38 protein-coding genes and 1 CRISPR repeat array are annotated in these 48717 nt (G+C 31.7%); of the genes, 11 read left to right on the forward strand and 27 right to left on the reverse strand.

Annotation, left to right across the window (positions count from 1 at the left end; translation table 11 throughout):
* Window positions 1-33 precede the first annotated feature (33 nt).
* Window positions 34-524: direct repeats of the CRISPR family, unit length 31 nt; unit sequence ATTTCAATACTAATATAGTGCGATTAGAACT.
* A 217-nt stretch (window positions 525-741) separates the two neighbouring features.
* The 9 genes from cas2 to asnS form a co-directional block, all read right to left on the reverse strand.
* Entirely contained in the window at window positions 742-1008 is a 267-nt protein-coding gene (gene cas2, locus AC6QZF_RS10200) for a CRISPR-associated endonuclease Cas2 (RefSeq protein ID WP_499799780.1), read from the reverse strand.
* 2 nt (window positions 1009-1010) lie between these two features.
* Entirely contained in the window at window positions 1011-2084 is a 1074-nt protein-coding gene (cas1b, locus tag AC6QZF_RS10205) for a type I-B CRISPR-associated endonuclease Cas1b (RefSeq protein WP_499799781.1), read from the reverse strand.
* A gap of 10 nt (window positions 2085-2094) precedes the next feature.
* Window positions 2095-2592 carry a CRISPR-associated protein Cas4 gene (gene cas4 / locus AC6QZF_RS10210; RefSeq protein WP_499799782.1) on the reverse strand — a complete coding sequence of 166 codons (498 nt, stop codon included), beginning with the start codon at window positions 2590-2592 and terminating at the stop codon, window positions 2095-2097.
* A complete protein-coding gene (gene cas3 / locus AC6QZF_RS10215; RefSeq protein WP_499799783.1) occupies window positions 2592-5249 on the reverse strand; it encodes a CRISPR-associated helicase Cas3' in 2658 nt (885 codons plus the stop codon). Before cas3 ends, cas4 begins: the two co-directional genes overlap by 1 nt.
* Window positions 5246-6055, reverse strand: a complete 810-nt coding sequence (cas5b, locus tag AC6QZF_RS10220; protein ID WP_499799784.1) for a type I-B CRISPR-associated protein Cas5b — start codon at window positions 6053-6055, stop codon at window positions 5246-5248. The genes cas3 and cas5b overlap by 4 nt, the downstream gene beginning before the upstream one ends.
* A gap of 2 nt (window positions 6056-6057) precedes the next feature.
* Entirely contained in the window at window positions 6058-7050 is a 993-nt protein-coding gene (locus tag AC6QZF_RS10225; RefSeq protein WP_499799785.1) for a type I CRISPR-associated protein Cas7, read from the reverse strand.
* A gap of 2 nt (window positions 7051-7052) precedes the next feature.
* On the reverse strand, window positions 7053-8906 hold the full coding sequence (locus AC6QZF_RS10230; RefSeq protein ID WP_499799786.1) for a hypothetical protein: 1854 nt from the start codon (window positions 8904-8906) through the stop codon (window positions 7053-7055).
* A 71-nt stretch (window positions 8907-8977) separates the two neighbouring features.
* Window positions 8978-9754: a CRISPR-associated endoribonuclease Cas6 gene (gene cas6, locus AC6QZF_RS10235; RefSeq protein ID WP_499799787.1), complete on the reverse strand. Its 777-nt coding sequence runs from the start codon at window positions 9752-9754 to the stop codon at window positions 8978-8980.
* Window positions 9755-10006: 252 nt separating this feature from the next.
* Window positions 10007-11359, reverse strand: coding sequence for an asparagine--tRNA ligase (gene asnS, locus AC6QZF_RS10240; protein WP_499799788.1), 1353 nt, complete (start codon window positions 11357-11359; stop codon window positions 10007-10009).
* 454 nt (window positions 11360-11813) lie between these two features.
* Between asnS and AC6QZF_RS10245 the strand changes: the two genes are divergently transcribed.
* The 4 genes from AC6QZF_RS10245 to AC6QZF_RS10260 all read left to right on the forward strand — a co-directional run bounded on the left by AC6QZF_RS10245 (window position 11814) and on the right by AC6QZF_RS10260 (window position 19716).
* Entirely contained in the window at window positions 11814-12350 is a 537-nt protein-coding gene (locus AC6QZF_RS10245) for an NADH-quinone oxidoreductase subunit NuoE family protein (protein WP_499799789.1), read from the forward strand.
* Window positions 12347-15475, forward strand: coding sequence for an NADH-quinone oxidoreductase subunit NuoF (gene nuoF, locus AC6QZF_RS10250; protein WP_499799790.1), 3129 nt, complete (start codon window positions 12347-12349; stop codon window positions 15473-15475). Before AC6QZF_RS10245 ends, nuoF begins: the two co-directional genes overlap by 4 nt.
* A 12-nt stretch (window positions 15476-15487) precedes the next feature.
* Complete coding sequence (locus tag AC6QZF_RS10255; RefSeq protein ID WP_499799791.1) at window positions 15488-17260, forward strand: NADH-dependent [FeFe] hydrogenase, group A6; 1773 nt, start codon at window positions 15488-15490, stop codon at window positions 17258-17260.
* A 281-nt stretch (window positions 17261-17541) separates the two neighbouring features.
* Window positions 17542-19716 (forward strand): peptidylprolyl isomerase, encoded by a 2175-nt coding sequence (locus tag AC6QZF_RS10260; RefSeq protein WP_499799792.1) that lies wholly within the window; start codon window positions 17542-17544, stop codon window positions 19714-19716.
* 93 nt (window positions 19717-19809) lie between these two features.
* On the opposite strand, the gene AC6QZF_RS10265 is transcribed toward AC6QZF_RS10260, so the two are convergent.
* The 5 genes from AC6QZF_RS10265 to AC6QZF_RS10285 all read right to left on the reverse strand — a co-directional run bounded on the left by AC6QZF_RS10265 (window position 19810) and on the right by AC6QZF_RS10285 (window position 25662).
* On the reverse strand, window positions 19810-20592 hold the full coding sequence (locus AC6QZF_RS10265; RefSeq protein ID WP_499799793.1) for an enoyl-CoA hydratase/isomerase family protein: 783 nt from the start codon (window positions 20590-20592) through the stop codon (window positions 19810-19812).
* A gap of 17 nt (window positions 20593-20609) precedes the next feature.
* A complete protein-coding gene (locus tag AC6QZF_RS10270) occupies window positions 20610-21656 on the reverse strand; it encodes a hypothetical protein (protein ID WP_499799794.1) in 1047 nt (348 codons plus the stop codon).
* Window positions 21657-21679: 23 nt separating this feature from the next.
* Window positions 21680-22504: a hypothetical protein gene (locus AC6QZF_RS10275; protein ID WP_499799795.1), complete on the reverse strand. Its 825-nt coding sequence runs from the start codon at window positions 22502-22504 to the stop codon at window positions 21680-21682.
* Between the two features lie 10 nt (window positions 22505-22514).
* Window positions 22515-23279 carry a hypothetical protein gene (locus AC6QZF_RS10280; RefSeq protein ID WP_499799796.1) on the reverse strand — a complete coding sequence of 255 codons (765 nt, stop codon included), beginning with the start codon at window positions 23277-23279 and terminating at the stop codon, window positions 22515-22517.
* 151 nt (window positions 23280-23430) lie between these two features.
* On the reverse strand, window positions 23431-25662 hold the full coding sequence (locus AC6QZF_RS10285) for a Tex family protein (RefSeq protein ID WP_499799797.1): 2232 nt from the start codon (window positions 25660-25662) through the stop codon (window positions 23431-23433).
* 181 nt (window positions 25663-25843) lie between these two features.
* Between AC6QZF_RS10285 and AC6QZF_RS10290 the strand changes: the two genes are divergently transcribed.
* On the forward strand, window positions 25844-27916 hold the full coding sequence (locus AC6QZF_RS10290; protein WP_499799798.1) for a T9SS type A sorting domain-containing protein: 2073 nt from the start codon (window positions 25844-25846) through the stop codon (window positions 27914-27916).
* 69 nt (window positions 27917-27985) lie between these two features.
* On the opposite strand, the gene AC6QZF_RS10295 is transcribed toward AC6QZF_RS10290, so the two are convergent.
* The 7 genes from AC6QZF_RS10295 to AC6QZF_RS10325 form a co-directional block, all read right to left on the reverse strand.
* Window positions 27986-28810, reverse strand: a complete 825-nt coding sequence (locus AC6QZF_RS10295; protein WP_499799799.1) for a thermonuclease family protein — start codon at window positions 28808-28810, stop codon at window positions 27986-27988.
* 34 nt (window positions 28811-28844) lie between these two features.
* Window positions 28845-29480 (reverse strand): ribonuclease HII, encoded by a 636-nt coding sequence (gene rnhB, locus AC6QZF_RS10300; protein ID WP_499799800.1) that lies wholly within the window; start codon window positions 29478-29480, stop codon window positions 28845-28847.
* Window positions 29477-30214, reverse strand: a complete 738-nt coding sequence (folE, locus tag AC6QZF_RS10305; RefSeq protein ID WP_499799801.1) for a GTP cyclohydrolase I — start codon at window positions 30212-30214, stop codon at window positions 29477-29479. The genes rnhB and folE overlap by 4 nt, the downstream gene beginning before the upstream one ends.
* On the reverse strand, window positions 30214-30624 hold the full coding sequence (locus AC6QZF_RS10310; protein WP_499799802.1) for a 6-pyruvoyl trahydropterin synthase family protein: 411 nt from the start codon (window positions 30622-30624) through the stop codon (window positions 30214-30216). The genes folE and AC6QZF_RS10310 overlap by 1 nt, the downstream gene beginning before the upstream one ends.
* Before the next feature lie 68 nt (window positions 30625-30692).
* Window positions 30693-32366, reverse strand: a complete 1674-nt coding sequence (locus AC6QZF_RS10315) for a hypothetical protein (RefSeq protein WP_499799803.1) — start codon at window positions 32364-32366, stop codon at window positions 30693-30695.
* A gap of 106 nt (window positions 32367-32472) precedes the next feature.
* Window positions 32473-33270 (reverse strand): CPBP family intramembrane glutamic endopeptidase, encoded by a 798-nt coding sequence (locus tag AC6QZF_RS10320; RefSeq protein ID WP_499799804.1) that lies wholly within the window; start codon window positions 33268-33270, stop codon window positions 32473-32475.
* Window positions 33271-33302: 32 nt separating this feature from the next.
* Entirely contained in the window at window positions 33303-33584 is a 282-nt protein-coding gene (locus AC6QZF_RS10325; RefSeq protein ID WP_499799805.1) for a hypothetical protein, read from the reverse strand.
* A gap of 87 nt (window positions 33585-33671) precedes the next feature.
* Here AC6QZF_RS10325 and AC6QZF_RS10330 point away from each other — a divergent pair, with 87 nt between their 5' ends.
* Both AC6QZF_RS10330 and AC6QZF_RS10335 read left to right on the forward strand, forming a co-directional pair.
* The gene (locus AC6QZF_RS10330; protein ID WP_499799806.1) at window positions 33672-34148 is read left to right on the forward strand and encodes a hypothetical protein; all 477 of its coding nucleotides are present in this window, start codon (window positions 33672-33674) and stop codon (window positions 34146-34148) included.
* On the forward strand, window positions 34148-34738 hold the full coding sequence (locus AC6QZF_RS10335) for a hypothetical protein (RefSeq protein WP_499799807.1): 591 nt from the start codon (window positions 34148-34150) through the stop codon (window positions 34736-34738). Before AC6QZF_RS10330 ends, AC6QZF_RS10335 begins: the two co-directional genes overlap by 1 nt.
* On the opposite strand, the gene rnr is transcribed toward AC6QZF_RS10335, so the two are convergent.
* The 6 genes from rnr to AC6QZF_RS10365 are packed head-to-tail and all read right to left on the reverse strand — an operon-like array spanning window position 34735 to window position 41887.
* Complete coding sequence (gene rnr / locus AC6QZF_RS10340) at window positions 34735-36861, reverse strand: ribonuclease R (protein ID WP_499799808.1); 2127 nt, start codon at window positions 36859-36861, stop codon at window positions 34735-34737. The genes AC6QZF_RS10335 and rnr overlap by 4 nt on opposite strands.
* Window positions 36862-36871: 10 nt before the next feature.
* Window positions 36872-38908, reverse strand: coding sequence for an OmpA family protein (locus AC6QZF_RS10345; RefSeq protein WP_499799809.1), 2037 nt, complete (start codon window positions 38906-38908; stop codon window positions 36872-36874).
* Between the two features lie 33 nt (window positions 38909-38941).
* Window positions 38942-39679, reverse strand: a complete 738-nt coding sequence (locus AC6QZF_RS10350) for an SDR family oxidoreductase (RefSeq protein WP_499799810.1) — start codon at window positions 39677-39679, stop codon at window positions 38942-38944.
* Between the two features lie 15 nt (window positions 39680-39694).
* The gene (locus tag AC6QZF_RS10355; protein WP_499799811.1) at window positions 39695-40267 is read right to left on the reverse strand and encodes a deoxycytidylate deaminase; all 573 of its coding nucleotides are present in this window, start codon (window positions 40265-40267) and stop codon (window positions 39695-39697) included.
* Window positions 40255-40794, reverse strand: a complete 540-nt coding sequence (locus tag AC6QZF_RS10360) for a cob(I)yrinic acid a,c-diamide adenosyltransferase (protein ID WP_499799812.1) — start codon at window positions 40792-40794, stop codon at window positions 40255-40257. The genes AC6QZF_RS10355 and AC6QZF_RS10360 overlap by 13 nt, the downstream gene beginning before the upstream one ends.
* Window positions 40795-40798: 4 nt before the next feature.
* Window positions 40799-41887, reverse strand: a complete 1089-nt coding sequence (locus tag AC6QZF_RS10365) for a mannose-1-phosphate guanylyltransferase (RefSeq protein WP_499799813.1) — start codon at window positions 41885-41887, stop codon at window positions 40799-40801.
* A gap of 142 nt (window positions 41888-42029) precedes the next feature.
* On the opposite strand from AC6QZF_RS10365, the gene AC6QZF_RS10370 reads away from it, so the two are divergent.
* The 4 genes from AC6QZF_RS10370 to AC6QZF_RS10385 all read left to right on the forward strand — a co-directional run.
* Complete coding sequence (locus tag AC6QZF_RS10370; RefSeq protein ID WP_499799814.1) at window positions 42030-42806, forward strand: MlaE family ABC transporter permease; 777 nt, start codon at window positions 42030-42032, stop codon at window positions 42804-42806.
* The gene (locus tag AC6QZF_RS10375) at window positions 42806-44455 is read left to right on the forward strand and encodes an NFACT RNA binding domain-containing protein (protein WP_499799815.1); all 1650 of its coding nucleotides are present in this window, start codon (window positions 42806-42808) and stop codon (window positions 44453-44455) included. The genes AC6QZF_RS10370 and AC6QZF_RS10375 overlap by 1 nt, the downstream gene beginning before the upstream one ends.
* The gene (locus tag AC6QZF_RS10380; protein WP_499799816.1) at window positions 44448-44789 is read left to right on the forward strand and encodes a DMT family protein; all 342 of its coding nucleotides are present in this window, start codon (window positions 44448-44450) and stop codon (window positions 44787-44789) included. Before AC6QZF_RS10375 ends, AC6QZF_RS10380 begins: the two co-directional genes overlap by 8 nt.
* 55 nt (window positions 44790-44844) lie before the next feature.
* The coding region (locus AC6QZF_RS10385; protein ID WP_499799817.1) for a S8 family serine peptidase at window positions 44845-48717 on the forward strand (3873 nt) is incomplete at its 3' end.

Consider the following 48717-nt stretch of genomic DNA (forward strand, 5'->3'; position numbering starts at 1 on the left):
CGGTTCAGTAATAATAAATGTTTCATCATCACTATTTCAATACTAATATAGTGCGATTAGAACCAGGTTGGGGCTTAAAATCTTTATTTAGAGAAATATTTCAATACTAATATAGTGCGATTAGAACTACAAATTTAAATACAAATTTAGATACAAGAAAATCCAAATTTCAATACTAATATAGTGCGATTAGAACTCTGACAGCTTGATTGTTTTCTAAATCGAGATTACCATTTCAATACTAATATAGTGCGATTAGAACTAATAACGCCAATAACACCAGATACCAACTCAATTATTTCAATACTAATATAGTGCGATTAGAACTTCGATAAACAATCTGAACATTCTAACTTTATACAAATTTCAATACTAATATAGTGCGATTAGAACTGGTTTAAAAAAATAACCCCGGCCGACCTAACGGAATTTCAATACTAATATAGTGCGATTAGAACCGTTTGTGTCATCAAGCACTCTGCAGTATATCTTGATTTCAATACTAATATAGTGCGATTAGAACCTATCAAAATTAACAAAATCTTATCGATTAATCAATAGTTTATACTATTTTTTTTCTTTAATATTATTGTCGACCGCTGATTATGTATTTTTGTTAGCCTCTCGACAAATATCGAATATATCGATATTTCAGCCTAATTTTCAAATAACTTACCCTTTTATTCTATAATATTGTTTTGAATTTTTTCGAGTTCGACAATTATAATTTTCTTTTCTTTTCTACAAAAAGTTCGATGTATACTTGCTTTTATCCACTCCTACTATTTCTCGATTTAAATATTTATTTGTGCTCATTTTATACACAATTATTGAATCTTCTTCTTTTTTCATTATTTTTTCTGCAAAATGTAAGTATTCCATCAATTTTGCTTCGGTTGTTTCGCCCTCGAATACTGAGTTCTGTATCCAACTAAAGTACTGTCGTGTTAGTTTTAACATTTTGCCCACTCGCTTTTCCCCAACATCATAGACTACGATACAATACATTTTTACCACCAGATTTTGAATGGTTCATAAATTTTGTCGCCCAACAAATGTTTAATCAACTTGTAACATTCCAATCTTATTATTCTGCGGTAGGAGACCTCTTTGTTGATTGTTTTGTGTTTAATTACAGTTTTCATTTTCTCGTCGAATTCTTTTACTACTTCTTTTCGTCCATTTTCTTTTAAATATACTCCATTAAATTTTGTTTCAAAATCATTGGTCTGGATTTGTTTATTATTAATTAATTTAAATATGATTCTATCGGCAAAAATTGGCTTGAATATTTCTGCTATATCCAGAGCCAAGGAAAATCTTCGTTCACTTGGTTCGTGTAAATAAGAGATTGTGGGATTGAGCTGAGTTTTGTATATTTCCGATAATATTGATGTGTAAACGAGCGAATTAGTAAACGAAATTAAAGCATTAATGGGATTAGATGGTGGATGGAATTTTCTTGTAAGTATAGCAAATTCCTTCCCAATGATTTTTTCGAAAGTAGAATAATAGATTTTTCGAATGCTTCCTTCCAAACCCATTAATTCGGGAACTTTTTGAATGTCTTTGATATTATTGCTTAATCGCTCAATTTCGTTTATTTCTGAAATCAAATCAACTTTTCTGCTATTGTAATACTTCAAATTCTTAATAATATTGTAAATAGCTCCTTCCACAAATGATTTTGCAATTTGTAATCGTTTTGTATTATTCGAATAGAATTTTACTTGATTCACCAGCAATTTACCGCTTAATAAGTACTCACGTGGATAAAATGTACCTGAGTAAAAACCATAATAGTTAAAAAAGTGGATAGGTATATTCTTTTGAGTACAAAAATCTATGAACTTCGTATTAAACGAAATTTCTGTCATTACATTGAATGTTTCTATCTCGTTTATTGGTAATACAATTTTATTTTTTGAATCTGTTTCGTCCAAATCCGAATCCATTGATAATAGCAACTCATCATCAATGTATTCATTTTCGTTATACTCGTATTCTTTAAAAGGTACGAAAAATATCGTATTATCTTTTCTTTTCAATTTTCCGGGTGTAAATATATAAAAATTTCGCTTCATACAAAATCAATCAAATATAACATAATTCGTAATAACTGCAATTTTTGCAAAAAGGTTTATTAATTGGTTTCGGCGGCAAATCGCTGGATATAATTTCTTTGATTTCAGTAATATAAGTTTGTATTTTCTTGGAATCTTCCTCCGAAAAACTAACTTTAATTTTTTGACGGAGCAAGGGATAATCAATATCGCCCGAGACATCATTAATACCAATTTGATTTAACACGAAGATATAGAATTTAACCTGCCAGATATGAGTTTCCTCCATTTTGGAAGATTTTTTCACCTCGTGAATAACTTTGTTTTTTGCATCATAAAAATCAAGGACAATATCAAATTCATCATTGTGGATACGAATTTCGTGCTGTTGTCTTTCATAAGTGGAATTTGAGATAAACCTTCCAATATCGACATTCTCGGAATTATGCTCCATATTAATATTATGAGCAAAAAGCCAGAGATGACGAGGGCAATGAAAATAATATGAAATATGGGTTCCTGTTATCATTATATAATGTTATTTATCTCTAACGTCTGATTGAAACCGTAGCCGTATGAATATATTTGTTCCCAATGCGTTAAATAAAAATATCCATTTTTAAATTCACCATAATTTTGTAATTTATTATTATTTATATTTAAGTACATACTAAATACAAACTGCGAGAGTATTGTGTTTATAATTTTTAATTCAGTTTTATTTTTCAAAAAGTCTTCTCTATCTCTATCTTGTTTAATCAATTGTTCATAAAAAGAAAATAATTTCTCACCGCAAATCTCTTCGTCATCATCAAAATAAATTTGATTGTCTTTTAAAAAAGCAATTTCTATGTCAGAAAAAAAACTGATTGGAATTTTCAAAGGAACAAAAATTGATATAGTATTATTATCAATCAATTTAAAATTCCTTTTAACTTCCTTATATTTAAGCAATTTGATATATTTCAGAAAAGAGGATAAATTTTCGGCAAAAATTTGATTATTATAAGAGTTAATATTTGAAAATACATGAGAATAATATTTATCAAATTCTTTTGAAATCAAGAATTCATTCAATTGGTTTCGGTCTATTTTCTTTTGTTCATCAAACCTTAAATCATTTTTATAAACAAATTTTGCACTTCCTGAATCAAAAAGATAAACAATACAATTTGTTTTTGACGCATTGCGATTAATTCTGCCAGCAAATTGTTCATCAGAGTCGATTAACGAAATATCCTTGAATCCAATATCCATATCAATATCCAACCCGGCTTCAATTACTTGTGTTGCGATCAGTAATAATTTTCCACTTTTCGTGCTCGACTTCAAGTATTTGATAATTTCTAATCGCCTTGGTTCTAACACAGTCCCATCAATGTAAATTATTTCAAAATCAGAAAAATTACTATTGCTATGTATAAAGTTATAAAAGGAATTAGCTGATTTTTTAGTAACAAATTCAACTAAAGTAAGTACGCGACCATTTAAATTGTAGTATTCATTTACTTTATCGAGAACAAATTCAGCCAAATTTTTATCACCATAAACTGAACCTTCAGCAAGTAGATCAAAGTTAAATGAAACTCTTTGTGAGAAATTCGGATTGGTAAAATATAAATCCTTGTTCTGAACTAAATAAATAAAATTGTCCTGCTTTACATTATTCGAACCACTAATAATTAACTGACTGATTTTTGGAAGTGTTGCTGACATCAACACAAAAGTGATATTGAATAAATCAGAAAAAGTATTAATAAAATAATTCAACTTATCCCATTCAGATGGCGTGTAGGATTGAAGCTCATCAATAATTACAATAGAATTTGCTAATCGATGAAGAAGGTAGTTTTCTTCCTTTTCGTTAGAAACAATTGAGTTGAAAAATTTAATATGGCTCATCAAAACAATTGGGAAATTCACAAATAAAGCATCGATATAATTTTTTTTCAATGAGCCATAGAAATCATCCTCGGCTCGATCCTTTTCGAAAGGTGCTTTAGAATGAATTTGAGTTATTTCTGCTGCAGATAATTTGAAATTGTTTTTAATTGTCGTAAATGTTTGAGTGATGAGAGAAACAAATGGAAAAATATAAAAAATTTTTCTTATATTATTTCTATTTTTTAAAAGTTCTGAAATTAATAACAATGATAAATTAGTTTTCCCACTGCCTGTGGGGGCTTCTATGTAAAACAATTTGCTATTAGAGCTTTGTCTAAAATTACTTATTACCTCTGCTGAAAGTTTTTGACGAATTAAGTTAAGATTTTTGTTCGATACTTCTGATAGATTTTCGAAAGACAAATTCGCAAAAAAATCAAGATTGTATTTCAATTGCTTGTTATACTCGATGTTATACACTCCTTCGATAATTTTTGATTTTAATTCATTATTCATTATGCCGTAATCTTGTACTGATAAATCGAGCATAAACTCATTTGTTGCTAAATAATCGGCAGCTGTTAGTAATGATGAATTAAGTTTCAAAAGAATATAGGCAATACTTGTATCTGTACAGTCTTTTTTAAAATCAGATAATTTATCTTTGTTATTTAAAAAAAATATTAATTTCGTTGTATCAAGAAAACTTACACTTTCGAATCTTTGTGTAAAATAATTAAAATTTTTTAAAAAAAGTTCATTTATTTTGAGATCTAATGCATCATCTAATGAGCTATGATGTTTGTAAATTGAATGAGAGAAAATACATACATAAGTATATAATAATTTTTGTTCTTGATTGGAAAAAAAAGAAGATATTTTGTTTAAAAAATACGATAAAAAAAGATAATAACTTAGAATAGAATGTTCACTCCCTATGCCGTGTTGAACAAAAGGGAAAGATGGGTTTCCCATCTTTTCCCTTTGAAAATTAGGATTGATTTTACCAAAGTCGTGAAAATAAATTGATGCAGCAAAAAGCATTTTAATGTAATTCTGAATTTCTATTTTCTCGACTGAAAATAAGTTGATTACTTCCTTTGTTATTAAATTGTCAATTATCGGTTCTAATCCATTATTTTCAACAATTTTCAAAAAGTACTTCATTACTAATTCGGTATGAGCTTTTAAGGTTTCTTTTTTATCTTGTTTTAAATGAGAGAAATACAAATCCCTTTTTTGGAGATTATCTAACAAGTAAAAGGGAAAATGCTTCAATATTTCATCAAATGTTTCCATCATATTAATTGAATAATTGTTTTGTTTGAAATTACGTTTTTTGAATTGTTACTTTCAAATAGTTCATATAATTCATCTATTTTTAAACTATTTGAGAATAATGCATTTGTATAAACAAATTCTTCCAATTCATAATTGCCCGTAATTTTGCTGAAACCAATTGGTAATCTTTCGAAATATAAGAAAAAGTATTGTTTTTCATTTAAAAAGTCATCAACTCCATCATTAAGTAAGTGATTTTTGATAAAATCATTTTTACGAAAGATAGAATTAATAGAGTAACTTGATGTATGTTCAAATTTAGTTGCTATGTATTCTTTTGGTTCTTCCCAAGTTAGTTGAAAATCGTTCTTTCCCAAATATGGGATATAAACTGCCTCTTTGTTTTTCAGCATATCAAAAAGCTTGGAAGCATATTCGTTATTCAAAAGAACATATACCCTATACTTTGGTGCAATAAGTGTTTGCTCTTTGATTATTAAGTTACCCCCCTCCTCTTTATTTGCATAACCCACACTGTTATTATATGTAATAACTGTTTTTTTGAAATTTCCGTTCAAAGAGTTGAGAGGTTCTATACCAACTTTAATGTCCTTAAATTTTTCGATATATTCTTGTATATTGGCTTTATTAATAAATGCTTGATAATACCCACCTAAACCCAAAATTGCACCAAATATTCCCAAGAGAGCCGGTTTGTGCAAGAAATTATATGTTAAATAAATACTATCATTTATGTCGTTTTTCTTTAAGAAACCAAAAGTTGCTTTAAAATCAACTGATGCGATCTTGTTTTTCTCCATATTCATTTTCAGATCTCTTGATTGTTCAAGATATTAAAATGTTTTGTAATACTACCTTTCGGACAACCAATAATTTTTGTTGTTATGGGATTATAATATATTTCTATTGTTTCTATATCTTCTTCGATCTCTTTTAGAGTTGTTTCTACTTTTGAACAATCAATTATCGCAGTCTCTCCATCTCGGCTAACATTAATGAGTTCTGTAAAACTTGGTAGCACTTTCTTTGACCCTTCTGTTAACTGCACCCAGATTGTAGCTTCGTTTTCTGAGCCAATTTTTCGGGAGGAATCAAGTGCAGTTACGGCTCTGTTCATAGCTTCTTTTAATTTATCGATATCTTCGGCCGACAAACAAAGCATCTCATTATCTGGTTTTCCTTGATTAATAATATTATAAAATTCTTCTGTATTTTTCGGATTAATTGAAAAGTGGAACACATAATGCCCTTCTTTTAGATTAGTTTGGTTGCCAAGTGTTGACATCTCTTTTTCTTCTTTTTCTTCTTTTTCTTCTTTTTCTTCTTTTTTTGAATTTCTGAAAGGAGATAAAATATCCTCATTGTAAATATCGTTTTCTGGAAACTTATTTACACCGTGGTTAACTTGAACTGGTCCGTGAATTGAAATATTGGTATTACCAGCAAAAGTAGCACCAAATAATCTAATATCCAGGGCAGTCAAAAGTTTTTCAAGTACAGCTTTACGATTGATTTCATTCTTCTTTTCTTTTTTAGGGAAATCACCAAAAATACTTTGATACGTTTCGTCCAAACTTAATGGATTTAGATTTTCATTAAATCTTTTGATGTAAAAAATAATGCTATTTGGCAAGTTTTTCCTAAAATAGTCTTTAATCGCATATTTTAATGCTTTATCGGTAGAATATACCACACCATCCGGTAGTGTTCGTGGATTGTGTGTAAAATCTGCATTGAAATTTGAATTGATAGATTTGACAATAACTGCACCAAATACTCTGTTTTTGAATTCTTGTAACATAATTAAACTCCTTCATTTTTTGTTGATTCAAATAATTGTGAATTAGAAAAATAACCAGCTAAAAATAGCGGAAGTAAATCTTTAATTTTTGTTTGTGTTTCCCAACCGAGAACCTCACTTGCTAGTTTTTGAAATTTTTTGGTTCCGTAAGGAAGTTTGTGCTTGTATTTATCGATACCCCGTGCAATTGCAACTTTGAACAACTCTGGTTCATTTTTAGAAATAAATGGTTCCATCAATGCGTGAGTTTTATTAGCAGCTTCGCTCTGGTAGATTAAGTAATAAACGAGTTGTCCCGCTGAATAAGCAAATTCTTCATCATTTTCAATGTGAACATCGGGATAGTTAAGCAGGCTTTTCAATTTTTCCTGTAATGGTAGGATTTTAGAACCCATATCCTCACCTCCAAAGTTTTTGTTTAATGAAAAAAATATATTGAGTTTATCTTTAATATTGATATCTTTTGTATGTTGTCCGTTTTTATATTCATCGTGTTTGACATCATCAAGAATTCCCGAAATCAAAATATCCTGAAAGACCTGATTTGATATGGCATTATGTTTTGATTTGTAAATATAATCATAAAATGCTTTTCGATATTTCATTACATTTAAATATGTAGTTTTTGTCATATATTTTGAATCGAATTTAATATCATCAAAATATTTTAAAGAATATTGCAATTCTCCATTTTTACCTTCCTTAACTTTTTGAATTAGTACATTATTGAAAGTTTTATGAACTACAACTGATTCGAATTCAAAAACATCTTTAATTGAATTTTCTTTTATTTCTTTGAAAAAATATGTTATGATCTTGAAATCATCCAAAAAGAATTTGAACAGTGGCACATAATCGAAATCTTTAATTTCGAGACCTTTGTAGTTACTCCAAAATATCAGATAAAAATTTGAAAGATCCCTATTATTGTCTTTGATTAATTTTTTTATTATTTCACTAAATTTGATAACTTTATCTCTGTTATAAAGTGTAACTACAACTTCATTTAATTCATTTTTATCAATATTTAATTCATTTTTATCAATAAAAATAGGAAGTGGATTCGGAAGTTTCTTGTTTTCAAGCATTCTTTTAAAATTATGCAGGTGCTTGTGAATTGAAAGTTCAAATCTACTATTAACTTTAAAATTTGAAGTTTTATGGGATATGAAGGGCTTTTTATCTTCACCAAAAGTAGTAAAAAAAGATGTCATTCCATATGTAGTCTCTTTTCCATTTTCGGTTGACTTAATGTTAATTTTATCATTTTCTACTAAAAAAATCTTATTTTCTATATATAATTCATATGCCTTTCTCAGGGTGTTAATATCTTCGTCGAAATATATTTTTATTTTATCTTTATCTTTTAGATTATCAATTATTGATAAATCATCTAATAGTGAGTTAAAATTATTCACAAGGAACTTTTCAATAAGTTTTATTCTGTTAATTTCTTGTTCTGTAAATTTCAAGCTATCATCAGTTGCTTTTAATTTTAAGATATTTTTGAAATACACGGGTATTTTTTTTAAAACATTTCCCTTTTTATAATTTTCTTTATTAAAAAAAAGTGTATATGGGTTAACAGAAAGAATTTGCATTTTTCCCTTTCCACCTATATCCATAGCTTTGTTGTTCGAAATCCAATTTGAGTAGTAATCCCTCAACCCAAATTCGCAATATTTGGGTACATCTTCTGGTTTTGTTTTCTTGTTTATATTCCAATGTTCGTACTTTTCATAGTTTCCTTGAGCATCTAATTTTATCCAAATATGCAATCCTTTCGATGGCTCCAATTTTTCTGTCATATAATGTTCATCAATACATTTAATAAAGTTAACAATTTCAGTAATCATATATTTCTCCTTAATTATTATTAATTATTATTAATTATTATTAATTATTATTAATTATTAATTATTAATTATTAATTATTAATTCTCTCTATCATACCAAAACCGAGGCTGTTTTTTTCGCCTATCCCGCAATAATATGCAACTTTTTGCATTTCTGGAGTTGCTTCTATTAACAGATTACACATATAGCCTTTCACTTTGATACCTCCATTTTTTCCTTCTTTTATTGAAATCAATTTAGATTTCACAAAATTTTCTGCAATTTTCACTTTAAGATATTCAGTATAATTTTCACCTTTAATTAGCTTATATTTTTTTAACAAATTTTTCTCAATTTGTGCAGAAAAAATCTCATCGCCGGGAGTTAAGTATTTGATTTTTTTCTTGTTGTCTTCTATTTGCTGAATGGAAACAGATACTGGTGAAATTGTTTTATATTTTATTTTGTTCTCAATAATTTCATTTTCTTGAATTTCAATACTTGAAATAAAAAATTTGACATTATTCTCATCGAAGCAAAGTTCAAATTGCGCCTTTTTTAAGACTCCTGCAACAAAAACCTTAACGAGATTAGTCTCTACTGGTGCTGAAAAATAGAAATTAGCATCTCCATTTACAATAATCATTTTTCCTTCCAACTCGTAATTCTGAAAATTTAAGTAAGAAAAGTTAAATAATTTAAGTTTTCTACCTTTATCATCTTGAAATCCATAGTTATGTAGCCATTCTGCTATACTTTCTGAACCTCGATGAAAAATCTTATAAACAGAAGATGACATTTGATATTGATAATTAATTGGTAACGAAAAAAAATTTTTTTCAGGCACAAGTATAATTTTAAGTCGCATACTTATAATACCTAATTATTTTATGAAAAATATTTCAAAAAACACGAGATAAGAAACAAGCAGAGCAAATAAAGCATCAAATAACAACTCAATCGAAGCTATAACGTCAATTTTCGTCGCTTATAAAACAACAACTATATTTTTTTTATAAAGATAATAATTTTAAAAATAAATTACAACAATTTTTTATAAATATAAAAGCCCTCAATAAATAAGGGCTTTTATATAAAATAGTAATGATTTTAATTTTTTTTATGGCACTATCCTATATATCATTCTTGGGAATGGTATTGTCTCTCGGATGTGAGCTGCACCTGTTATCCATTTTACAGTACGTTCTACACCCAAACCAAATCCACTATGTGGAACCGAACCATACTTGCGCAAGTCTAAATACCATTGGAACGCCTCAAGCGGTAGATTATGCTCGACAATTCTTTGATAGAGAGCATCGTAGTCATCTTCGCGCTGGCTGCCTCCAATAATTTCTCCGCTTTTTTCTGGGGCAAGCATATCCATTGCTAAGACAACTTTTGGATTTTCAGGATCGCGTTTCATATAAAATGCCTTTGCTTCAGCTGGATAGCGATGTATTATACAAGGTTTGTCGAATTGTTCCATAATTGCTTCTTCTTGAACTGCACCGAAATCTTCTCCCCAAGGAAATGGCAAAATATCAACTTCTTGACCGTCAATTTTCTTTTTAAGCGGGATGTTGTTTTTATGCAGCCAATCTACCGCTTCAGTATAGCTCATTCGATAAAATGGACGCTTTATTTTTTCTAACTTAGTTGTATCGCGTTCCAGCACCTCAAGTTCTTTCTGACAGGTCTTCAAGCAATAGCGGACTATGTATTCGACGAGATCTTCTGCTAAATCCATATCATCGTTTAAATCAAAGAAAGGCATTTCGGGTTCAACCATCCAAAATTCTGTCAAATGTTTACGAGTTTTCGAACGCTCAGCGCGAAAAGTTGGACCAAATGTATAAACTTTGCCCAAGGCCATACACGAAGCTTCCGCATAAAGTTGACCTGATTGCGATAGATATGCGCTTCCTAAATCAAAATACTTAGTTTCAAACAAAGTTGAAGTACCTTCGCAAGCGCTTGGAGTAAGAATTGGCGAATCCATCAATTTGAAACCATTGCCATCAAAAAAATCACGAATTGCTTTAATTACAGCTGCTCGAACACGCATTATTGCCATCTGTTTAGACGAACGCAACCACAAATGACGATTTTCGAGCAAAAATGCATCGCCATGCTCTTTCGGTGTGATTGGATAATCTTTTGCTAAATGATATATCTTCAAATCAGTAACATCTATTTCAAAACCTCCCGGTGCTCTGTTGTCTTCCCTTACAGAACCAGTTAGAGATATGCTCGTCTCCTGTGTTAATCGTTTAGCATTTTCAAATATTTCTTCCGAAACATTTCCTTTGAAAACAACACATTGAACAAAACCGCTCCCATCTCTTAACATAATGAATACAAGCTTTCCTTTCTCTGTCTTATTATGAACCCAGCCATTTAGAGTAATAGTTTCACCAATATAATCTTTTAAGTTTTCGATATTTTTGTAACTTTTGTAACGAGATTCCATAAATAATTCCTTAATATGTTTCTATTCAAAAGAACAATTTGCAAATATAAGCAAAACTATATTAATATAACAAAAGTTTCAGCGAGTAAAATTTAGATTCAAAGAATATATTAAAAAAAAGTCATTCGTGAAAATATCTGCAATTTAAATTCAAGGTTTTCATTATATTTTTGATTTAGAATAGGATAAACTATTAACTAAAAATTAATTTTTGATGAATTACATTAAAAATATAGGATTATCAAGGATTTTTCAGAATATTATTTTTGGTTATTAATGATAATTAATGCTATATTAGCAATAGAGAATTTTATCTCTAATATGAATTAAATAGTTTGGATGGAACTAAAGTAAAATAATAAAAATGATGAAAATTTTATTAAAATATAGCTGAAACTTATTTTGTTGATTTATTTTGTAATTAGAATTATTCACAAACAAAGGATTGTTTTCTATGTCCCTTGAAAAATGTCCCGAATGCTCAAAAGAGCCAACAGAAGATGAACTTTTGGCTCAATTTGAAGAAATTCTTGATGGTTATGTCGAAAAACCTGGTGGATTAATTCCTGCTTTGCAAACTGCACAGAAATTATTTGGCTACCTGCCGAAACGAGTGTTACAGCTTATTAGTATGAAACTTGATATTCCTTACAGTGAAGTTACGGGAGTTGTAAGCTTTTATTCATTTTTCACAACAGTTCCAAAGGGTAAATATATGGTTAGAGTATGCCTGGGAACTGCTTGTTACGTTCGTGGTGGAAAAGATGTTCTGGCATCTCTCGAAAAGGAACTTGAAATTGGTGTAGGTGGTACAACACCTGACGGATTATTCTCTATTGATGTTGGACGTTGTTTTGGTGCGTGTGGTTTAGCCCCTGTAATAATGGTTAATGATGAAACTCACCAAAGAGTAAAGCCTGAAAAAGTCAAAGAGATTATTGATTTCTACCGCGATATTGAAATGACAATAATTAAGGAGAAAGCAGGATGATAAAAGCAGATAAAATAAAAAGCGTAGAAGAATTAAGAAAAATCGGCGATGCCGTTAGAAATGAGAATTTAAAAATTGGGAACGAAATTGCTGATAAAATATTAGTTTGTGCTGGCGGTGGTTGTATTGCATCTGGTTCGCTAATGGTAAAAGCAGCTATACAAAAAGAGCTAAAAGAACACGGCATCGATGACAAAGTTCTTCTTGTTGAAACTGGTTGTTTGGGACCTTGTTCACGTGGTCCAGTTATTGTAACAGCAAAAGACAAAATTTTTTATCAAGGTGTTTCACCAGAAGATGCCAAGGATATTGTTGGAAAGCATCTTTTAAAAGGCGAAATTTTAGAACATCTCTGTTGGAAAGACGAATCTACCGATAAACCTGTTCCAGTTATTACAGATATAGATTTCTTCCGTCGACAGGTGAAGATAGTTCTGAGAAATTGTGGTGAAATTAATCCATTAAGCATTGAAGAGTATATTGGGAAAGATGGCTATCTTGCTTTGGCTAAAGTAGTTACAGAACATAGCCCTGAATATGTCATCAATGAAATGAAAAAATCCGGTCTTCGTGGTCGCGGTGGCGCCGGCTTCCCTACTTGGCTTAAATGGTCATTTGCTCAAAATAGCAAAAGCGATGTTAAATATATGCTTTGCAATGCTGACGAAGGTGACCCTGGAGCCTATATGGATCGTTCTATTTTAGAAGGTGACCCACATAGTGTTATTGAAGGAATGGCTATTGGTGCTTATGCTATTGGTGCTTCACAAGGTTATGTATATGTACGAGCGGAATATCCTTTGGCAGTTGAAAGACTTCAAATTGCAATTAATCGGGCAAGAGAATGTGGTATTTTAGGCAAAAATATCTTTGGTAGTAATTTCTCTTTTGATATTGAAATCAGAATGGGTTCTGGTGCATTTGTATGTGGTGAAGAAACTGCATTAATTCATTCGATAGAAGGTAGACGCGGTGAACCTCGTCCTCGTCCTCCATTCCCTGCTGAAAAAGGATTGTGGGAAAAACCATCTGTTTTAAATAACGTTGAAACTTATGCAAATGTTCCAGTAATTCTATTGAAAGGCGGCGAATGGTTTGCACAATTTGGAACCGAAAAGAGCAAAGGAACAAAAGTATTTGCTCTTGCTGGAGCAATAAATAATTCCGGGCTTGTAGAAGTTCCTATTGGAACACCTCTTGGTGAATTGATATATGACATAGGCAACGGTATTCCTAACGACAAAAAATTCAAAGCTGCACAAATTGGCGGTCCTTCGGGAGGTTGCGTCCCCAAACAACATTTGAATGTTCCACTCGACTATGAATCGCTAAACGAATTAGGCGCGATAATGGGATCAGGTGGATTAATCGTAATGGATGAAGACACCTGTATGGTTGATGTCGCTAAATTTTTCCTCGAATTTGTTCAAGATGAATCTTGCGGGAAATGTGTTCCTTGCCGAGTAGGGACAAAGCGAATGTTGGAAATATTAGAAAGAATAACAGAAAAAAAAGGACAAGAGGGCGACATCGAACTTCTAATAGAATTAGGTGAACAAATCAGAGATACATCACTTTGTGGTTTGGGACAAACTGCACCGAACCCTGTATTATCAACAATTCGACATTTTAGGCACGAGTACGAATCGCATATCTTGAAAAGACATTGCGAAGCAGGTGTCTGCCGTGGTCTTGTTCGTGCTCCGTGTCAGAGCGCTTGTCCAGCTGGAGTGGATATTCCTGGATTTGTATCTCTCATTGGAGAAAGACGTTATGCAGAAGCATTACGCTTACATAGAGAACGTAATCCTTTTGCTGCTGTTTGTGCACGTGTTTGTTTCCATACTTGCGAGGATAAATGCAGGCGAGCGACTCTTGACGCACCTGTTTCGATACGCGCTTTGAAAAGATTTATGGTAGATCAAGAAATCACTATTCAGTTGCCAGAAGTTCATGAAAATGATAAAAACGCTAAAACAAAAATTGCAATAATTGGTGCAGGTCCTGCTGGTTTGTCTTGTGCATATTTCCTTGCACGTCTTGGTTATCGCCCACACGTTTTCGAATCTGAACAGCGACCTGGTGGTATGTTGGTTCAAACTATTCCAGCTTACAGACTTCCAAGAGAAACATTGGCGCGTGAAATTCGTATGATTGAAAATATGGGCGTTGATATTTTGACTGGTAAAAAACTTGGAGTTGATTTCACCCTTTCAGATCTAGTTGAAGACGGTTATAAGGCTGTTTTCCTTGCAATAGGTAATGCTGGAAGTATTAACTTAGACATTAAAGGTTCAGAAGCAAAAGGGGTTACTACTGCAATGGAATTTTTGAGAACGTATAATTTAAGAGGATCTGTACCAGTTGGGAAAAATGTTGTCATTGTAGGTGGTGGAAACGCTGCATTCGATGCAGCACGTTCAGCAATTCGTCTAGGAGCTGAAAAGGTAACAGTAATTTATAGGCGCAGTCAGGATGAAATGCCAGCTTATGTTGAAGAAATTGATGAAGCATTGCAAGAAGGCATCACTCTTATGCCGCTTACAAATCCAGAGGAAATCTTAACTGAAAACGGGAAAGTTGTTGGTATGAAATGTACACCTATGAAACTTGGTGATTTCGATCGTTCTGGACGTCGCAGACCTATTAAAGAAGAGAAAACTTTTGTTGTTGAATGCGATCAAGTTATTTTAGCAGTTGGACAAGCGATAGAAAACCCTGAAATTTTTGAGAAAATAAAGCTAAAAATGAACAATAACGAAAATATTATAGTTGATCCTGTTACTCAACGAACATCTATTCCGTGGTTATTTGCTGGTGGCGATGTTGCCGTTGTTGGTAATTCAGATAGAACCGTTATAGAAGCAATTGCTGCTGGTGAACGAGCCGCAGTTGGTATTGATACATACTTAACGGGAGAATTTCATGCTTTCTGGCGAGAAGAAAAACCTAACGATACATTATTCGATCCAGATGCCGATCCAGCACCATATCCACGTGTAAAAATGCCACTTCTATCTGTTGATAGAAGAAGAAATAACTTTAACGAAGTAGAACAATCTTACACCGAAGCCGAAGCAATTCGCCAAGCTAAGAGATGTTTAAGATGTGATTATGGACATTAATTGGAGTATAAAATGATTACATTAAGCATAAATAACATTAATGTTGAAGTTCCAGAAGGGACAACAGTTTTAGAGGCAGCCAAAAAAGTTGGAATAAATATTCCAACCTTATGCCACTTTGAAGGTAAAAAGCCTCTTGGTGCTTGTCGTGTTTGTCTTGTAGAAATAGAAGGTGGACGAGCACTTGCAGCTTCTTGCTCCACTCCTGCAACAAACGGGATGAAAGTGTTTACTAATACTAAAAGAGCTCGTCTTGCAAGAAAAACAGTCGTTGAACTATTACTATCTGAACATAACGGAGAATGCAAAACTTGCGATAGAAACAACGATTGTGAATTACAAAATTTAGCCTTCCAAATGGGCATTGAAGATATACGCTTAAAAGGTGAAGTTGCTAAACCTCATATTGATAAATCAACACCCGCATTAGTGAGAGACAATGGGAAATGTATTAAATGTCGCCGCTGTGTAACAGTTTGTAATGAAGTTCAGGCAGTTGGCGCGTTGTTCCCACAAGGAAGGGGCTTTTCTTCGATGATCAGTCCTGCTTTTATGTCAGATTTAGACACAGTTGCTTGTGTACAATGCGGACAATGTGCAGCAGTTTGCCCTGTTGGAGCTATTTCGGAAAAAAACCATATTGATGATGTTTGGGAAGCCCTTGACGATCCTACAAAAATGGTTATTGTACAAACTGCACCCGCAATTAGAGCTGCTCTGGGCGAATGTTTCGATTATGAACCTGGAACATTGGTTACTGGAAAAATGGTTACAGCTCTGAAGCAGTTAGGTTTCGATAAAGTTTTTGACACAAATTTTACTGCTGACTTGACTATTATAGAAGAAGGGACCGAATTGCTGATGAGATTAAAAGATAAAATTGTAAACGGGAAGAAGGTAGCTCTACCACAATTTACAAGCTGCTCGCCCGGTTGGATAAACTTTGTCGAATATTTCTATCCGGAGTATACTGATAATTTATCAACTTGCAAATCGCCCCAACAAATGTTTGGAGCTTTAGCAAAAACTTACTATGCAGAAATGCTGTGTAAAGATATTGATGAAATTGTGGTTGTATCTGTTATGCCTTGCACAGCGAAGAAATTTGAATGCCAAAGAGAAGAAATGAATGCAAGCGGGATTCAGGATGTTGATTATGTATTGACTACCCGTGAATTAGCAAAAATGATCAAACAAGCTGGTATAGATTTCACCTCTCTTCCAGATTCTAAAATGGATTCACCGTTAGGGCTCTCCTCAGGTGCTGCTGATATTTTTGCTAATACAGGTGGCGTTATGGAAGCAGCAATTCGTACTGTCTATGAAATTGTTACAGGAAGAGAATTACCGCTTGAAAATTTGCACGTCGAACCGCTTATGGGATTAGAAGGAGTAAAAACAGCTTCTTTGAAAATCGAAGGAACGCTACCCGATTGGTCATTTTTGGAAGGAGTTGGATTAAAAGTTGCCGTTGCCCATGGATTATCAAATGCAAGAAAACTCTTCAGCTCAATTGAAAATGGAGAAGAATACCATTTTGTTGAGGTAATGACTTGCCCCGGTGGATGTATTGGAGGCGGTGGACAACCACGATTTACAGATGATACAGTTCGTCAGAAACGATTAGCGGCTATTTATGCAGAAGATGAAGGAAAAGAAATTAGAAAATCTCACGAAAATCCAGACATAAAACGCCTGTATGAACGCTATCTTGGTAAACCACTTGGCGAGACATCACATCATCTGCTCCATACACATTACAAAAAGAAAGAAATCTTTAAATAAGCACAATTTGTTTTAGTTTGCGAAAAGAGGCTGTTTTATTAAACTATTGAACAGCCTCTTCTTATTTGTAAAAATTGAAAAGTTATTATTTCATAAAATGGTTAATTTCATTAACATCATTTCTTAAATTTGGAAACATATTAAATTATTGAGTTTTATTAGTATTTTATAACTTATTCATTTTGAAATTAATATATTCATAATTAAATTTGTAGTTTGTATTGCAGGTTATTGAAAATAATAGCAATTAATTATTATAAAAATTAGGAGACGTTGTATTAATGGGAACTTTTGAAAGAATTAGGAAAATTTCACCTTATGCACTGGCTGCTTTTGTAGTTATTTTTGTTGGTTTTATGGTAGCAAGTGATGCGGATATTTCCACACTTTTGCAACAAGGCAGCAACCCTCAGACTGCAGCAATTGCTTATATTAATGGTGAAAAAATCCTCTATAAGGACTTTCAGGAAAGAGTAGAACAAGCAATTGAACAGCAAAGAGCTCAAATGCAAAACCCCGAAGCTGAAATTGACCAAAATCAGATTATGACCCAAGTCTGGGATCAAATGGTTACTGAAATTATTTTAAAGCAAGAAGCAGAAAAGTTTGGGATAAAAGTCACTAATAATGAAATTGTAGATATTTTAATAGAAAATCCACCTGATTTTTTGGCTCGTTCATTCACTGATACAGCAGGGAATCTTAATAAACAAATTTACTACGATTTAATAACAAACCCAGAAAATATTGTAAAATACATGGGGCGAGACCCAAATCAAATCCCAATTGAAGAAAGAGAAAAAGCAATTAGTGATTTTAGAAACGATTTGATAAAAATTGAAAATTATCTTCGTTCTCAAAAACTAAACGAAGCTTTGAACACAACTATTACAACTACTGGAAGTTTCATTTCTCCGATGTATGCTAAAACAGTTCTCAAAGATGAAAATAGCTTTGCTGATGTTCGATTTATTCATCTTGGTGCAAAAGATATTAACCCCGATGAGATAAAGGTAACAGATCAAGAAATCAAAGATTATTTCGAGAAAAACAAAAGATATTATAAAGGTGAAAACCAAAGAAAAATTAAGTATGTGCGAATTCCAATTCAACCTTCAAAAGATGATTCATTACGTGCAGAAAAAAGAGTTCAAAAAATATTGGATGATTTAAATACACTTACCGATATTGCTGCAATTGATAGTGCATTCGAAGTTAGAATTAGCGAATTTGGTGGCGAATCTTACGATTGGAAATTAATTAAAGACATAGATCCAAGTCGCCTTTCCTATTTAGCAAATGCAGTTGAAAGACAAGTTATCGGTCCAGTGAAATTGTTTGACGGTACTTATTTCTTTCGTTTAGATGGACGTCGCAAAGGTGAAAATGAAGTTGTTCAGGCAAGCCATATTTTAGTTTCTTTTGGTAACAACAAAGACAGTGCAAAAGCAGAAGCTGACAAAATTCTTAAACGAGCTCGTTCTGGTGAAGATTTTGCTAAATTAGCTCAAGAGTTTTCTCAAGATAAAGGTTCAGCTAATCAAGGCGGAGATTTAGGCTTCTTTGGAAAAGGACGCATGGTAAAACCATTTGAAGATGCCGCTTTTGGGGCTAATTCTGGTCAAATTGTTGGTCCAATAGAAACACAATTTGGTTATCATATCATAAAAGTAGTGGATAAAAAATCAGACGAATTAAAATACAGTGAAATTAAAATTACTCCTACAATTTCAAATCCAACACGTAACAAGCTCTTTATGGATGCACATGCATTTGTCAAGCAAGTTGAAGAAGGGAAGTCTTTTGATGAATTAGCCAAACAACTTAATTTAAGAGTAGATACATCTGATTTTATTTCCAAAACGTTCCCTTTATTTGGTTCTTGGGCACTTACAAACGAAGTATTTGAACTTGAAGTAGGTGGAGTTACAAAACCAAAAGAAACCAAGCAAAAAGAAATTGTTATTATGCAGGTAATCGATGCCGTTAGTGAGGGTGCACCAAGTTTAGCTGTTTATGAAAAGGAAGTTCGTAGAAACATAATTCGCAAAAAACAAATTGAGATGCTGAAAGACAAAGCTCAAAAAGTATATAATGAAGTGAAAGCGATTGGCGATTTAGCTAATGTAACAAACCATAATGTAATTCATCAAGAAAAACTGAGTAACAACGGTCAGGTACCTGGTGTCGGCATGGACGTTGTATTCACTAATGCAGTAATTAATTCAGAAACTGGTAAAATATTAGAACCTATACGTGGTGAAAATGGGTGGTATATAGCTCAGGTATACTCCAAAATTATTCCGAACGATGGCGAAATTAATGCTAAATATATTGAAAAAGCTCGTGAGCTTCGCCAAAATGCTCGTGCTTCTGCTTATGGAAGCTGGTTCCAAACAATAAAACAAAAAGCTAAAATTGAAGATTATCGTTCCAAATTCTATTCTGAATATTAAGAGCGATTTTTATAAAAAGGGCTGCTCAATAATTGGGCAGCCTTTTTTCTTAGCAACTTTACTTTAATAACCTTCTAAATATAAGTTCATAAATTATTCATTAGTAAAATTAGGCAATCTTTTTTCTAAATAAGCAAGAGTTCCTTCCTTAAAGTCCTTGGTGCCACATATTTCACCAAATCTCTCACTTTCATAATGAAGACCTTCAAGCAAAGACATTTCCTGAGATTTGTTGATGCAATTTATTGAGGCTTTTATTGCCAATTTGCTGTTTTTTAAACAATTATTTAAAAACTCTATTGTTTTGTCGAACAATTCTTCTTGAGAGAAAACTTTATTAACAAGACCAATTCTGAAAGCTTCGTTTGCATCAATCATTGCACCGGAAATAATAAGTTCGACTGCTTTTGCTTTACCAACAATACGAGGTAAACGTTGCGATGCTCCATAACCTGGAATGACTCCTAAGCTAACTTCTGGTTGTCCAATTTTAGCATTTTCAGACGCAAAACGGATATGACAAGCAAGAGCAAGTTCACACCCACCGCCGAGTGCATATCCATTAATAGCCGCTATAACAGGAATTGGTAATTGTTCAATGCGTTTAAAAACGTAACTACCATATTCAGAGAATAACTTTCCAGTTTGCTTATCACAATTGTGCAATTCAAAAATATCAGCACCTGCTGCAAAAGCTTTATCACCTGAGCCAGTAATTATTAGTCCATATATAGAATGGTTTGTCTCTATATTCTTTATACAATCATCGAGTTCATCTAATATTTTTTTATTGAGAGCATTTAATTTTTCAGGACGATGAAGCTTTATGATTGCAACGTCTCCAACACGCTCGAAAATAATAGTATCGTAAGGCATGTTACTTCCTAATTATGTTAATTAATGAAATTTTTATAGATCTGCTGCTCATAGCCGGGAATCACCTGATCGATCAACCCTTCTACAACAAATCTCATTGGCAACATTTTTGCTTTTATTTTCCCGATTCCTGGCACGTAATAAATTGAAAGCACTCTCTCAAGATTTAATGGTAAATTCCCAAATTGTGTCTGAGCATTGCCAACAAATTTAAATTTATAATCAACCTGAACAGCATTTTGGAATGTTGTGGAACTGATAGTAGTTGAAACATTCCCTTTATTTATCCCATCAATTGTAAGTTCACCATTAAGTGTGCCGAATGTAAATTGTTCATTTATAAATGTATGAGAATAAATACGCCAATCATTTTGGTTTGGGTTAATGATTTTTACCCATTGGTCAGCGATTTCGAATGGTAAAACAAATCCAGAAGCTCCAAAATTGACCAAATCATCAAACCAGCTTGAATGTGCATAGTAAGCATTACCGACTTTATAATAGTATTGATTTTTGTTTTGATTGTATTGATTTGAATTATCAACAGTAGAAAAGCTCAAAAACTTATATGCTTCTTGCTGCAAAATCATTTCTTTACCAACACAAACTAAGCTATCCAACGTAAAATAGTTCATTACTGGATTCGCATTAGTATCAAGCTGATATTTTTTATAAACCCAATACCATCCATTACCTAAAGGCAAAAGGTCACCATTCAGTGCAATGACCACAAAATCAGTTTCACTGTAATAAGTCTTACCTTTGTATGTAATTGAAATTTTTCCAGTCGTTGCCTCAGAAGGAACAAAAGTTCTAATTACATAACGATTGTTACCAGATGCTTTAGTAATAGTATCAATTACTGCAACTTTCCCATTAAACTTAACTTCAAGTTCAGATTTTTTATTAGTAAATCCTTCAATAACAATTTCCACAACATTCCCAACCGATCCCGAACTTGGAGCAAAATAAATAATCTTATTTTCAGTAGGTTGAGTAGAATTATCATCACTGCAACTTGCTAAAAGTAAGATGGCAAATAATATGAAAACATTTTTTTTCATTACCTCTTCCCTACTTAAAAATATTATAAGGATAATTTGCTAACATTATAACGGACTAAATTTTTCTGGTAACCTTCAATATCAAACTTTTGAGTTCCCATTGTTCCAAGATTTATTTCAATTGTTTTAGATTCGAGAAGTGATTTAACCAATCCAATATTTTCAACAAAATAAAATCTTTGGACTAAATTTACTTCTATCGGAAAATTTAAAATAGTGTAGCTTAAATTACCCTTTATTGAATGGTTTAAAATAACTTCAACAGCGTCAAAAGAAATGCTCCCAATAGTAATTTTAGTATTAGTAGTGTTACGTGTTGCTTTAACTGTGTAATTTGCATTAAATTTTAAAGCAATTGGTAAGTTAGGAAGTTGAACTGTTTCGTTAGCGAATTGATGGGAGAATACATCCCAATTTGTTGCCTGGAAATCAGCTAAAACAATCCATTTGTTCTCTATTTTGTCAATGGGTAGACCGAAAACAGCGTTTGCAGGTAAAACATATTTTGTTTCTGTATATAATTTGGGTTTTTCATAATAAAAATGGTAACGAGCAGTTTCTACAGGCAATTCGTTAATAAACCAAGAATATTGAACAAAAGGAAATGCCTCTTTTTGCAAGTATGTTACGCTCGAAGCTGTCATAACTGAGTCGTTTCGTTTTGTATCAGGTTTTATCTGATTTTGCATATCTAAATCGTAATTCTCATAAAACCAGTAATTCCCAGCTTTAAGCGGGAAATAATTCTTTTCCTGAGAATTATCATCAATTGGATTATTGTTGTTGTCATCGTCTGAGCAAGCAAACAAAAAGAATGGTAACAAAAATAACAAAACATACTTTTTCATAATAAACCCCCTATTTTATTAAATAATTAGTTAACACTGATTTCGAACCAGGGACTGTAAATCCTAAAAGCTGCACTTTGGTTGGTTGATTAATTTGTTGAACAAGCCCAATTCCATTTACAAAATGAACATAAATTTTTTGTTCAAAATTCAAGTTAACAGGAATCGGAGCTTGCTGAAATTTTAAATTTCCATTAAATGATACATTCAGATAAAATTCATATGCTTGAAATTTCTTATTATTCAATAGGAAATCTTTTTTACCTCTGTTTTCGCCTGTAATAAGCAATTTGCCAGAAATTGTACCCAATCCCATAAATGAAGTTTCTGGAATTTCATCCTCGAATGCTTTCCAATCATCATCATTTATATCCGCAACTTTTACCCATTGCTCTTTGAAAGTAAAAGGCAACCCCGGCAGCCCTCCACCACTAAAAAATTGATTAAATCTACTTGAATGCATATATAATTTTTGGTTTTCTTCATACGAATAATATTCAGATGTTGATAATTCTTGCCCATTGTAATTTTTTGTTGTTGTAAAAAATATCGTTCCTAATTTGTCAAGCAGAGTTTTTTGACCAGAAACAACAACCGAGTCGTAATTATTTGATTTTTTCTCAACGTTGTTTGAGTCAATATCATAGTTTTCGTATATCCAATAGGAATGAAGACTTTTCGGTTGAATTTCTGACTTTGTTGGGGAGGTGCTATTTTTATCAGAACAAGAGTATAAAAGTACAATAAGAAATATTAAATACACTCTTTTTTTCATAAATTCCTCGAATAATTTATATTTGGAACTATATAACAATATACTCTATAATTTAACAAAAGTTTTAAATTATTAATTTCAAACTGTAAAACGATAATAAACTATAAAAATTATAGTATATAGCATAATAAAAAATTCCCGACAGCAAAACCTAATTAGAAAACTTAGAACGCAAATCCTCTATTGTAAATGAAATTTTGTTTTTCTTATGTCGTTTTTCCTTATTTTCAATTGCTTGCTTAATTGACAAACTAATTCGTCGAAGTTTTTCATTAACTTCTAACACTTTTACTTTGACTATTTGCCCAACTTTTATAACTTTTGTCGGGTCATTAACGTAATTGTGCGAAATTTCAGAAATATGCACCAGCCCATCTTGATGAACCCCAATATCTACAAATGCACCAAAATTAGTTATATTAGTTACAACTCCTTCGAGTATCATCCCAACTTTTAGGTCTGAAATTTCATTAATACCTTCTTGAAAGTTAGCCCAGCGAAATTCATCGCGTGGATCGCGACCAGGTTTTTCAAGTTCGGCAATAATATCTAAAAGTGTAGGTAAGCCGATATCATTAGTGCAATACTTCTGTAAATCAATACTTTTAAGTATTTTAGGATAATTAACGATTTCTTCTAGCGATAGGTTTAAATCCTTTGAAAGCATCTCAACAACATAATAACTTTCAGGGTGGACAGCAGTATTGTCCAGAATATTCTCGGCATTACGAATACGTAAAAACCCAGCAGCTTGTTCGAAAGTCTTTTCTCCTAAAAACGGAACATTTAGAAGTTCTTTACGAGAGGTGAATTTTCCGTTTTGATTTCGCCATTCAATAATTTTGTCGGCTACCCGCGGGGTAATTCCTGAAACATAGGTTAAGAGTTCTTTTGAAGCAGTATTTAAATCAACACCAACATAGTTAACGCAGCTCGCTACAGTTTCCTCAAGTTTCTTTTTGAGTAATTTTTGGTCGACATCGTGTTGGTATTGACCAACACCAATAGATTTCGGGTCAATTTTCACAAGTTCGGCAAGTGGGTCTTGCAAACGGCGTCCAATGCTTATTGCACCACGCACTGTTAAATCAAGTTCGGGAAATTCTTCTTGGGCAACTTTGCTTGCTGAATAGACAGAAGCACCTGATTCATTAACAATTACTAGAATTGGTTTTAATGTAATATTCGAAATCGTCTCACGAACAAATGTTTCAGTTTCTCGGCTTGCAGTTCCATTACCAATAGCGATAAGTTCTATACGATAATTATTAATGAATGTAGTTAAAATTTTTTTCGCTTCATTTTTTTCATATTCAGAATTGAAGGGAAATATAGTTTTATATTCAAGGAACTTGCCTGTTTCATCTAAGACTGCCAATTTACAACCTGTGCGAAATCCAGGGTCGATACCAATTGTTCGTTTTTGTCCAGCAGGTGCAGCAAGTAAAATTTGACGAAGGTTCTTTTCGAAAACTTTGATTGATTCTTCGTCTGCATAGACTTTTTTCGCAAGACGAACTTCTCCAATAATTGAATTTTTAATTAATCGGGAGAAGCTATCCTTAATAGTATTTTCATAAAATTTACGGATGTTTTCATTTTTATTAAAAATAATTTTATTGTTTAAATAATTAAAAATGTTCACTTCATCGAACTCGACATCCAACAATATTATTCCTTCGGCCTCTCCACGTCGTAGGGCAAGCATTGTGTGTGGTTGAATATCCTTGACTTTTACTTTAAAATCACGATATGTTTCAAATTTAGTAGTGTCTGGTTCAAACTCATCTTTGATTTGCGATTTGAAATATCCGTTTTCAATAATGAAATTACGTACCCAAGAGCGATATTCAGCAACCTCGGAAATTTCTTCTGCAATAATGTGAGCTGCACCTGTTAATGCTTCTTTTGCAGAAGCAACTCCTTTTTCGAGATTAATAAATTGTTCAGCTTCTTTTAATAAATCCAAATCATCTGCATTAAACGTATTATGCTGTTTTATCGTTTGAGCTAAAGGTTCAAGTCCTTTTTCCTTAGCAATTGTTGCACGTGTTCGTTTCTTAGGTTTGAAAGGAAGATACAAATCTTCAAGTTCTGTTTTAGAAAGACAGCTTTCTATTTGATATTTTAGTTCATTGGTTAATTTCCCTTGTTCAGAAATTGTATTAAGAACAGTTTTTTTACGCTCTTCAAGTTCAATAAGATACTCAAACCTATCAAAAATTTGTCTTAAAATAACTTCATCTAAATTACCAGTCCTTTCTTTACGATAACGAGCAATAAAATGAAGAGTAGCACCTTCGTTGTGAAGATTTAAAGTGTTTTCTACTTGCCATTGTTGAAGGTTGAACTCTTCTGCCAATAATTTTCTAATGTCTAACATTTTACCTCATTGAAAAAAAAACAGAAGGCAAAAATAAAAAATATCGATGAGTGTAACTAATTTGAAATTTCTATTGTCTTAAATTATGTTTTTTGTAGAAGAACAAAATATTTGTAATTTTGTTAAATTTTTGTTAAAAACTGTTGTTTGTCTATTTTTTTCACATTTTTGGAGACTTGTAATGAAACATTTATTCAAAACTTTACTGGTACTAGCACTTGTGCCAGTTATTGCATTTTCAAAACCATTAGAGCTAAGGCAAGTTGATGCAAATGCATTAATTGACTCTTACAAAAAAGTACCTTATTTATTTAAACAAGACATCCCCGTATCCATTAAAGCGACTCCGGTCAATAAGCAAGCTTCTATCTACAAAGCATTCAGGAATTCACAAGGGAATCCTCTATTCGGAAGTTGGATGTTTCAGGAAGACACTGAACCTATAGCATACGAACCTAAATCTAATACTTATGTATTAATTGGTAGAGATATTATTGAAACTGAAGAAAATCAACCATTCCATCTTCAAAGTGGTGTTTTATATTTAATTAGTTCACGGGATAATGGGAACACTTGGAGTACTCCACAAGTAATTTTCCGAAAACAGAGTCATTTTGATGTAATGCCAACTGTAGCAGTTTTTAACCCCAATGGAGCATCAATTCCAACAGACTTGAATTATTTTATATATAGCCGTATAGCAAAAGCCGAAGATGGGCAAACTTCTGCGCCATTTTATGGTGGTCACTTTGTATTTGTTACACCTGAATTTACAGATGCAATTGCATTGAAAGGGCCAGTTGATAATAATCCTGCTTCTCGTCAAAAATGGTTTAAAACTACTGCTGCAACATATACAAAGAGTGGTGTTGATTATAGCGTACTAGTAGGTCAATTATTACCTGAAACTAATTATCCGGGCGGTAACTATGGACGTGCTTCTGTCAACATGACTGACATTGACGTTACTTCTGGAATCCCACAACAGTGGGGACTTGATAAGTTTAGGCAAGTCTCAAACCCATCCTCAGGTTCACACTATAACAACAATATCTACATTGATGTAGACGAAGAAGGTACTCTTTATGCTTGCGTTGCCAATATGTTCATTGACATGCCAGAAAAGAGAAGAGTAGGCTTTTCTATTTCAACTGACAACGGGGAAACCTGGTCAGATTTCCAAAAAATGCCTATTAGCGTTTTGTCTAATTATGTAGTTACACAAGGAGGAGATGCAGATTCATCATTTATTTATCCTTACGAATCAAATGGTTTTGTTGTTTACGGAAAAAACAAATTTAGTTATTTCACTCGTTTGTTATTAATTGAAAATGGAGAGAGTTTTTCTCAAATCATCGAAATCAAATATGACAATGGTAATTGGTCAATAAATAATATTCATCAACTTATAGAGCCTCCTTTTGCATTTGGTCGCATGTGGGCAATAAATACTCAAAGAACATCTGAAACAAGTGAAGAAGAAATCCCATTTTTGTTTGATAGAGGATACGAAATTAGTGCTGGGAAAACATTGGATGGATATGTATTTTGTAAGTTCCTTGATCATAATGGTGAACTTGTAACTTTCCCTACTACTCAAATTGCAATCCGTCAGGCTACTGAAACTGACCCATATAATTATAGAATATTTGCTTGGGATACTTTGCCGACAAATGACGTTTTTGTAGCCTATCGTCCAATCACATCGTCGCAATGGAAAATTTCCAATGTTACTAATGATGCTCGTTATAATAGAAATACAATTACTCCAAGACTCGTTAAAAGTATAAATGCTATTCCAATATTGCATTTGAGAACTGATGAACAAATCGTTAAAAGAGTTAGTTCTACAACTCAACAGCCAATTTATCCAGAATATTATGATTTCCCATCTTTCTTGATTGAACTTATTGATGAAATTAGTATGCCAGTCGCTCTTGAAGTTGCTATTGCAGATGCCATCAATCCAAACACAGTATCCGAAATAAAAGAAAATAATAATGATTTGTTGGTTTATCCAAACCCTGCTTCTTCTATTACAAATATTAATTTTACAATAGAGAAAGCTGGCAATGCAACTATTAAATTAAGCAATACATTAGGTCAGACAATTGATGTATTAGCGAGTGGATATTATAATGCAGGTAATTTCAACATTAATTTAGATGCTTCGAAATACTCCGTAGGTTCATACTATGTTACATTAACAGTTGATGGACGCTCAATAACAAAAATGTTGAGTGTTATTAAATAATTGAGATTTCTTTTCAATAACGAAGGGCTGAAACAATTTTCAGCCCTTTTTTATTAATTTATCCTTATTTTACTTAGCATGAAATCCATTAACAATAATTAGGGAATCGTAACTCATACCATTGATTTTAACATATCTAAGATATCTATTATAAACATCATAGTTGGGAGCTTGCAAAGAACGAATTAAAAGAATTTCTTTGCCCTTCAACGTTTTTATTGCAAAATCTTTTGCTGCTAAGCCGAGAGCAAGTGCTGAATCAACGGAAATTTTGTTTCGTTTAGCTTGTTCTTCCAATCTCTCGTTAATTTGCGTTTCATAACAATCAATATTCAGAACACGAACCTTATAGAGGACCCCTTCATATTTAAAATCAAATGTATCACCATCATAAATCCAGTTTACTATTGCATAAAATTCTTTGTCATCTGGCGAAGGGCGTCGAGGTGCATTCAATTTATTTGCAACAATTATTGAATCATATCTTAATCCATTAATAAAAATGTGTCTGAGTAATTCACCTGTTGGGAGGCTATTTGATTGAAGCGAATCACGTCTTATTATAATTTTCTTTTTTAACAATAATTCTTTAGCAAATTCTACAGCATTACGAGCAATTGAAAGCGCTGAATCTTCTGAAATCCCGGCAATTTTTGCCTGATTTGTTAGTATCTCATTCCTCTCTAACTCGAAACAATGCAAATCAACAACAACAACTGAATATTTTTTGTTGTTGATAGTTGTAACTATCTTATTTACATTAATTATAGAATCGACAGTTACCTCTAATTCCCATTCATTTGGGATATAATTGTTGGAATCCGGATTGGAACTATTATCACCACAAGAATAAAATAAAAGTAACGATAATAACAATAAAGATAACTTTTTCATAACGTTTATCTCAATCAAAATAAAACATTAAAGTTTAAAATAATGAATAATTATTATTTTTGAAATTTAAATCGATTTTTTTTAAAAAAGAAATTCGATGATATGGCGAAACTCCATATTTTTTTATTGCTTCAATATGTTTTCTTACTCCGTAACCTTTATTTTTATCAAATTCATATTGAGGATACTCTGAGTGACATACTTCGGACATATATTTATCGCGAGAGACCTTGGCAAGAATTGAAGCAGCAGAAATAGAAATACATTTCTCATCACCTTTGATAATAGTAGAATGCTCAATCTTTGAACCATTAAAATAGTTTCCATCAATCAATAAAAAGTCAGGTCTTATTTCTAAATTGTCTATTGCATTATTCATAGCAAAGATTGTAGATTTAAGGATATTAATTTTGTCAATAGTATGATTATCAACAAAGGAAACTGAATAGGCAAGAGCAATTTCTGTAATCAGCTGAAATAAATATTCTCTTTTTTTTGAAGTTAACTTTTTTGAATCATCAACCCCTAAATCCTTCAAAAAAGAATCTTTTGGCAAAATCACGGCAGCTGCAACAACGGGTCCGGCGATTGAGCCTCTTCCAACTTCGTCAACACCAGCGACAAATTGATATTTTTTTTGGTAATATTCTTCAATATTATCAATAATCATAGTTGTATAAGATTAACAAATTCATTTCTCAAGCTCTGCTCTTCCATCAAAAGCCCTCTCATCACAGAAGTTGTCATAATAGATTGTTCTTCTGAACCACGAACACCGCGAGCAATCATACAATAATGCCGAGCTTTAATGACAACTCCAAGAGCTTGTGGTTTAAGCAAATCTTCAAAATAATCCGCAATTTGTTCGCCCAATTCCTCTTGAATTTGCGGACGACGAGCGAACCAATTGACAATTCTTGAAATTTTAGAAAGACCAATCACGTAGTCACCCGGTATGTATGCAACAGTACAAGTTCCAGAAATCGGTAGCCAATGATGGGAACATATCGACATAATTTCAATACCTTGACTAATCACAAGGTTATTAACTTTTTTCCGGTTAGGAAATACTGTTAATGCAGGAGGTTTGGAAAAACGCCCAATAAGCAGCTCATTGACTAGCATTTTGGCAATTCGGCGTGGTGTATTGGTTGCATTTGGGTCACTTCTGGAAATCCTTAAAATATCAAGCACTTCTTTAAACTTTTGCTCAAGTTGTAAAATCATCATCTTTCGTTCATCATCTGAAATAGAATGATTCCCGTTAGCATCAAAAAGTTCGTAGCCATATTCATTATATTTTTTGAAAATTTCTAAATCTACGTTCTCCTCAATTGACTTTTGAATTTCAACATCCGGTTTAATAATATGATTATCTTTCTTAGGAACTATACTCTTACTCATTATTTCTCTCCATAATATTCAACAAAACTTGTATCCGTTTCGAATAATTTAATTCTATAAAGTTTAGCATTTCCAAATTTTCCATCAAGTAATTCCCAAAATTTTATTGCTAAATTTTCTACAGTTGGAATTACACCTTTTAGGAAATCTACATCTTCGTTCAAATTCTTATGATCAACTTTATCAATAATTTCATTATTAACGATTTCTTTAAGTTTCTTTAAATCAAATAAATATCCAATTTCAGGGTCTGGATTGCCATATAAAGTAACTTCAAGCGTATAATTGTGACCGTGACCACGTGGATTATTGCATTTATCATAAATTCTTTTGTTTTCCTCATCAGAAAACTCAGGATTATAAAGGCGATGCCCTGCTGAAAATTTAACTTGTTTTGTAATATATACCAACTTACAACCTCCAAAATAAAAAACGCCATTACTAAATAAGTAATGACGTTTTTTAAGTAAAATATCTTTTATTGTTGCTGAATTTTTTCTTTTTCTTTTTGGAGCTCCTCTATTCTTGTTCTCGTTTCGGCAATTTTTTGTTCTTTTTCAGAAATACGTTCTTGAATTGCTTTTATTTTTTCCTCTTTGTCCGACTCATTCATATCATCAGACTTTATATGATCAATTGACTGTTTATCAGCATTAATGGATTCTTCCAAACGTTGGATTTTGAGTTCAAGGTTACTCAATGTTTCATTAAGTTTAATAATACGTTCTTGCTTGCGTTTTTCAAAATATTCATTTTTCAATTTATCAATAATGACAAATGCTTTTTGAATTTTTTCAAGAAGTTCGGTTCTTTGTTCACGTTTTAGTTTCACAATACGAACTTCACTTTGAATACCAATGATATTTTCGCGAAGCAATCTAAAATCACTCGTGTTATTTAGATAAACAAAAGCTTCTTCAATTTTTGCAGACAATTTCGAGTAATTTTCGTTTGCTTCCTTGTCGTAATTTTCTCTATCAGCATTTTGTTTTTCATTTATAGATTCAAAAACACGGCGAATATTACTGAAAAGTTCATCTTTTTGAATTTTTCGCAGAATAGCAGCTTTAATTGCGGCTTGTGCAGCAATTAATGTATCTTTAGCTTCTTTGAAGCTTGTTGTAATATTCTCTGCAAATGAAATTGCATCATCAACGATTTTTTTGATTTTTTGATAATTTTCCTCGTAATCAGCATCAGACATTTGGCGTTCTTGTTGTTGACGCTGATTAATTCCTTCAAAACAGTCACGGATAATTTGGTACAATTCTTCTCTTTGGTTACGCTTTAACTTTTTATCTTTTATCTCAGATTGAAGATCAATTAAACTTTGACGAGCAGATTTGAAATGCGTTGCTTTGCTTGCTTTTTCTACTGTAGCTTCAACTTTTGCTTTAAGAATATGATAGTTTTCGGAACATTCCATTTCATAGTTTTCACGTTCTTCGCGAATTTTGTTATTTATATTCTCTATTGCATTGTTCAATGCTGTGAGAATTTCTTCAGCATGTTCTCTTTTCAACGACAGTTTTCTAAATTCGCTTTTAGCATTGATTAGTTTTTCTCTTGCTTCATTAAAGTTCTGAGTTTCGTTAGCGAATTTAATTGCTTCATCTACAATTACTTTTATCTGTTCATAATTTTTGGTTTGTTCAGCTTGAATTTTTTCGGTTTCTTCTTTCTGACGAGCAATTAAAATTTCTAACGAAGAATTCAATTTATCTAAAAGACTATTTTTATTTTCAAGTGCTGGTTGATAACTATTTAGTATAGAGATTAAGTCTCTAATTTTGTTTCTAACTTCTTTCCAGTTTGAGCTATTTTTTGCTTCTTCTGTTACAAATTCGATGTCAATATTAATTTCAGAAGCAAATTCCTCTTTAGAAAAATTCTCTAAATTTGCATAAGGCATCAAATAGCGACGAAGATAAATTTTCCCATCGGTTGAAGTTCTCTTTATTGCCGAAAGATCGGCTGATTTGAACATCATTACTACATTTGATAATTCGATAAATAAATCCGGATTAATAATTAAGAATTCAGCATCAGCTGTTTCGTCAAAATTTTCGAATTTTTTGCCTGTAACAGCACACATTCCTTTTTGACGTTCCCAAACTGTTCGTTTTTGCTCTTGTGTAAGTTCAGCAATCACTGTTGTTCCCTTTAGTAAGTAATACAAAAATAATAAAGTTAATAAGAACTGTCATTAAATACAAGTTGCTAATTTATTTAATATAAAGTAAAATAACAAATTTTTTTCAATAAATAATTTTATTAAAATAATTTCGTTTAAAGGTGTGAACAATAATCATTATAATGAATGATGAAAAAATAAATAAAAGTACTATTTCAAATGATAATTGATAATCTTGTTTTGCATTTGGGAATTTGCTATTAAATAATTTAGATAATATAGTAGTTGTATTTACCAAAAAATGAATAATTATTCCAGGATATATCGAATTTGTATAAAAAGCAATTTTGCTAATTACGTATGACAATAGGAAAAGTGGAAATAAATTAAGTAAATTGAAATGCAACAGAGCAAAAATCAACGATGTATATATAATCCCTAAATGAGCACCAAATTTGTGTTCAAATAATTTCTGCAAAAAACCTCTAAATACTAATTCTTCCACTATTGCAGGGACAAGTGCCAGAGACAGCATTGCCATAGGTAGGTTATTTATTGCTAAATCCCTTAATATATACTCTGTGTTTTTTGAATATTCTTGGACAATATTTCTAAAAGTTTCTGGCAACAATGACAGTTGTATATATATTAATGAGTGAACTAATATGAACAGTGAACAAAATAGAAAAACAGTATATATAAATGAAGAAAGACTTTGTAATCTATTTATGCGGAATATGCTTTTGAAATTAAAAGAAAGCGAATGCGAAATTAAGACAACTGGCAACAAAAAAAATATTAATTGCGAAATAATTATACTAAAATAAATATTAAATAATAATTCCAATATCTGTTGAGAAAAAATATAAATTATGTAGCTGACAATAAAGCAAACAGAAGCAAGCCAAAACTTATTTTTCATTATTTAAACAAATTATTTGATATTATTTGATATTATTTGCCAAGTTGTTTAAATTCTTTATCCAGAGTAGATTCAATAGTTTTTTTAGCAATGGAACCGAACAAAGAAAATTCGAAATCTATTGTAATCAAATTATTCTCTAAAATAATTTTTCCTTTACCTAATTTACTGTTTATGAATAAAGTGTCGCCTTCCCAATGTGTACTTTCAAGAAAAGTTGCAAGAGTTGGATTTGGCAATAATTTAGTGGAAATATAGTTTTTCATTTCCGATGCTGAATAATTTGTTTGAAATTGCTTATGCAGCTTCGCCATAAAGTACCTATTGACTAAATAATACAATAAATGTAAGTTATAAACGAAAAATAGTAAATATAATTTTAATCACTTTTTTGTGTTTTTATGCCAACTTTTAGCATTTCAAGCAATGGTAGATTGGAGAAAACAGTTGTTTTCTATAATGGCGAGCAATTAACAGGATTAAAAGAAATTTATATTAATATGAATGAAGAAGGAAATTTTGAAGCAATTATTCAGTATCAAGGAACTGATAAAAAAGTTTATGTCTTCAATATTTTTGAAGATTACCTAATTAACTTAAAAACAACTGAACCTACTCTTACAGATTTAGAGTTGGAAAACTTAATTACATTAACTATTGAAAGCGATGGAAATTTAGAAAACACATCTATTTTTGTTGATGACGAATATCAGGAAGGTATTGTGAGCTTATATGTGCATATCAAAGGAGCAGACAACAAAGATGGTATAAGAAAGTTTTTATCTTCAAAATATTATATTCCTGATACACCTGAATTGTATACAGAAATTATTTTTAGGAATGAAGATGGTTCATTTAATAAGGAGAAAATATTCTAATGAAAACATATAATCAGTTAAAAAGTTTTTTCGGAATAGTAATTATTTTATTCGTTATCAAATTATTTCTTTTCCCTGATTTCGCTGATGCAAGAAGAGGAGGCGGAAGCTTCGGAGGTAGTCGCACCTTCAAACCACGTCCAACACAGACAGCAAAACCTCAAACTTCTAACATTCCGAGACAGCAGCGAACTTCAAGTTTTGGTGGGACGAGAATCTCGAAAGAGCAAGCGAAAGTTAAATATGGAATACCTAAAAAGATTGAACAAACTAAAAGAGTTGATGCCGATGGAAATCAACGAACTTATAATATATATAATTACGAAGGTTATGCAAACGGGCTAATGACCGGTTATCTAATGGGACACACATCTTGGCTATGGATGATGCCTTTCCATCCTGCATTCTATTATAGTAAACCCTATTATGTAGAAAACGAAGATGGCAGCATTGATGTATATCCGCCCACTTTTTCTATTGTAAAATTAATTATTGGTATAACAATTTTCTCATTTACAATTTGGCTGCTGTATAGACTGATTACTGCAAAAAGAAAAGTGGGGAAATTGCACAATTCTTCTTTTATTTAGTCTGAAACATAAGCAAGGTCAATTATTCTTTTTTCCAGATTAACTTTGATTATTCGAACTCGAACATTTCCTCCTAGTTTATAAATTTTCTTTGTTTTTTTGCCAATTAATCGATAGTTGGGTTCATCAAAAACAAAGTAATCGCTGTGCATATCTTTAATGTGCAATAATCCTTCTGCATATAAATCTATTAATTGAACAAATAACCCAAAAGAAGTAACACCAGTAATTATACCGTCAAACTCTTGCCCAATATGTTGAGAGGCAATCAATGCAAACGCAATTTTATTAGATGCTCGTTCTGCTTCCATTGCAAGTCGTTCCTGATCAGAAGAAACTCGGGCAACATCACGTGATAAGCGATGTAAGTAATCTAACCTATTACCATCAGGTTTGCCAATAGCATATTCTTTAAGAAGGCGATGAACAAATAAATCTGGATATCTTCTTATAGGAGAAGTAAAATGAGTGTAGTGTGAGAAACCCAAACCAAAATGTCCAAAGTTCTGAGCACTATATATTGCTTTTGGCATTGAGCGAATTAGAACTTGATTAACTATATTTTTTTCAGGTGCATCTTGTACTTTAATAAGTAATTCATTAATATCTTTTGATGTGATTTTCTTTTTATTAAGTTTATATCCGAGAGACGATATAAATTTAAGAACAGTTTTAAGCATTTTGGGATCAGGTTCATCGTGAATTCTGTATAAATACGGCAATGGTTTTCGCATATTGAATTCTTTTCGAATTTTATCAACGTGCAGAGCTACAATTTGGTTTGCAAGAAGCATAAATTCTTCCACAAGAGATGTCGCTGGTGTTGTTTGTTTAAGTTTTACTTGTTTAGGAAATTTCTTCTCATCTAAAACGAACTTGTATTCCACCGTATCGAAAAGAATTCCACCATTTTGGTAGCGTTTTTCTTTCAGAGTTTGAGCAAGTTTATGAAGTTCGAGAATCAGTTCAGCATAATCTCCTTTTCCTGTGTCGATTATTTGCTGAACTTCATCATAATTAAATCTATGAGAACTTTTTATCAATGTTTCGGAAATTCGATAATCTGTCACCTCAGCATTAGGTGTTAGTTCAGCAATAACAGAAAAAGTATAACGAGGCTCATTAGGTTTCAATGAACATATTTCATTAGAAAGTTCTTCGGGTAGCATTGGAATAACACGATCAACGAGATATATACTTGTTGCACGCTTTCGAGCTTCAATATCTATAGAACTATTTTCTTTAACATAGTAGCTTACGTCTGCAATATGAACACCAAGCAGATAATTACCATTAGGCAATGCTTTAAGAGAAAGTGCATCATCGAAATCTTTTGCGTCTTCTGGATCGATTGTAATAACAATTTCATTTCTAAAATCAAGTCTTTGAGCAGGTTTTCTATTAGTTGGTACTTTTAATTTCCTTGCTTCATTAATAACCCCCTCTGGGAATTCGAGTGACAAATTAAATTCATCGATTACCGCATCATATTCTACAGCCGGATCACCTGCTGCACCTAATATTTTAATAACTTCCGCCTTGGGACTTTTAGTTGGGTCATCCCAAACAACAAACTGGGCAGCAACTTTATCACCATCGCGTGCTCCATTCAATTTTTTCTGTGGAATTAAGAAATCAACGTAATATGCTGGGTCATCAGGAACAAGAAAATAAAAATATCCATCAAATTCAATTTTCCCAACAATAGGTGCTTCGTTTCTTTGCAAAACTTGAATAATTTCTCCACGATGTTTGTTCTTTTTTTTGCTTGCAAGTAATCTAACAGCTACGACATCACCTTGAAATGCAGTATTCAATTGTGAACGCTTTATTAAAATCTTTGGGATATTTAGCAATCCAGTTTCAATAACACCTTGACCATCTATTATTTGAAGTTTTCCGGTAAATTCAGAAAATTCATCTTGTTTAAGTTGATAAGTTCTCTTTTTTCCTTTTTCAACCACTTCTTGCTCAATAAGCAAGTTAATGGCATCTTTTAGCAATTCGTAATCGGCACTATCACTTTTAATCTGTAAAGCTTTTGAAATTTCTAATATTTTAAGTGGCTTAACGCTATTTTTTAATATCTCTATAATATTTTGTATTAATAAATCAGTTTTCATTATAACTCCATTATTCAATGATTGGTGTCTCGATATCTATTGTTACTGTTCTACAATAGAATCTACCTTCGGGAAAATTATTATCATAAATAAGTTCACTTTCGCCTATTCCTACAACTGTCACATCTTTTAAGTTTAGATATTTTGCAACAGTAGTCGCGCGCTGAGTAGCAATTCGCAAATTAACGTTTTCTTTGCCAATCCTATCCGTATAGCCCTTTATTTTCACATTTGAATTAGGTTTTATTCGCGATTTAATTAAATCTAATACTTTACGATGTTCATTTCTCAAGCTGGAAGAAGCATAATCAAACAAAATTAAACGATAGTATTCATACTCACGGTCAGCACGTTTTTCTAAACGTTTTCTGTCGATAGTAATTTGATCAATCGGGATAATTTGTGGTTTCGTTTCGAATGTTTGATTTATCAGATCTCTCATTGAAAGAGTATAGGTAAGGTTAGAATATACTTTTTGAAAATATTTTTCCTCGTTATTTATTTCCCAATCCACAAAATCTGGAACTGAACCTTCACCAGATATCTGTTTTATAGTCTCATTTTTATGTTTAATTGTCAGATTCCATTCTTTGATGCCAATTGAAGAAAGTGGCTTCAAATAGAAACGCAACTTTGAATTAGAAACAACTCTAATTGTGTCCCCAGTTACAACAGGTTCTGACAATATTGGTGAAGAACTAATAATTTCAACACGTCGATTTTCATCATCTGCTCCTTCTTCGTCGGATAAAGTAGCTTCCTTAGGTAAATTCCTTGCATTGATGGCAATTCTTTGAGGTTCAATATTCCAAACCTTCACAAAATAATCACATACTTTTTCTGCTCTTTCAAGAGAAAGATTCTTATTATCTTTCTCCTCTGCTTTATTTGAATTAGTGCCAATAAGTTCAATTTTAACATCAGGATTATTCTGTAATCTTAACCCAATAATATTCAAAACATTATAATATGTTTGAAGAGCATCGGCATTAATTAATTTGTTAAGAGAAAAATTTTGAATTTCATGTGGTTTTAATTTGACATATCTATCTGAAATTTCACTCGAATTATGCTCAAAAAAAATGTAATTGAGTAAAGGACGTAGACTTAATGAAGTAAAATCTTCAATTTTCACTGCAAAGTTCTTTTTTTCGTTATCATTTGAATCAATTTCAACAACATATACGCTAGCAGCAAGTTTGGGCGGGAGCTCAGGTAAATTAGGATCTATGAGTGGAGGCGCCTTTGGAGGCAAAGGTGGTGGTGGCGGTGGTGGTGGCTGTATATATTTCAGAGCAATCCCAAAATTTAAATTCTGAGAAAACCATTTTTCATCTTTGATTAGAGGCAAAAACCAAATATTATAAAAAACTTCTGGCATTAGCCGAAAAGAGCCTTGTGAATTTAGGACAAGCTCATACCCCGCACCCCAATTTAGCCCAATATTAAAATCATTATAGCCTTTCAAATTCCCATCATTTTTGTTCCTATACCTCAGTCCATCATTGAAAGTTACTTTATCAGGCGGATCTTTGATTTTTTCTATTTGTTTATATTTTGCACTGACAAAAAAAGAGAAATCTACACCAAGTGTCAAAAAAAGTTTTTCTTTCGGAGAAAAAATCACATTTGGTGTAATGAAAAACCTATCAAACTCTACATCAACCAAATGTTCAATTTTACCTGGATAAACGTTTCCATCGATAATAAAGGTCTCATCTTCGAGTGAACTAAAACTTGAGAAAAAATTATGGAAACCTATTCTTGCTCCATAATAGAAATTATCTTGAAAATACTTTTCGAATAATCCACCGATTTGAAATCCATACCCTGAACCATTTTTATAATCTGGACAACAACTTGGAACATTTGGAAGACTTTTAAAATTAGTATTTTGAATATTCAAATTATAATTATAAAAAATTCCGAAACGTTCCTTGTATTCCATCTCCTTTAAGGCTTTTTCATAATCATACTCTTCCTCATTTTGTGCAAAAAATTCAGAAAACGGGAAAAGAAGCAAAAAAAATATAATATATTTTTTCATAGTAACACCTTAATTTCTTAAGGTAATTTATAATTAAAGATTTAATTTTTTGAAAATAGTTTCTGGAATATGTTTTATAACACACATAATAAATCTCCAGTAACCCGGTGCATATATAATATCTTTTTGAGCATTAATACCATCAAAAATAATCCTCCCTACAACATCAACTTTTGCAAAAAGAAAGTTTTTAGGCAAATGTGAAGTCATTGGAGTATCAACTATTCCGGGTTTTATAGTAACGACAGAGACATTCTTGCTTGAAAGACGATTTCTAAGTCCTTGTAAAAATAATGATACAGCTCCCTTTGCAGAACCGTAAAGATAATTACTTTTTCTACCTCTATCCCCTGCTACGGACGAAATAACAGCCAGAATGCCTCTTTCTTTCTCTTCAAAATAATTCGCAGCTATTGAGCATAGTGAAACAATAGATGTGGCATTAATATTAAAATGTTCAATTGCATAGTCAATATCGTTTTGAGATTTTTCCTGATTAGGTAAAGTTCCATAAGCCACCAATACAATGTCAACTCCGCCTAAAATATCGACAGCTTGATTGAAAATTTCTTTGTGATTGCTAAAATCAAGTGCATTGAATTCTATCAGTTCAATGCGCGTTTTGTAGCGAGCTAATATGTCGTCACGCACTGCTTGCAAGCGTGTCATTTTAGTATCAAGCAAACATAATTCTGCACCATCTGCAGCAAATAGTTTTTCAACTTCTGTTGCTATTGCCGAAGCGCCACCAAAAACAATAACTTTTTTCATAATATATTTCAATAATTATTCAACTTTATCTTTATTTAATGAAATAGCTGCTGGATAGAGAATCCCATTCATAAATATTTCAGGTGTAACAATATCACATACTATGTAACGAACTTTAACCCCTGCTTCTAAAAACATACTTGCAACTTTTTTATATGATTCTATCCATTTTCCGTCTGTATTTTTATCATAAAAATCCTGTCCATTTTGATGAATAATAACCTCAGATATACCTGTCTGAATAATTGCACGAGCACAATCAGTGCATGGTGTCCACGGGACATAAATTTTACAACCTTTAAGAACTGTTCCTCGTCGAGCAGCATTATAGATAGCATTTCGTTCTGCGTGTTCAACCCAAAAATATTTTTCTCCATCATCTCGTGAAACCCTTTTCCCATCTTTATCAATATTTATACCACGAGGGAGTGAATTGTAACCAGTTGATACGAGCACATTATCAGAATCAACAATTACAGAACCAACGTGAGTATGCGGGTCACGGCTACGCATTCCAACAAGATAGCACATTGTTATATAGAGTTGATCCCAATCTGGTCTTTTCATATTCAAATTTATGGATTCCATACTACATCTTCTTTATTGTTTAAGAAATTAGCAAATCTTGCAGCAACAAACAAATAATCAGAAAGCCTATTTATATATACAATAACAAATTGGCCAATATCTTCTATTTCCAACAAGGAAACAGCTATCCTTTCCAGGCGACGACAAACTGTTCGAGCCTGGTGCAAAAAAGCAGCTGACTGCGCTCCGCCGGGCAAAATAAAATTCCTTAATGAAGGCAACATTTCAGAATATTCATCAATTTTTTGTTCAAGCCATTTAATGTGTTGGTCACCAATTCGATTTACTTTTAATTGATCATTTATCGGTGTTGCTAAGTCGCTACCTAATATGAATAAATCATTGTTTATTCTAATCAAATCATCTTTCATTTCTTGCGGAACACCAAAAGCAAGGGCTAAGCCAATAATAGAATTCAGTTCATCAACTGTCCCATAAGTTTCGACACGTAAATTATCTTTTCGAACTCTCTGTCCATCAAATAGTGATGTAGTGCCATTATCGCCAGTTTTAGTATAAATCTTCATATGCCTACAAATATTTTTTTAACTGTTTCTTACGCATAATTTCAATTAATTCCTGAACTTGTTCGGATTGTCCTCGTTTACAAATGAGCAAAGAATCATCTCCTTCAACAACAATAATATCTTCAATTCCGGCTATACAAATCAAGTTTTTGTTAGAAATAATTAATGAATTTGAAGAATTTATCGAAATAACTTCCCCTTCTATTACATTATTTCGAGCATCTTTTAATGATAATCTATATAATTCATCCCAATTTCCTAAATCAGACCAGCTGAAGGAAGACATCACAACAAGAACTTTATCAGACTTTTCCAAGATAGCGTAGTCAATTGAAATAGGATTAAATTTCATATATATTTTTTCTAACGCTTCATCGTATTTATCGGTACTTATATAGTCTTTTAAAGTATTAAGCTGTTCAAAATAGTAAGGTAAATATTCTGAATAAGCCTCTTTAAAAATATTCATCTTAACAACAACTATACCGCTGTTCCATAGGAAATCGCCACTTTCTATGAAACGTTTTGCAGTTTCCAAATCAGGTTTTTCGGCAAAAGTAGTACAGAATCGCACTCCATTATCGAACAATTCACCAAGTGAATTGCGATTTTCATTAAATTGAATATAACCGAATTGAGTTTCGGGTCGAGTTGGGGCAATTCCAATAGTCACAATAGAATCTTTTGAATGAGCAGCTTCTATGGCTACATCCAAACTATTAAAAAATTCACCTAAATTAGATATTTCTTGATCAGCAGGGAATGCCAACATAATATCTTCATCAGAATATCTTTGCGAAAGTATTGTAGAAACAAGTCCGAGAGCAGGAGCTGTATTTTTACCAAAAGGTTCAATTATTATATTATCATTTGGTAAATCTGGAAGTTGCTCTTTCACCAAAAATGAAAAAGCTTCATTAACAACCACATAAATATCCTCCATTGAAAAATATGTTTCTAAACGCTTAAAAGTGTTTTGAATTAAAGTCCCGTCTCCATACAAATGAATAAACTGTTTTGGTAGCTTCTCTTTTGTCTTAGGCCAAAAACGAAGTCCGGAGCCCCCTGCCATTATTACAGCAAACTTTTTCATTAATATATACATTATAGAATAGATTAAAACATAATACAAAACTACAAAAAGAATGATTAATAAAATAATAAAAACAACTAATTTATTGGTGATAAACCATCTTATTCGTAAATTTGAAAATTATTTTTATGTAGTATACGCCATGTTTATTTTTGAATTAATTGGTAGAAAAACTCTCCACTTTTTTAGAGAATTTGGACAGATTATTATTCTTCTTATTTCTACATTTCGTTATTTTCCAAGGATAATAAAAGATAAAAAGCTTGTTCTGGAACAAATGTCAATTATTGGTGCAGATTCATTGCCGTTGGTATTACTTATTGGAGCGTTCACTGGTGCAATAGCAGCTCTTCAAGCCACAAGCTTGTTTGAAAAATTCAATTTTATTAGTATAGCTCGCCCATTTATTGGTTCATCAATAGCAACAGCTGTCTTTCAGGAACTTACTCCTGTGCTGACCGCCCTTGTTATTGCTGGACGAATTGGTGGTTCGATGGCTGCGCAGATAGGTACAATGAAAGTAACAGAACAAATTGACGCCCTTGAAATGATGGCAATTGATAAGAATAGGTATTTAGCTATGCCAAGAGCAGTCGCAATTATTTTAATGATGCCTGTTTTAGCAATTTTTTCGAATGCTGTTGCTTTACTCGGAAGTTTTGTTCTTTCAAGTATTAAATATAATTTCACAAGTGAAGCTTTTTTTGATTCCGTAATTAGATTTTTCAAAATGAAAGAGCTTATGTTAGGACTTCTGAAAACTACGGTATTTGGTGGTGTAACCGCATTAATCGGTATCCATGTGGGTTTCAACACGAAAGGTGGAGCCGAAGGAGTTGGCAATAGCACTGTTAGAGCATTCACTCTTTCGGCTGCGTCTATTTTGATTATTGATGCAATATTTGGCTATATATTCTAATGCTTAACAATTATCACACACTCTTACATCTTAAAAGAGAATTTGAGTTATTAGTCGGGATGAAAGTAATTGAAATCTTTTCACAAGAAAAAGATACTGTTACATTTATTTTTTTTGATGGAATAAAACAATTCTACTTACATTTTTCAGCTCAAAACAATTTTTCTCATATATACTTAGATACAAATTTCAGTCGAGTAAAGAAGAATTCAATCAATTTAATGCCAGAATTATTAGGAGATTACCTACAAAATATCTCAATTGAAAAAAATGATAGAGTAATTGAATTTCAATTTATCAATTATTTTATATATTTTCATTTATTTTCAGGAAGTTCTGCAAATTTATTTTTATGTGATAAAGATAATAATATCTTTTTCAAATTCAATAAAAACAATCAAAATAAAGAACAAAAATACTCATACCAAAAATCAGAATTATTAGAATTATCAAACACCCTAGCAAATGAACAAATCATAAAAGCATTGACAAAATCAAATTTGCTAATAACAAAATACTACGCTGAAGAAATCTTAACTCGATGTAATTTAGGCATCAATTTGAAACTTTGTGAAATTTCAAATAACCAATTAGATGAACTTTACAAACACTCACAAGAATTAGTAATTGAATTACTAAACAGCAAAGAATATTTTATAATTCAAACTGATAGCGAACCAATACTATCTTTAATACCTTTAACTAATCATAATAATATTATTTATAAGTCAAATAACATTTCTTATTTAATAAAAAAATGCAAGTTTCTTAAATTAAGGTATATTAATGAAATTAAATTAAGAAAAGAAATTTCCGAAGCATTGCAAAAATACTTCGATAAATGCACTCGAAAATTGGAAGAATATGAAAAAAAATTAGAGGACATAAAATTAGCTAATATTTATAAAGTAATAGGGGATTTGCTGATTTCGCAAAATCACCTTAAAATAAAAGGACAAACAATAATTAACTTAGAAAATTTTAATGGAGAACAATTACTGGTCAGACTTGACCCAAAACTATCAATTATTGAAAATGCTCAAAAATATTATGAGAAATCAAAGAAAACCATCAAAGAAATCGAGTTAATCAATATCAAATTAAACAACTTACGAAAATCATTGGATATTCATCAATATTTGTCAAATAAATTACATAATATAAAGGAATATAAAGAACTTAAAAAAATACTTAATGAACTTATCAATTATAAAATAATATCACAAACTATTAATAAAAACAAGGAATTAAATAAAAACAAATTCAAAAAGTTTGACATAGGTTCAGGTTTTGTGTTATTAGTTGGGAAAAATGCTGAGAATAACGACCTACTTACTTTTAAGTTTGCACGACCTCATGACTTGTGGCTACATACTAAGGGAGCATCTGGTTCGCATGCAATAATCACGTTGAATAGAAAACAGATTGTCCCAACAGAAATTATCCGTAAAGCAGCAGAAATAACTGCCTATTATTCTTCTTTAAGAAATGCAAATTATGTCCCAGTTTTATATACAGAAAGAAAGTATATTAGAAAACCTAAAGGAGCAAACCCAGGAGCAGTTGTTGTTACAAGAGGGAAAACAATTTTTGTTGAGCCTAATATCAATAATATTTTGTCTAACAATAAATTAATCGAAAATGTATAGAGTAATAGCAACAATTTCTATGCTCATTATTTCAAATATATTTATGACTTATGCCTGGTATGGACATTTAAAAACTTTAAGTAAGGAACATTGGTTTAAAGCAGTAGTAATTAGTTGGAGCATTGCATTTTTTGAATATTTGATTATGGTTCCTGCAAATAGGATTGGATATGGTCAATTAAATATCGCTCAGTTAAAAATCATCCAAGAAGTTGTGACATTAAGTGTTTTCATACCATTTTCATATTACATTATGCAGCAACCATTAAAACTTGATTATCTATGGGCTGGAATTTGCTTGTTAGGTGCTGTATATTTTATTTTCAGAGCATAATGTAACTAATTTCAATATTATTTGTATTTTACTAAATATCCAATTAAAAATTTATATGAAAAAAATTATTACATATGCATTTTTAATATTCATTCTCACAACTAATTCTTATTCCGAGGAATTAGAATTTATTATCAAAGTGAAGGACCCTAATAAATTTGAAAATCAGATGTCAATCCATAACAATGTAAATTACAGAAAATTCATCAGATTAAACAAAACACTTAACAATACGCTTTCAAACAACATTTTATTAAATGAATTAAATAAGTATTTTATTTTAAAAATTAATAGCGATTTTTCATTTTATTTTTTAAACAAAATAAAAAATAACTTTCAAATAATCAATATAACACCCAATCATAAATATAAATTAGATATTTCAAGTGAAGTAAATGATGAAAAAGTACCATTTCAATGGGCACTCTATCAAATTCACGCATTTGATGCATGGAAACAAGCAAGTGGAAAAGGGATAGTAATTGGTGTTATCGATACTGGAATTGATTTTTATCATCCAGATTTGGCGAACAATCTATGGATCAACACAAAAGAAGACCTAAACAATAATGGAACTTTTGAGTCCTGGCCATATTATGAATTGAGAAATGGTATTTCAGGAGATTTAAATGGTGTGGATGACGATAATAATGGGATTATTGATGATGTTATTGGATATGATTTTGTAAATCAGCAAATTCCAAATTTAGGTGATTGGAGTAATCCTGACCCTATCCCAAATGATGAATACGACCACGGCACAGCAGTATCCGGAGTAATTGCTGCGGAACAAAACAACGGTTTAGGGATTAGCGGACTTGCTTATAATTCAAAAATTATGACGTGCAGAGTTTTTGATGTTACAGGAAACGCCTCTGCCTCTGATATTGCTGCTGCAATAATATATGCAACTTTGAATGGTGCTAAAGTTCTCAATTTTAGTTTTGGAGAAAAGTATTCTTCTCCATTGATGCACGATGCTATAAAATTTGCATTTTCACAAGGCGTCATAATGGTTGCTTCATCTGGCAATGACGGAAGTGATGCCCCACATTATCCTTCGGACTACCCCGAAGTAATTTCTGTTGGCGGATCAGATAGTCAAGGAAAACGATGGAAAGATAGTAATTTTGGTGGGAATCTTTGCTTGCTTGCTCCTGCACAAAGCATAATTACTACAACTCCAAATAAATCTTATGGAATGAAGTCGGGTACATCTCTTTCTGCTCCATATGTTTCGGCTGCAATCGCACTAATGTTGGAGAAAAATTCTAATTTGACATTTTATGATATTAAATCTATTTTAATGACAACAGCCCAAAATATTGATCCCGATGGATGGAATTATTATACAGGGGCAGGAATATTAGATGTTGCTTCAGCTCTTGCTAATTTGCATTATGGGAAAATTGAAATTAGCTCTCCAAAGCTTTACGAATATATCAACAAAGACAATCAGAAAAATATTTCAATAACTGGTTCGACACTAACTCCACTTTTCGATTCATATCAAATTTTAATTGGGAAAGGCAAATATCCCAATCGTTGGGACACCATTTCAGTAAGATTTATGAATGCAAAATTAGAGGATACTCTTTATGTACTTGATGTTTCAGAACTAATTGATACAATTTATACAATTTGCGTATTAGTTGAATTAAAAAATAATAAGAAATTGCAACTAAGAACTCAAATTCTCATATATTCAAGTAATTCTCCTTTAAAAATTGGAAATTTCGCTCAAAAAGAGACCTTGTTTAATGACGAAAACGTGTTATCAGTGTATTTTTCATCATCATTTGATGCTTTTTCTTTTATTAAATATAGAAAAAAGAATTCATCAGAGCAATTTAAGACAATTTCTGGAAATATAGAAAAATCCCAAAACCATCTATTCCTATTAACTGACTTTGACTATGAACAAGAATATGAAGCTATTGCCTGCATATTTTTAGAAAACGGTGATACAGCAAGAGCTGAATTCAGTTTCAATTTAAAACCTATGTTTTTCCCTAAATATAGCTTTAAAAGAAAGAATTACACTTTACCAAGAGCACTTATTTTCCCGCAAGTCAGTGATATTAATAGAAATAACAAGCCCAATGTTTTATTCAACGACATTTCTTCGCTAGTAATAAATAATGCGTTTGTGGCTGAATTTGATAATGGCAAGTTTTACATTATCGATAGCCTTCAAGAGAATGGGATTGTTACAGGAATTGGTAATTATAATGGCAATGATCTTACAGATTTTTTAGTTTATGCAAATGGCAACTCCACTGTTTTTGAACAGTCAGAAAATCGCGAAAGAACATTTAACAAAAAAATTTTTTCATCACAAACATATAATTTTTGGGCTGAACATTTCTATGATATAAATGGTGATGGAAAAGATGAGATAATAGCACATAATGATAGCTGCTTTTTCGTTTATTCAAGAATCGGCAATAAAGATAACTTGATAGCACAAACCACTTTACCAAAAGAATTAAGTAAAATAGGCGTTTGGAGAGGTTCTGCTCTTGGAGATTTTAATAATAATGGGAAACAAAATCTCTATCATTCCAACAATGATGGACATTCATTTATTTATGAATTCGATAATAACAAGTTCGAATTAATTTATTCAAACACACAAATAAAAGCTTCTGAAAATCAATATGTTATAAAAGCTGATATTGATGCGGACGGTGTTCCTGAAATTGTACATTCCTCGTATCACATTTATCCAAGACGAAACGATCCATCTGATGGGTTGTGGTATATTAGAATTATTAAATATGACCCCAAAATTGGTTTCTACATTCTTGATAGTCTTTTCATATATGGAGTTCGTGCTGGAACTGTTCCACGTATTGGTGCTTCTTACAGAAATGGAGTAGCAGCTGGGGATTTAGACAGCATTGATGGTGACGAAATAATAATTTCAGCTATGCCAAATCTATATGTATTCAATTGGAATAAAAATTTAAGAAAACTAGAACCTCTCTGGTATTATCCTTTAGCATTTTCGAATTCAGCGATATGTTATGATTTTGATAAAAATGGGAAGCAAGAAATTGGATTTGCAACATTCGATAAAACTGAATTCTGGGAATTTGTTTCTTCACCAAGTATTAATGAACCATATTTGAATGGCTATGTCCTCAACAAATCATCAGTAAAATTATTCTGGAATAGTGTTCCAAATGCAATTCGTTACAATTGCTTTCTACTCAATGATAGTTCAAGTAAGTTAATTTATGTTGGTTCATATACTGATAACTTTGCAATTATAGAAAATTTAGAAAGTAGAAAATATTACACTTTTTTTATCAATGCTGAAAATGAAAATTTAAGCAGTAATTTATCGAATAGTGTAACAGTATTTATAGATGATTTAGCCCAAGCAACGTTCGCAGAAGCAATTAATTGTTCAACTATTGTTGTGAATTACTCTGATATTTTAGAGATAGGACGAATAGAAGCAGATAATTTCGTATTAATTGACTTACAAAATTCAAAAAATTGCGAGATACAGTCAATAATTGCATTATCAAATAAAGTATATATACATCTGAAAAATAACATCGAAAATGGTTCATACAAATTGATTTGTAAGGAAATTAAAGATTTATATGGCAATCATACTAAACCAAATGAGTTATCAATTGACTGTAATTTCGATAACTTAAATACCAATTTCTATTTAACAAAACTTAAATATTACACTAATAACTATTTGCAAATTGAGTTTTCTGAGCTTCCTGATTCATCAGCTTTAAATTTAGATAACTATTCTATTTCGCCTTTTGGCAAAATTATTGGAATAAATAAAATACCGGGTGATGGACGACTATTTGAAATAGCCCTTTCAAATGAATTCCCGACAAAACCTAAAGGGTTTATTTATTATATCACCGCAAAGAATATTACTTCAAATTCAGGG

The organism is Eximiradius sp., from assembly GCA_937127445.1.
In the GTDB taxonomy this organism is placed as follows: Bacteria; Bacteroidota; Ignavibacteria; order Kapaibacteriales; family UBA2268; genus JAKIZO01.

Bases quoted from the DNA above. Each gene is read 5' to 3' on its own strand.
- cas2 (WP_499799780.1), bottom strand. From the start codon at position 1,008: ATGTATTGTATCGTAGTCTATGATGTTGGGGAAAAGCGAGTGGGCAAA.
- cas1b (WP_499799781.1), bottom strand. From the start codon at position 2,084: ATGAAGCGAAATTTTTATATATTTACACCCGGAAAATTGAAAAGAAAA.
- cas4 (WP_499799782.1), bottom strand. From the start codon at position 2,592: ATGATAACAGGAACCCATATTTCATATTATTTTCATTGCCCTCGTCAT.
- cas3 (WP_499799783.1), bottom strand. From the start codon at position 5,249: ATGATGGAAACATTTGATGAAATATTGAAGCATTTTCCCTTTTACTTG.
- cas5b (WP_499799784.1), bottom strand. From the start codon at position 6,055: ATGAATATGGAGAAAAACAAGATCGCATCAGTTGATTTTAAAGCAACT.
- AC6QZF_RS10225 (WP_499799785.1), bottom strand. From the start codon at position 7,050: ATGTTACAAGAATTCAAAAACAGAGTATTTGGTGCAGTTATTGTCAAA.
- AC6QZF_RS10230 (WP_499799786.1), bottom strand. From the start codon at position 8,906: ATGATTACTGAAATTGTTAACTTTATTAAATGTATTGATGAACATTAT.
- cas6 (WP_499799787.1), bottom strand. From the start codon at position 9,754: ATGCGACTTAAAATTATACTTGTGCCTGAAAAAAATTTTTTTTCGTTA.
- asnS (WP_499799788.1), bottom strand. From the start codon at position 11,359: ATGGAATCTCGTTACAAAAGTTACAAAAATATCGAAAACTTAAAAGAT.
- AC6QZF_RS10245 (WP_499799789.1), top strand. From the start codon at position 11,814: ATGTCCCTTGAAAAATGTCCCGAATGCTCAAAAGAGCCAACAGAAGAT.
- nuoF (WP_499799790.1), top strand. From the start codon at position 12,347: ATGATAAAAGCAGATAAAATAAAAAGCGTAGAAGAATTAAGAAAAATC.
- AC6QZF_RS10255 (WP_499799791.1), top strand. From the start codon at position 15,488: ATGATTACATTAAGCATAAATAACATTAATGTTGAAGTTCCAGAAGGG.
- AC6QZF_RS10260 (WP_499799792.1), top strand. From the start codon at position 17,542: ATGGGAACTTTTGAAAGAATTAGGAAAATTTCACCTTATGCACTGGCT.
- AC6QZF_RS10265 (WP_499799793.1), bottom strand. From the start codon at position 20,592: ATGCCTTACGATACTATTATTTTCGAGCGTGTTGGAGACGTTGCAATC.
- AC6QZF_RS10270 (WP_499799794.1), bottom strand. From the start codon at position 21,656: ATGAAAAAAAATGTTTTCATATTATTTGCCATCTTACTTTTAGCAAGT.
- AC6QZF_RS10275 (WP_499799795.1), bottom strand. From the start codon at position 22,504: ATGAAAAAGTATGTTTTGTTATTTTTGTTACCATTCTTTTTGTTTGCT.
- AC6QZF_RS10280 (WP_499799796.1), bottom strand. From the start codon at position 23,279: ATGAAAAAAAGAGTGTATTTAATATTTCTTATTGTACTTTTATACTCT.
- AC6QZF_RS10285 (WP_499799797.1), bottom strand. From the start codon at position 25,662: ATGTTAGACATTAGAAAATTATTGGCAGAAGAGTTCAACCTTCAACAA.
- AC6QZF_RS10290 (WP_499799798.1), top strand. From the start codon at position 25,844: ATGAAACATTTATTCAAAACTTTACTGGTACTAGCACTTGTGCCAGTT.
- AC6QZF_RS10295 (WP_499799799.1), bottom strand. From the start codon at position 28,810: ATGAAAAAGTTATCTTTATTGTTATTATCGTTACTTTTATTTTATTCT.
- rnhB (WP_499799800.1), bottom strand. From the start codon at position 29,480: ATGATTATTGATAATATTGAAGAATATTACCAAAAAAAATATCAATTT.
- folE (WP_499799801.1), bottom strand. From the start codon at position 30,214: ATGAGTAAGAGTATAGTTCCTAAGAAAGATAATCATATTATTAAACCG.
- AC6QZF_RS10320 (WP_499799804.1), bottom strand. From the start codon at position 33,270: ATGAAAAATAAGTTTTGGCTTGCTTCTGTTTGCTTTATTGTCAGCTAC.
- AC6QZF_RS10325 (WP_499799805.1), bottom strand. From the start codon at position 33,584: ATGGCGAAGCTGCATAAGCAATTTCAAACAAATTATTCAGCATCGGAA.
- AC6QZF_RS10330 (WP_499799806.1), top strand. From the start codon at position 33,672: ATGCCAACTTTTAGCATTTCAAGCAATGGTAGATTGGAGAAAACAGTT.
- AC6QZF_RS10335 (WP_499799807.1), top strand. From the start codon at position 34,148: ATGAAAACATATAATCAGTTAAAAAGTTTTTTCGGAATAGTAATTATT.
- rnr (WP_499799808.1), bottom strand. From the start codon at position 36,861: ATGAAAACTGATTTATTAATACAAAATATTATAGAGATATTAAAAAAT.
- AC6QZF_RS10345 (WP_499799809.1), bottom strand. From the start codon at position 38,908: ATGAAAAAATATATTATATTTTTTTTGCTTCTTTTCCCGTTTTCTGAA.
- AC6QZF_RS10350 (WP_499799810.1), bottom strand. From the start codon at position 39,679: ATGAAAAAAGTTATTGTTTTTGGTGGCGCTTCGGCAATAGCAACAGAA.
- AC6QZF_RS10355 (WP_499799811.1), bottom strand. From the start codon at position 40,267: ATGGAATCCATAAATTTGAATATGAAAAGACCAGATTGGGATCAACTC.
- AC6QZF_RS10360 (WP_499799812.1), bottom strand. From the start codon at position 40,794: ATGAAGATTTATACTAAAACTGGCGATAATGGCACTACATCACTATTT.
- AC6QZF_RS10365 (WP_499799813.1), bottom strand. From the start codon at position 41,887: ATGAAAAAGTTTGCTGTAATAATGGCAGGGGGCTCCGGACTTCGTTTT.
- AC6QZF_RS10370 (WP_499799814.1), top strand. From the start codon at position 42,030: ATGTTTATTTTTGAATTAATTGGTAGAAAAACTCTCCACTTTTTTAGA.
- AC6QZF_RS10375 (WP_499799815.1), top strand. From the start codon at position 42,806: ATGCTTAACAATTATCACACACTCTTACATCTTAAAAGAGAATTTGAG.
- AC6QZF_RS10380 (WP_499799816.1), top strand. From the start codon at position 44,448: ATGTATAGAGTAATAGCAACAATTTCTATGCTCATTATTTCAAATATA.